Genomic DNA, 57,671 nt, shown 5'->3' with positions numbered 1-57,671 from the left:
GACGGTCTGGTGGTGCGCGTTCGTCGGTTTCGCGCCCGGCTTCGGCTACCTGACCTCGCCCGACGGGCGATTGGCCGTGCCGCGCCGAGCCCAGGCCCGTACCGCGATCCCGCCCGGCGCGGTGGCGCTGGCGGGCGGCTATTCGGCGGTGTACCCGCGTGGCACGCCGGGTGGATGGCAAGTGATCGGCAGTACCGATCTGCGGATGTGGGTGGTCGACCGTGATCCGCCCGCGCTGGTGCGGGCGGGGACGGCGGTACGGTTCGTCGACACGGCGGCCGACGGACACAAGGCATAACACCAGGGCTGCTCAACGATGCGCCGCCTCGACAGCGAATCGGGGAGTGATCGCATGCTGATCTTCATCGAGCGGGTGGGGCCGCTCGCGACGGTCCAGGACCTGGGGCGACCCGGCTGGTTCGACTCGGGGGTGGGTCAGGCGGGAGCCGCCGACCGCGCCTCGCTGCGCCTGGCGAACCGGCTGGTCGGCAATCCGGAGGACCTGGCCGCCATCGAGGTGCTGCTCGGTGGCCTCGCCCTGCGTGCCGACGCCCATCTCACCGTCGCGGTCACCGGTGCCCCGGCCCCGGCGACCGTCGACGGCACCCCGGTCGGACATGCCAGCGTGCTCGAGCTGGTGGAAGGCGAGGTGCTGCGGCTCGGCTTCGCCCTGTCCGGTCTGCGCAGCTACGTGGCCGTGCGCGGCGGCATCGACGTGCCCAAGGTCCTCGGTTCGCGCAGTCGCGACACCCTGTCGGGCATCGGTCCCGAGCCGTTGCGGGTCGGCGCGCAGCTCCCGGTCGGTCCGCCTCCGCGCACCCTGCCGACCGTCGAGTTCGCGCCGGTGCCGGGGCGGCCGGAACTCCTGACCGTGCGGGCGCTGCCCGGCCCGCGTGCGGACTGGTTCACCGATCCCGCCGAGCTGTTCCACGGTTCCTGGGTGGTCTCCACCGATACCGATCGCGTCGGCGCGCGCTTGGATCGCGCCGACGGCCCGCCGCTGGTGCGCGCGATCACACGCGAGTTACCCGCGGAGGGGGTCGCGCTCGGCTCGGTCCAGGTGCCGCCGAGCGGTCAGCCGGTCGTCTTCCTCGCCGATCACCCGATCACCGGTGGGTATCCGGTCATCGCCGTGGTGCTCGACGCGGATGTGGACCGGGTGGCCCAGGCGCGGCCCGGCGAGCGACTACGGTTCGTGCCCGCGCCCTGATCACCGCGGCGGATTCAGCCGCGCGTGCATCAGATACACGTTGTAGCTGTCCCACGCCGACATCGTGAAATACAGGTCACGCGCGGTCGACCACGGGTGGATGAACCCGCCGTAGGCCTTGGGATAGTCCGCGGTGGAGACCAGCGGCACCGTCGCGGTCCACGCCCCCTGCGGTTGTGCCGCGGTACGCAACACGATCTGGTTCGCGGCGGGGTCGAGGTAGACCATCTGCCACTGCTCGCTCTCCTCGTCGAACCGCACCGACAGTTCGCTGGCCATGCCGAGTACCAATGGCGTCGCCGAATTCTCCATGGCGGGCGCCCAGTTGCCGTCCACCCAGTACTGGTAGGCCGTCTTGTTGAGGACGTCGTCCTTGCGTACCCTGGCCAGGCCGATCACGCCGATCCGCCCATTGGGCGTGCCGAACATGTAGACGTAGTCGCCGCGCGGCACCATCGCGGCCACCTGGAACCGGCCGACGCCGAACATGTTCTCCCAGCGGGCATGCTGATCCTTGGTCCAGGTCTGTCCGCCGTCGTCGGAATACGCCAGCCCGCCGTAGTTCGTCAGCCACATGCCGGGCACCCTCGACCAGTGGTTGACCGACATGTAGCTCAGGAACTGGCGTTTCCCGATAGCGAACCCCGAGGTGGGGATGGTGGTGGTCTCCCAGTTCCTGATCTTGCGGCTGCCGAGCAGTTCGGCGGCGTGGCACGGGCTGTCCTGCACCATCGAATCGATGACCAGGCCGTCGTCGAGGTTGCGGTCGGTGCTGTAGGCCAGCACATTGGATCGCCAGTCGGCGGTGTCGGCGCCCGCGCCGCCGTAGGTCCAGCCCTCGCCGAAGGTGTCGCCGAACACCATGGCCACCTTGCCCGGTTCGGTCTCCCAGAACAGGCCGAGGTCGGTGCCGTCGACCTGCCAGCGCATATCGGTCCGATTGCTCGACCCGTGCCCGGTGACCTGCTCGACGAGCCGCACCGATTCCACCGTCGGCGCCGCGACCGCCGGCCGCGTCGGCCCCGGTTCGACCGGCCGCACCACGGGTTCGGGTGCTCCCTGCGGCGGCTCGCCCTCACCTCCCGGCACCGGGATCGGGATGGGCTCGATCTCGGGCTTGATCCTGATGCGCGGCAGCGAGATCGCCGACCCCGACCCCGATCCCGTCGACGGGCCCTCCGGCTCGTCGATTCCGTCGTCGGGTTCGGGCGTGTCCCTGACCTCGGGACACGGATTTCGGCACGGGTTCGACGGCAGCGGCGCCTGCGCGACGCGGGTGTTGTCGTGCGGTGGATCGGGCAGCGGCACCGGTGTCAGCTCCGGCACGATGACCGGGATATCGATGCTGGGCGCGATGATCGGCGGTGGGGGTGCGGCGGGATCGGGCAGCCGGTTGAGCGGGTCGAATCCCGTTTCGCCACAGATATTCACGGGCGGCGGTGTCCAAGGGAACGGCGTGGCCAGCGCGGGGGCGGCGAGCACTACGGCCAGCAGCGCACCGAGTGCGGTAGAACCGTGCGGTACCAGCGTTGTGCGCATGCCCAACAAATACCACTGATGTAGTTCGAATTATCCGGAACCGAACGGCGTCACGGCGCGTCCAACCTCTATGTGAACGACATCGAGTACGTCTTCGGAACCGGCGACGGCATCGTGCACCACTGGTCGGGGCGGGCCGAGCTGGCCCTGGCCGAAACCGGCGTCGCCGACGCGCTATGGCTCGACTTCGACGGTGACACCGGCATCGACGACGCGCTGTGGGACTCCGATCGAGACGGCGCCGCCGATATCGCCGCCCTGGATCTGGACGACGACGGCGTCCTCGACCACTTCTTCACCGACCCGGCCCGCGACGGCACCTGGTCGCACCAGGTCACCGGCGCGGTCGAGAGCGCCGAGCAGGAACAACTGCCCTGGGTCGAACGCACCGACCCGGCGCTGAACGCCGTGCCACCGTCGGCGCACGCGGACCTGCTGCCGGATATCCCGCTGTTCGCGGTCGACCACCGGGCGGTGCTGGCCCAGGAACCGGCCGGTGCGCTCAGCCGCCCGCCGTGGCTCGACGGGAATTGAGCGCGATCGCCACGATCCCGAGCACGTAGACGGCCGCGCCGGCGAGCACGACGCCGATCGAGCGGCCGTCGGCCGGGATCACCAGCGCGGTCACCGCGATCGCGAGCACGAAGGTGATGTTGAAAACGGTGTCCTGCAGGGCGAATACCTGGCCGCGCCGATCGTCGTCGATGTCGATCTGCATGCTCGCGTCGCCGGTCAGTTTGATCGTCTGGCCCGCCAGGCCGAGCCCGAAGGCGCCGGCCAGCAGCAGGCGGTGCGCGTTGTCGACGGCCGCGCCGGTCGCCAGCGCGATCGGGGTGACCAGCGTCAGCTGCACGACGACCGCCGTCACCAGCCCGAGCAGCACCGTGCGCGGCCTGCCGAGGCGCGGGATCAGCACCGGCGCGAGGATCGCGGCCAGCAGCATGCCCGCCGCCGCGAATCCGATCGCGACGCCGAATCCGACCAGCCCGCCGCTCATCCCGTCGCCGACTGCGGGCTGGCGCAGGACAAGCACCATGATCAGGGTGTTCATGCCGAACACGATGCGGTGCGCGCCGATGCCGATCATCGCCGTCGTCACCCGCGTCGCGCGCCAGACCGCGACCGCGCCGGTGCGCAGACCGGTGGCGATCGCGTGCACGGTGCTCTCCGAAGTGGCCGAACCACTTTCGGGCCCGAGCACCCCGCGCCGGAACCCGACGGCCAGCACCGCGCCGACCACCGAGCCGATCCCGCTCAGTGCCACCGCGACCGCCGACGCGGCATCACCAGCGCCGAGCAGCGCGATCACCGCGACCGCCGCCGCGGCGCCCACGCCGGCGCACACCGAGGCGACCGTCGCGAGCACCGAGTTCATCGGCACCAGCCAGCGCTGTTCGAGTACTCGCGGCAGCGCCGCCGACACCCCGGCCAGCACGAACCGGCTGATGCCGACGGTCGCCAGCGCCAGCAGCAACAGTGGTGTCTCGCCGATCCCCGCCGCCAGCCCGACCGCGGCCAGCCCGATCAGCACCGCCCGCGCCACGCTGGCGGTCAGCAGCACATTGCGGCGATCCCAGCGGTCGAGCAGCGCGCCGGCGTAGGGCCCGAGCAGCGAGTACGGCAGCAGCAGCACCGCGAAACCGGCGGCGATCGCCAGCGGATCGGTCTCGCGTTCGGGGTTGAACAGAATGGCGCCCGAGAGCGCGGCCTGGAACATCCCGTCACCGAATTGGGCCGCGAGCCGCAGCAGCGCCAGGCGCGGCATCTGCGGATTCCGCCGGAAGACACCGCGGCTCTCGCGCAGCAGATGCCGCAGCGAGGCCGGTGACTCATCCGCCGGATTCGAGCCGTCAGCACGATGAGTCGACACCTCGTGAGAATAGTGGTGCCAGAATTGAGTCGGCGGTACGGGTGCGAGCAGGAGGAACGTATGTCCACATCGACGACACCGCGGATCGAACTGCACCGCGGCGGTGACCGGATGAAGACCCGGATCTCATGGCTCGATTCCAAACACTCGTTCTCGTTCGGCGAGCACTACGACCCCGACAACACCCATCACGGGCTGCTACTGGTGAACAACGAGGACGTGGTGCTGCCCGGCGAGGGCTTCGACACCCATCCGCACCGGGACATGGAGATCGTCACCTGGGTGCTCGGCGGCAGCCTGGTGCACCAGGATTCCCTCGGCCACAACGGCATCATCTATCCGGGCCTGGCCCAGCGGATGAGCGCGGGCACCGGAATCCTGCACTCGGAGAAGAACGACTCGTGGCGGCTGGACGGCAAGCTGCCCGAGCACGACGAACCGGTGCATTTCGTCCAGATGTGGGTGGTGCCCGACGAGCCCGGCGTCGATCCCGGCTACCAGCAGCTCGAGATCGATGACGAACTCGCGGGCGGCGGCTTGGTGACGGTCGCCTCCGGGTTACCCCGGTACCGCGATCGGACCGCCATCGCGATCAACTCCTCGCACGCGGCCATGCACGTCGCCCGGCTGCCCGCGGACAGCCCGGGCGTCACCCTGCCAGATGCCCCCTACCTGCATGTCTTCGTCGCACGTGGCGAGGTCGAACTGGAGGGCGTCGGCACCTTGGCGCAGGGCGACGCGGTCCGGTTGACCCGTTCCGGCGGCCAGCTGGTGCGTCCGCACGGCGACGCCGAGGTGCTGGTCTGGGAGATGCACGCGCGCCTCGGCGGTCAGTAGGAACTCAGGCCGAGCCGGGCGCCCGCAGCAGCGCCGCCGACCTGGCGTTCGTGCGGGTGGCGGCGACGATCTGGGCGAAATCGGGCCGGTAGTCGCCGTCGGGTTCCTGCATCCAGGTGCGGTAGCCGCTGCGTTCGTCGGCCGGCGAGGGCAGCACGATCTCGCTGCCGGGTAGGGCCACCGAGGCGCACACCCGGAACAGGTCGGCGAACAGCACGGTGTCGAGGTAGGAATTGTCGGTGGGGCCGGTCAGGAAGGTCCAGCGGCCGGAGCGGGGATGGGCGATGATCGGCCCGCAGCGCTGGCCGCGGCCGATCAGCAGGCCGCGCACCCGCTCCCCCAGCGTGGACGGCATGACCACCGCCCCGACCGCCCCGATCTCCAGCATGATCCGGCCCAGCGCCGAGTCGACCACGCCGTAGAGCCCGTTGTGCTTGCGGTAGTGACGACAGCGCGCCAGCGCATCCTGGGTGGCCGAGTACTCCTCGGCCGCGGTATACCCGCCTTTGTCATCTGTGCGCGACGTGCTCATCACGACCTCGTCTCTGTCGACGGTGACTCGATGTAGCTGTGGATTCGCTCGATTTCGGTGGAGCGTTTCATCACGAACGGGTGGAGCGGGAAACTTTTTCATAACGGCAGTACATAGGGGAAAAATGCCGTTCTATACAGCCTAGTGCCGCACAACCACGCTGACAATAGTCAGTAGCTAGCGTGTCGGTCGGCGTATCATATTCGGACATGTCCCCCGTTTCGCCGACCGCCGCGCGCTGGGAACTGGTGCTGCGCCTGCGCGAACTGCGCGAGCAGCGCGGCTTCGACTCGGCCGGGTTCGCCCGCCGGGTCGGCTTCACCCCGGCCAATTGGTCGCACGTGGAGAAGGGCAGGCGGGTCCTCACCCGCACCACCATCGAACCGGTGCTCGACGTCCTCGATGTCACCGCCGACGAGCGCACCGAACTACTCGCCCTGCTCGAGGCCAGTAAACAGCGCGGCTGGTGGACGACGGCCTCGGCGCTGATCGGCCCCGAACTGCAACGGCTCTACGGCATGGAGGCGGGCGCGCAGAGTATCCGCAGCTACGACAGTCTGATCGTGCCCGGCCTGCTCCAAACCGAGGCCTACGCGCGCGCTCTGATCAGCGCCGATGTGATGATCCGGCCGGTTCAGGTCGACCAACTGGTCGCGATCCGGCTGCGCCGCCAGCAGCGGCTGCGCGGTCCGGAGCCGCTCGAGCTCACCGCGGTGCTCGGCGAGGCCACCCTGCGCCAGCAGACCGGCGGCGCCGAGGTGCTGCGGGGGCAGCTGCGACACCTGGTGGAGCTGATGCGTGAACTCGACTCCGTCGATGTGCGCGTCATCCCGTTCAGCGCTCCCGAGGGAGCGGTGCTCGGCGGTTCCAGCTTCCATCTGATCGACTTCGCAAGCGATCAGCTACCTACCTTCGCGTGGGCTGAGAGCGCCGTCTTCGGTGGTCCGGTCGACGATGCCGAGCAGGTGCGCGATCTCGGCTTCGCCTACGTGCGGGCCAGGGAGCAATCCCTTTCCCGCACCGAATCTCTCACTCTGATCAGCGACTATGCCAGCGTGTAAGATTCTGGGTATGTCCACCACCGCTCGTCGCCGCCCGGCCGATCACGGCTGGTTCACTTCGTCGCGCTCCAATAACGGTAACCAGTGTGTCGAGGTCCGCTTCGACGGTGACATCGTTCAGATACGTGACAGCAAATTCCGTCGCAACCCGATGAACGCCGGCCTCGACGAGCCGATCATCACCGTCGAGACCGACCTGTGGACCGCGTTCCTGCACTGTCTGCTCAGCACCCGCCGCCACCCCGAGCTGGTCGCCCAGATCGCCGCCGACGGCTCGGCCACCCTCCGCCACGACGACGTACTGCTCCGTTTCACCGCCGGTGAATGGGCGGCCTTCGTGGCCGGTGTCCGCGACGACGAGTTCGTCTGCGTCTGAGTTCCAGCGCCGGTACGTGGGCGCGGGCTGATTCGAGGCCGCCGCACGCGTCGGTGGTTGTCGGCATACTGGAGCGCGTGACTTCCGATCCGATCAGTCCCTCCGGCATCGATCTGTCCTTCCGCGACCAGGAGGTGCGCGTCCAGGACGATCTGTTCGCGCACGTCAACGGGCAGTGGCTGGCCGAGTACGAGATTCCGGCCGACCGCGCGGTGGACGGTGCCTTCCGGACGTTGTACGACCAGGCCGAGCTCGACGTGCAGGCGATCATCCAGGACAGCGCGGCGAACGCGTCCGACGACGCCGACGCCCGCAAGATCGGTGACCTGTACTCGAGTTTCATGGACACCGACGCGGTGGCCGCGGCCGGTTTCGCGCCGGTCGCCGCCGAGCTGCGCGAGATCGCCGAGGTCGACAGCCCGAGCGCGTTCGCCGCGCTGCTCGGCCGCCTGCAGCGCACCGGCGTGCGCGGCGCCCTGGGCTACTACGTCGACACCGACGACAAGGACTCCACCCGCTACCTGGTGCACGCCACCCAGTCGGGCATCGGTCTGCCGGACGAGTCGTACTACCGCTCCGACGAATTCGCCGAGATCCGCGACGCCTACCAGGCCCATCTCGCGAAGATGTTCACCATCGCCGCCGCCGACCCGGCGCTGGCCGGGCTGGTGCCCGCCGACCCGGCCGATGCCGCCCGCCGCGTGTTCGAGCTGGAACGCACGCTGGCCGCGGGCCACTGGGACGTGGTGCGCCGTCGCGATGCCGAGAAGAGCTACAACCTCACCACTTTCGCCGACCTGGCCGCCGAGAACCCCGAATTCGACTGGGCCGCCTGGGTGGACGCCGTCGCCTCCGGTCTCGACCGGACCGGCGCCGAGCTGTTCGCCGAGCTCGTGGTGCGTCAGCCCGACTATGTGCGCGCCTTCGCGCAGGCGTGGGCCGCGGTGCCGCAGGCGGATTGGCGGGACTGGGCCGTGTGGCAGGTGCTGCACGCCAGGGCGCCGTTCCTGACCGACGAGATCGTCGCGGAGAACTTCGACTTCTACGGCCGCACTCTCACCGGCGCGCAGGAGAACCGCGAGCGCTGGAAGCGCGGCGTCTCGCTGGTGCAGGAGCTGCTCGGCGAGGCTGTCGGCAAACTGTATGTGGCCAAGCACTTTCCGCCGCAGGCCAAGGCGCGGATGGTCGAGCTGGTGGCCAACCTGCAGGAGGCCTACCGCCGCAATATCGCCGACCTGGAGTGGATGGGCCCGGACACCCGCGCCGCCGCGCTGACCAAGCTGGAGAAGTTCACCCCCAAGATCGGCTACCCCGACACCTGGCGTGACTACTCCGCGGTCGAGGTCGACCCGGCCGATCTGGTCGGCAACTACCGTCGCGGCTATGCCGCCGATCACGACCGCGACCTGGGCAAGCTGGGTGGCGAGGTGGACCGCGGCGAGTGGTTCATGACCCCGCAGACGGTCAACGCCTACTACAACCCGGGCATGAACGAGATCGTCTTCCCGGCCGCGATCCTGCAGCCGCCGTTCTTCGACATGAACGCCGACGACGCCGCCAACTACGGCGGCATCGGCGCGGTGATCGGCCACGAGATCGGCCACGGTTTCGACGATCAGGGCGCCAAGTACGACGGCGACGGCAACATGAAGGACTGGTGGACCGACGCCGACCGCGCCGAGTTCGGCAAGCGCACCAGGGCGCTGATCGACCAGTACAACGTGCTCTCCCCCGCCGACCTGGCCGACGAGCACACCGTCAACGGCGAGTTCACCATCGGCGAGAACATCGGCGACCTGGGCGGCCTGTCGATCGCCCTGGCCGCCTACAAGATCTCCCTCGACGGCGCCGAACCCCCGGTCATCGACGGCCTCACCGGCTTGCAGCGCGTCTTCTACGGCTGGGCCCAGGTTTGGCGCACCAAGGCCCGCCCCGAGGAGGCCATCCGCCGCCTGGCCGTCGACCCCCACTCCCCGCCGGAGTTCCGCTGCAACGCCGTCGTCCGCAACATCGACAGCTTCTACGAAGCCTTCGACGTCACCACCGCCGACCAGCTCTACCTGGCCCCCGGCGAACGCGTGACGATCTGGTAGCGGCCCGGCCCGCCCACCAGGTGCGATGATGGGCTCTCGACGCATCGCGGCTGAGAAGACGAGGTGAAGATGATGGTGGAGACGGCGTCGACCGCGGGCAGACGACCGATCACGGCCGCGGAGTTCGACGCGCTGCCGATCGATACGACCCATCGCTACGAGATCGAGGATGGTTTCCTGCTCGTGAACGCGCGTCCGGCGGCGCCGCACAGCCGCGCCATCAAGCGTCTGCTCGGCCAGCTCGACAGTCAGCTGCCTGCGGGGTTGGAAGCGTTCGCCGAACTGGAGGCCGAACTGATCGGGCGCTCGCCGCGGCGAGTTCCCGATGTGGTCGTAGCGGGTGTCGAGGTGGGCGAGCAGCAGCGCGTTCGCGCCGACCAGATCGTGGTGGCGATCGAGATCGCGACCTCCGGGGAGTCGGCAGTGCGTGACTACGCCATCAAGGCAGGTGAGTACGCGGCGAACGCGATCGGCCACTACTGGGTCATCGACATCCTCGATCCCACATCGGTGGGTCTGACCGTGTACACCCTGGACGAGGGCGAGTACCGCATCACCCCACGGGCGACCGGGTCCGTCGCGCTGGCCACCCCGTTCCCGCTGACCGTCGATCTCGATGCGTTGGTGGGTAGCCGGATAGTCTGATCGCGCAGCCGAGACGACGGAGATACAGTGCGCTATCAGCAAGTTGGCGATGGGGTATTCACCATCCGGGGAACCGACGTCAACATGGTCTTGTTGCGTGACGGGCGCGACCTCACGCTGATCGACGCCGGTTGGCTCGGTGATGCCGGGGTCATCGAGCAGGTGGTGGGTGAGCTCGGGCACCGGCCCGAGGACATCGTCGCGGTGCTGCTGACCCACGCGCACCTCGATCATGTGGGTGCGCTGAATCATCTGCATCGGCGTTATGGGATTCCCGCGTACACGAGTGCGATCGAGGTGCGGCACGCGCGGGGGGAATGCCATGAGTCGGCTACGCCACTGGATGTGATCAAGCGGCTCACCGATCGGAGCACGATCGGGTGGGCCGCGCGGATCACCGCCGCGGGTGGTTTGCGCAAGAACACCGTCGCCCATATCCAGCCCTTCCCCACCGACGGCGCATTGGACTTCCCGGGCAACCCCGTCCCGATCCTCTGCCCCGGCCACACCTCGGGCCACTCGGCGTTCCACCTGCCCGCGGCCGGCGCCATCGCCACCGGCGACACCCTGGTCACGGCCCACCCGACCTCGAGAATCCAAGGGCCCCAGCTACTCCCGGGCTTCTTCAATCACTCCACCCCGGCCACACTGGCCGCACTCACCACACTCGAGTCCGTCCCGGCCGATCTGGTCCTGCCCGGACACGGCCTCCCCTACGCCGGCGGCGTGGCCGAAGCTGTCGCTCGCGCCCGCGCGGTCGGCGTCCAACCCTGAAATGCCAATAGCGAGTAGTCGCCTCATTGGTGGCGTTCCCGCGGACAAGCGCGGATAGCCGCCGAGCAAGTCGCGCTTCCAATAGTGAAAGTACAGTAAGAGCACATGAATTGGCCTGCTCATCACGTCGAGCAGCGACCCTGGACGGCGCGCGACGGATCACGAGCCGGGCCCGCGCCCGAGTGGGTACCGGTGTCCATCCCGCCGCGCATCGCCGATCTCGACTTCGATTCCAGGCGAACAACATCGGCCAGTGAAGCCGCGCTGATCGCGGTGACCCATCTCGAAGCGGGCCAGGGCCAGTATTCGGCGTCACTGCGCGAATTCCTGCTGCGCGGCGAGGCGGTCGCGTCCTCGCGCATCGAGCACATCGACGCGGGCTGGCGAGCGTTCGGCAAAGCCTTCGGTGGCGCGACGACCCGCGCCGAGGCGGCGTCGCAAGTAAGCGCTGTGCGCAGCCTCGCCGGGCCTGGTCGACGCGGCGGCGACCGGACAGATCACCGAGGCGAGCCTGCTCAGCGCCCACCGGGTGCTGATCGCTCCGGAGTGGGAGAAGGCGGGTCGTTTCCGTACGGTGCAGACCTGGATCGGCGGCAGCGACTACACGCCGCTCAACGCACTGTATGTACCGCCGCCCCCAGAACTCGTGCCCGAATTGGTGGCCGACCTTCTGGCTTTCGTCGCGCGCGGTGACCTGCCGATTCTCGTGCAGGCCGCGATCGCGCACGCGCAGTTCGTGTCGATCCACCCGTTCGTCAGCGGCAACGGCCGGATCGGCCGCGCGCTGGTGAGCGCGATTCTGCGCAGACGTGGGCTGACCGACCGGGTGACGGTTCCCTTCTCCTCGGTCATGCTCGCCGACACCTCGCGCTATTTCGCGCAGCTGGATGCCTACCGGGGCGGTGCCGCCGATGAGTTCGTCGTGTACCTGGCGCTCGCGGCGGTCTATGCCAGCGAGGCCGCCATCGACTCCGCCCGCGCTCTGGCCGCCCTTCCCCAACGCTGGCGCGACCACGCCCGCCCACGCGGCGGCTCCGCCGACGAGGCCCTGCTCGCGAACCTGCTCGAGCACCCGATCCTCACAATCGCGGTCGCAAACCGCCTCACCGCGACGACGGACTCGGCCACCTACCGCGCCCTCGAACGACTCATCGACTGCGGCATCCTCGAAGTCGTCTCCGACTCCAAGCGCAACCGCATCTGGGCGGCCACCGACATCTTCGCCGAACTCGGCGCCCTCGATGCCGCGATCGGCCGCCGCACCATGGCGGGCCTTTCGTAGCGCGGTCGACCAGCGGGAATCGACCTCAGCGGACATGGCAGCGGATCACCGTCGACAAGCAGGCGGAGCTGGACCGGATCGGTTCGCTGCCGACGGAATTCGTCGAAGACGACAATTCGACGCAGGCCAAGCGGTTCGGCTACCTGCTGCTGCGACTGCAGTTGGTGCATCTCACCGGCGAGCCGGGATATCCAGCGTTGGGTACGCAGGTGCGGGAAGTCGCGACCGAACTGCTCAGTCCAACCTGCAGCGAATTCCAGTGATCGCCGCGCAACACGACTTCCTCACCGACACCTGCGCCGACAGTTGGTGGGACGATGTCACCTTGCCGATGCTGGAGTCCATCCTCGAGCTGACCGCGCTGGCCGGCCTTCGGGACAAGAAGCGGTTCAAAGCCCAGGCCCGCGCCTATCTCACCGACCACGCCGACCACGTCGCAGTGCAAAAACTGCGGCGCAATCGCCAGATCACGGCGATGGACGTGCAATACCTCGAGACTGTCTTCCTCGGCGAGGGCTTCGCCACCAGCGAGGATATCGCCGAGGCGAAAGCCGCCCACAACGGCGAACTCGGCCTGTTCCTGCGCTCCCTGACCGGTCTCGAGGAGCGGGCGGCGCGCGACGCCTTCGACACGTTCCAATCCGGCCGGACGCTCACGGCCAACCAACTCGATTTCCTCGACCTGCTGGCCAAGGTGATCGTCGCGAACGGCATCGTCGATGTCGGCTCGCTGTACGACCCCCCATTCAGTCAGCGCTACCCGAACGGCCCTGACGCCCTGTTCCCCGACTCCACCGACCTGGACGAAATCGAGGCTGTGCTCCTCCAGCTACGCGCCACCGCTATCCCCGCCGACGCCCGCTCGGCGTAGTCCCCGGCCATGCGACCACTGTGTGACTGGATCCCTTTGAGCAGGTCCAGTGGTTGTGAGAGTTCTGATGCACCAGAATGGGTGCAGGAGGACGAGAACACACCATGGCACGACGACACACCCCCGAGCAGGTCATCCGGAAGCTCCGCGAAGGCGAGAAGCTGATCGGGCAGGGCTTCTCGATCGAAGAGGTCTGTAAACACCTCGAGATCTCCGACGCCTCCTGGCACCGCTGGCAAGCCCAATACGGCGGCATGAAGTCCGACGACGCGAAACGGCTCAAAGAGCTCGAACGCGAGAACGCGCGGCTGAAGAAGATGGTCGCCGAGCAAGCCCTCGATATCGACATGCTCAAGGAAGTGAACCGGGGAAACTTCTGAGCCCGGACCGACGCCGCAGAGCCGTCGTGTTTCTGCAACAACGGTTTCGGGTGTCACAGCGACGCGCGTGCGCGGTCGTGGGGCAACCCCGATCAGTGCAACGCCGACCACCCACGATCACTGAGCTCGACCGGGCTTTACGGGCGCGGTTACGCGAGATCTCGGCCAAGCACCCGCGGTGGGGATGGCGCAAAGCCCACGCACTTTGCCGCGGCGAGGGCATGGTCACCAACCACAAACGGACCCAACGGCTTTGGCGCGAGGAAGGTCTGAAACGACCATTCCGGGTCCGGAAGAAACGGCGGATCGGGGCAGGCCGCAATCAACGGTTGCGGGCAACCGCACCTGATCAGATGTGGGCGTTGGATTTCCAGGTTGATGTCACCGTCGACGGGCGCCAGGTCCGGTTCCTCAACATCGTCGATGAGTTCACGCGGGAAGCGTTGGCTACCAGAGCATTTCGGTCGTGCACGTCGGATCAGTTGGTCGGGGTGCTCGATGAGATCATCGCGGACACAGGCTGACGGGCCAGTCCATATCCGGATGGACAACGGCACGGAGATGACCGCGCACGCGATGCGGGATTGGTGCCGGTTCACCGGTGTCGACGCGTCGTTCATCGATCCGGGATCGCCGTGGCAGAACGGGATCTGCGAGTCGTTCAACGGGCGTTTCCGCGACGAGTTCTTGTCGTGCGAGGTGTTTCATTCGTTGACCGAGGTCCGTGTTCTTGCCGAGGACTGGCGGATCGAGTACAACAGTTACCGACCCCACGGGTCGTTGGGCTTTCTCAGCCCGGAAGCGTTCCGTGAGCAGTGGTCACCGACCGAGTTTCAGCAGCAGCTACAACTCGCATAGCCGGTGGACCCACCGACGGGGCCCAGTCATGTGGAAGAGGGCGGCGCGTCTGCTGACGCATCGGTACGATCAAGGGACTGCGGTGGGGCGAAACAAGGGGGTTTGATGGGGTTGTTGTCTGCGAACTGGCGTGACTGGTACCGCTTTCGTCACAGCGAGGAGTGCTTCCAGTCCGGCACTGCGTTCGAGGAGTACATCACCAAGGTCCTCTCTCGATTCCACGACGACTTCATCAACCCCGTCCCAACAGGGCGGCTCGGCGACGGCGGATGCGACGGGATCGCTGAAGCCGGCACCATCGCCTACGCTTGCTACGGGCAGCGTCCCGGCAGAGATGCCGAACGTGAGCTGGCGAAGAAGGTCCGCGAGGACTTCGACCGCGCCCGCAGTGTGTGGGCCACATTCCACACTTGGCGGTTCGTGACCAACGCGCCCTTTGGACCGAAGGCCTCCGCGGTGATGGTCGACCTGCAGCAGGCACATCACGCGCATCCGTTGCGCCCAGTGAAGATTCGCCATTTCGGTACCGACAAGCTGTGGACCGAGGTGGTGAGCAAGCTGGACGCCGATGTGCTGGACGAGTTGTTCCCAGGGGTGCCCGGTGCCGCGAATGTCGAGCTGCGGGACTTGATCCCCCTGCTCGACAAGCTTGGCACCGCGGGACCCAACCCACTCACAAGTGGAACGATCCGGCCCGTCCCACCGCACAAGATGGAGTTCAATGAACTCCCCGAAAGGAGTCGCCTGGAGTTCAACAGCGGCCGCCTCCTCGCGCCCCAAATCGATGAGTGGTACGCGGGCGCTTCGGACCCAGCCCTCTACGACACACACGGCGACCGCTTCCGCGCGCTGTACCAGCAGGCCCGAGCTGTGACGGACCAACCGGCCGAGATTTTGGAGCGGCTGTACGTCGCCGTCGCAGGCTCCGACCCGCGTATGGACGCCAAACGGGCCAACGCCGCCTACGCAGTAGTGTCGTACTTCTTCGATTCATGCCATATCTTCGAAGAACCGCCCGGCTCGGTTTCGGTATCCGGTGAGGAGGTCCACCATGCTGCTTCCTACTAAGGGAGTATCGGCCGACCGCGCGCTGATCACGATCGGCGCCGATGTGCTGGAGGAGCTCGGTGACCCACTGTCGGTGTCCGCACTCTGGGAGCGCTACAGCAACCGGCAACGGTCCACGAACAACTCCGGGCGGATCACGTTCGACTGGTTCTCGCTGTCCCTCACCGCCCTCTACACACTGCGGCTGATAGAGACCTCGCCCGATGGATACCTGCGGCGGGCACATGTTCCTCGGTAAGCTCACCTGCTCCGACCCGCGGTTCAAGACGCTGAGTTTCCGTCCGGGACTGAACATCCTTGTCGCCGAGCGAACCGAGGTCTCCGACCAGGGCGAGAGCCGCAACAGCAGCGGCAAAACCAGCTTCGTCAAGATCCTGCGGTATCTGGTCGGTGGTGAACTGCCCGCGGAGTTCAAATCTCCGTACCTCGAGCAGCACGTCTTCACCGCGCACCTAGCGCTACCAGCCCAAGGAACCTCGCAACCGCAATCGACAACTGTCAGCCGCGCGGTCCAAGCCGGGAATCGCGTCCGGATTCACGGATGGGAGCCGTTGCTTGTCAACTCGGAGCTGCGGGTGGACGAGTGGAAGAGTCTGCAGGCACAGCATGTGTTCCACATCCCGGCCGGCACCGAGCGTCCAACCACCGGGCAGCTCTGGGCACAGCTGATTCGCACCTCCTTCGACAGACCGACCAAAGGCTTTCATGCCGAGTCGGATTGGGAGTCGGGTGTACGTCTGGGCTTCATGCTCGGGCTCTCCCCTGAGACTCTCGGCAAGGCAGGTGAACTCGATCGTCTCGACAAGCAGGCCAAAGCGATTCGAAAAGCGGTCAAGGAAGGAGCCTTCGCTCACCTGTCCCTTGACGAATCCGACCTGCGAGCTCGACTGGCGGTAGCGCGTCGTCACCGCGACCGCATGCAGGAAGACCTCCACGGCTTCCGGGTCGACGAGCAGTACGGCGAGCATCAGCGTGAGGCCGACCGCCTCACCCGCGACATCGAGCGGCTGAACAACGAGGGCCTACTGCTCCAGCGGCGGATACGAGAGCTCGAGCAGACACTGCACGACGAGGTCACAGTCGCCTCGAGTAGTGAGCTGACCGAGAAGGTCGAACGGGTCTATGCTGAGATCGGTCTTGCACTGCCGGACACCGTCCTTCATCGCTACTCCGAGGTCGCTGCCTTCCATGAATCAGTGGTTCGGAATCGACGAATGTTCCTGCAGCAGGAACTCGACGAAGCCGGATCCCGGTTGGAATCCGTCGATCGCGAACGCCAGAGACTCGACCACAGGCGCTCCCAAGTGCTTCGCCTGCTTCGCGAGACGGTCGCACTGGATACCTTCCTCAGCGCACAACGCGACCTGGCCACACTCGAAGCAGACGTCGCCGACATCGAACGCCGTCTCGACGCCGCCCAGTCGATCAGCTCGATCAACGACACCATCAAGATCAGGACAGCTGAGCTGGTCGCTGCGGTGCGTGTCGAAACTCAGGAAAGAGCAGATCAGCTGGATGAATCGATCTCGCTGTTCAACGAACTGGGCGCTGAGATCTACACCGACCGCGAAGCCTCGCTGTATGTCGCGCCATCAGCGAAGGGAATCTTGAAGGTCGAACCCCGAATTTCGGGAGACGCGAGCTCCGGGGTGCGCAGCGTCGAGATATTCATGCTCGACCTCGTCTGCACACTCGCCGCGATCAAGGCCGGGCGCGGACCACGAATCCTTGTCCACGACAGTCACCTGTTCGACTCGATCGACACACGTCAAGTGGCATCATGTCTGAATATCGGTGCCCGCCTCGCCGAGGAACACGGATTCCAGTACATCGTGGCGCTCAATTCCGACTTCCTCGACAGTGTGGAAGCCCAGAGCGACGGAGCCTTCGACGCCGACCCGTACATCCTCGACCAGCGGCTGACCGACGAGTCCGACACCGGTGGGCTGTTCGGCTTCCGTTTCGATCAGGCGTACTCATAATTCACCGATAGTGCGGAATCGGTGGCTGCGCCAACCGACTGCAGACCAGCGTGGTGTGCCTACCGCAGACGCAACTTCGTTTCGGCGTCGAAGAAGAAGATCTCGTCGAGTTTCGGTCGCAGATGCAGGGTTTCGCCGAGGGTGGTCTGGAAGCGGCGGTCGACGCGGACGACGATCTTGCCGGAGCGGGTCGACCAGTCGGTGCCCGCGCCGTGGGTGTAGACGAAGGATTCGGCGCCGAGCTCTTCGAGGAGCTCGGCGACGACGGTGATGCCCTCGGGATCGGTGGTGATCTCCCATGCCTCGGGGCGGAGACCGAGCACGACGCGGGCCCCGGAAACGCTGCGTGGCACCGGGATTCGCAGGCCATCGAGGACCGCGGCGCCGTCGACCACGGGGGCTTCGAGCAGGTTCATGCCCGGTGAGCCGATGAAGCCGGCGACGAAGGTGTTCACCGGGTCGTCGTAGAGCTGCCGGGGCGAGGCGATCTGCTGCAATGTCCCGTCGCGCAGGACGGCGACGCGGTGGCCCATGGTCATCGCCTCGACCTGGTCGTGGGTGACGTAGACCGTGGTGGTGCCGAGTCGCTGTTGCAGCGCGGCGATCTGGGAGCGGGTGCTCACCCGCAGTTTGGCGTCGAGGTTGGACAGCGGCTCGTCCATGCAGAACACCTGCGGGCGGCGCACGATCGCGCGACCCATCGCGACCCGCTGGCGCTGACCGCCCGACAGCTTGGCGGGTTTGCGGTCGAGCAGGGCCTCGAGTTCCAGCATGGCGGCCGCCTCCTTGACCCGGACGAGGGTGTCGGCCTTGCTCATTCCGGCGTTGCGCAGGGCGAAGCCCATGTTCTCGGCGACGGTCATGTTCGGGTAGAGCGCGTAGCTCTGGAACACCATCGCCACGTCGCGGGCACGCGGCGGCAGCCCGGTGACGTCGCGCTCGCCGATGCGAATGGTCCCCTCCTCGACCGACTCCAGGCCGGCCAGCATGCGCAGGCTGGTCGACTTGCCGCAGCCCGACGGCCCGACCAGGACGAGGAACTCGCCGTCGGCGATGTCGAGATCGAGTGCGTCGACAGCGGGGGTGTCGGCGCCGGGGTAGCGGTGCGTGACACCGTCGAACTGCACTGTCGCCATGGGGAATTCTCCTGGGAACGAGGCGGGCCGGTGGTCACCACGACCACCGGCCCACGGGGGTGACTACTTCGGCAGCTTGGGCGTGATCTGCCGGTCGATGATCGCCTGCACGTCGGCGGCGACCTTCGCGAGAACCGTGGCGGGATCGGCGTTCTGCAGGCCGATCTGCTCGTAGCCGGTGCCGATGATCTGGTCGGCGCCGGGCACGAACACGCGGGCGTAGTCCTGCGACTTGGTCACCGCCAGCTGGTCGATGGCAACCTTCGAGTTCGGGTTCTTCGCCAGGAAGTCGACCTCGGACGGGTCGGTCACCGCCGACTTGCGCACCGGCATGTATCCGGTGTTCTGCGAGAAGTACGCGGTGTTGGCCGCGTTGGTGACGAACTCGATGAACTTGAGCGCGTTGGTCTTGCGCGCGTCCGAGATCCGCGCCGGAATCGCCAGGCCGGCGCCGCCGGTGGTGACGCCGGGACCGTTCGGGTGCGGCAGGAACGCGGTGCCGACCTCGAACTTGCCGTCGGCGTTCTTCTTGATGCCCTTGAGGTCACCGGTGGAGGCGATCGTCGAGGCGGCCACGCCGGTGCCGAAGTCGACCGCGATCTGCGGGCGGATCGCCGCGTACTTCTTCACGTTGATCGAATCGCGCAGGTAGGTGGCCGCCGCGATCGAGCCCGGATCGGTGAACTTCAGCTTCCACTGATCGGAGTACGCGCCACCGAAGGTCCAGTTCGGGCCCTGGAAGGTCCAGGCCAGGTAGTTCTTGGCGTCGCCCCAGGCGTGCGCGAACTTGTCGCCGCCGACCACGGACTGGAGCTTGGGGCCCCACTCGTCGAATTCCTGCCAGGAGTTCGGGCCGCGGTCGGGCAGACCGGCCTTCGCCCACACGTCCTTGTTGTAGTAGAACAGCGGGGTCGAGCGGGCGTAGGGCAGCGCGTAGTGCTTGCCGTCGAACAGGTAGTCGGCGGCAAGCGAGTCGACGTAGTCGCTCAGCTGCACGCCCGCGTCGCCGAAGTGGCTGTCCAGCGGCTCGATCGCCTTGGTCAGCGCGTAGTTGAACCACCAGACATCGGAGAGCACGACCACGTCGGGCAGGTCACCACCGGTGAGCGCGGCGTTGAACTTCTGCGCCACCTCCTCGTAGTTCTTGCCCGCGTCGACCAGGTTGACCGTCAGGTCCGGGTGCTCGGCCTGGAACCGCTTGATCAGCTCCAACTCCAGGTCCTTGGAGGTGCCGGGGTGGTTGGACCAGAAGGTGATGGTCTTGGCGTCGCCGCCGTCACCGGATCCGCCGCCGGTGCCCGCACAGGCGGTGAGCGCCAGACCCGCGGCGGCCGCGCCGGTGAGGCCGAGGAAGCCGCGGCGGCTCAGCGCCGGGAATCGTTGACTGGACACGTGGATCTCCTGTTCGAGAATCAACCCTTGACCGCACCGGAGGTGAGGCCTTTGATCATGTGACGTTGCAGTGCGAGGAACACGATGAGGATCGGCAGCATCGTGAGCACGGTGCCCGCCATCACCGGCCCCCAGTTGGTGACCGACGGGTTCTCGGTGTTCTGCAGCAGGGTCAGCCCCACCGGCAGCGTGGCGACCTCGGCGGAGTCGGCCATCAGGAACGGCCAGAGGTACTCGTTCCACTCGTTGACGAGCGTGACCACCGCGAACGCCACCATCGTCGGCCCCGACATCGGCAGCACCACCCTGGTCAGCAGCCGCCACCAGTTCGCGCCGTCCATCCGCGCCGCCTCGATGACCTCACCGGGCAGCGACAGGAAGTGGTTGCGCATCAGGAACGTGCCGAAGGCGACGCCGCAGAGCGGGATGATGATGCCCTGAAAAGTGTTGCGCCAGCCCAGCTGCGCGATGAGCGCGTAGTTGGAGATGACGGTGATCTGGTTGGGCACCATCAGCGCCGCGATGATCACCAGGAACACGATGTTCTTGCCGGGGAAGCGCAGGAACACCAGGCCGTACGCGCTGAACACCCCGAGTGCGAACTTCACCGCCGACACCACACCGGTGACGATCAGCGAGTTGCGCAGGAAGGTCCAGAACGGCACCGTCGTGGTGGCCTCGCTGTAGTTCTCCGGGTGCCAGCTGTGCGGCCAGTACACCGCGGGCTGGGTGTAGATGTCGGCGCGGTCCTTCAGCGAGGTGATCAGGATCCAGAACAGCGGGACGCCGACCAGGATCAGCACGCACACCATCGCGGCGTAACCGAGCGCGGTGACGGCGCGTTCGCGGCGCCGGTACGAGAGTGTCTGCGGCCCTACGTGTTTCACCGTTCGCCCCGATCCATCACGCGCACCTGGATCAGCGTGACCACCAGCAGCACCACGAACATGATGGTTGCGACGGTGGCGCCGTAGCCGGCCCGGAAATTACGGAACGACTCCTCGTATACCTGGAACACCATGGTTGTCGTGCCGTTGCCGAGCGGTCCGCCGCGAGTCATCACATTGATGATGTCGAAGACTTGCAGCGAGTTCAGCAGTACGGTGATCGACAGGAAGAATGTGGTCGGACGCAGTTGTGGCAGAAGCACTTTGGTGAAAGTCGTCCAGCGGCTCGCGCCATCCATTTCGGCGGCTTCCATCAGCTCCGCGCGCACGCCCTGCAGCGCAGCCAGATAGATGACGAAGGTATATCCGAGGTTCTTCCAGATGTAAGTGATCGTCACCATGAACAGGGCCCAGTGCGGGTCCTGATAGAAATCCGGAACCTGGTCCACACCGACACGGTGCAGAACATCTTGTACCAGACCGAAACTCGGATCGAAGATGAATTGGAAAGCCACGCCGATCGCCGCGCCGGAGATCACGAACGGCGCGAAAATCGCCGAGCGAACCACATTGCGCCCGAATAGTTTCCGGTCGAGCAGCAGTGCCAGCGCGAGGCCGAGCGCCATACTCACCGCGACCGCGGCGACGGTGAAGATCACCGTGTTGGAGACGACCTTCCAGGAATCCTCGCGCCCCCACCACTCGACGTAGTTGTCGAAACCGATCGGGGTGGCAACAGGATCCGCGATGTTCCAGTCGGTGAACGACAGCCGGATGTTGTCCGCCAGCGGCCGGTAAACGAACAGCGTCAGCAGCACCAGATTCGGCACGACCAGGACCAGGAACAGCGCATAGTCCTGCCACGGGCGGTTTTTCAGCCCGCGGCCTCGTGGTGCGGGGAGAACCCGCTCTGGACTGCTTCGCACCGCGGCAGTTTTACGGCGCATGGCGAACTGTCGGTTAACCCTGGCCGCCGTCTCTCTGAACATCGGGCGCACAAGGCCGAGTACAGCAAAAAGCCGAACAACACGATCGCGATTGATCGTATTGTTCGGCTTTTGTTCAGTGAATCAGTTCCAGTCGCCCAGTCCGTCACCGGCGCTGAGGGTTCCGCCCTGGGTGTTGGTCACGACGACCGCGTCACCCCGGCGCGAGTTCTCCAGGAACCACTTGGCGTTCTCGGTGCTCACGTTCAGGCAGCCGTGGCTGGCGTTGGAGTAGCCCTGCTGGCCGACCGACCACGGGGCGGCGTGCACGAAGATACCGCTGTTGGAGATGCGGGTCGCGTACTCGACCTCGAGCTTGTAGCCCTCGGGATCGGTGACCGGCACACCGTAGGTCGACGAGTCCATCGTCATCTTCTCGAACCGCTCGCCCACGATGTAGGTGCCGTTCGGGGTCTCGTACCCCGGCTTGCCGAGCGAGGTCGGCATCTCCTTGACGACCTCACCGTTCACCGTCACGGTGATCATCTTGGTGTTGTCGTCGACGCTGGCGATGAAGGCGTCACCGATGCGGAACGAGCTGGTGGTGCCGCCGGCCACGACGTTGACGTCGGTGTTGGCGGGCCAGAACTCGTTCGGCTTCCAGCGCACCTGCTTGTCGCCGGTCCAGTAGAAGTGGCCGGGCGCGGGCTGGCTCGAGGTGACCTTGATGGCCTTCTCGGCGGCGGCGCGGTCGCCGACCGGCTCCTTGAAGGTGATGATGATCGGCTGCGCGACGCCGACGGTCTCGCCGTCGGCGATGTTGATGTTCGGTGGGGCGAACGGCGCCTGCGGCGCGGGCTCGTTCACCGCGGGCTGGCTGGAACCGGAGCCCGGGAGGGTCGGCTGTGCCTGCGCGGGCATGATGATCAAAGCGCCCGCCGCCGCGACTGCCGCCGACAGCAGCAGACCCCGGCGAAGCCAGCGCGATTGCTGCATATTTGCCTCGTAGTGCATAGGTTTCTCGTCCATTCCATCTCTCGTTCCACCTGCGGCGGCGCGAGATCTTCGTGATTGACGCGGAGTCCGCAACGGGTCTCCACGGGGTAACGACGCCGGAGACCCTGACCGTCCCTTCCTACCCGCACGGGGTGACAACGTGCCAGCCGCGCCGCGCGGCGATAACGGACCGGCAACTCTGTGCTCCAGGTCACATAACGCGCTGTTATACACCGGCTTTCGTCAAACGCCGCGCTCACGGCGGCGAGTCGGCGACGGTGATCTCGGGCCGGGTCGAAGCTCGTGGGTGTGAGCCTCAAACGTGAAGTGATCGAAATCACCCGATCCGTGTGAAGTGGATCGCTCGATCCGGCGCCGTGGCGAGATTTCGGGGCACGGTGCGGGGTCGCGCGCCCAGGGCAAGGCGGGGGTCCATGGACAACCGGACCGTGGTCAACAGGGTTGCCAGCACGATGCGGAGCTCGTATTCGGCCAGCGTGGCGCCGATACACCGGCGATGCCCGCCGCCGAACGGGGCGAACTCGAACGGGGAGACCTTGCGGTCGAGGAAGCGGTCGGGATGGAACAGCCGCGGCGCGGGCCAGGCTGACGGGTCACTGTGCAGCACGCCGACGGCGAGACCGATCGTCTGCCCGGCCGCCACGTCGACCCCGCGCCATCGCAACGGCTCCCGGAGCGTGCGCAGCACGATGGGGACCGGCGGATGCAGGCGCAGGGTCTCCTGGCAGACCGCGCCGAGCAGCGGCAGCGCGGCGAAGTCGGCGGGGTCGTCACCCGCCGCCGCCAGTTCGGCGGTGACGCGGTCGAGCAGTCCGGGCTCGCGATGCAGGTGATACAGCGCCCAGGTCAGTGTGGTGGCCGTCGTCTCGTGACCGGCGACGAGCAGGGTTCGCAGTTGCTCGCACAGTTCGCTGTCGGTGAGGGCGCTGTCGTCGTCGTAGCGGGAGGCCAGGAGCAGATCGAGCAGGTCGCCCGAGCCGGCCCCGGCGCGGCGACGCCGGGCGATATCGGCCAGGATCACCCGGTCCAGGCGTGCGCGGGCGGCGACGAAACGCTCCCACGGCCCGAATCCGCCGATGCCACGGCGTAATCCGGGTGCCACCAGCAGCGGCGTGGTGAAGGTGGTGAGGAAATCGGTGACGGCACCGGCGTATTCGGGCTCGCGGTCGATCTCGGCGCCGAAGACGGCCGCCAGGATGACCCGCAGCGTGATGGAGCGCGCCGCGGCGAGCGCGTCGATGCGGCTGCCCACCTGCCAGGAACCCGCTGTGCCACTGCCGATCTCGATCTCGCGCAGGGTCGCGTCGCGGATCACCCCGGCCAGCGCGCGTACGCGCGGACCGTGCAGCGCGGGCGCCAGCAGCGCGCGGTCGGTGCGATGACGTGCGCCGGAGCTGAGGATCAGCGAGGCGGCGCCGACCATCGGTTCGATCGGATTGGGCCGTGGCGGCTCCAGCAGCGGTATGGGCGCGCGGAACAATTCGCGCGCGCCCTCGGCCGTCCCGGTGAACAGCACGGGCGGGAAGCCCGGAAAGCCGACCGCGAACGGATCGCCGCTGTGGGCCGCGCGTCGCCGCAGGTAGCCCTCGAAATCCCGGCCGGCGGCCAGCCCGTGCAGCAGCGACCAGCGTGGTGTCGCCGGTGCCGGGCTCAGCGCTGTCATGTCCGTTACTACGGTGCGCGCCGGTGTCTGGTTCGACCGGTGCCTAGGTCTGCTCGGTGCGCAGCCTGCGCACGGTGCCCTGCGCGATCGCCGACAACTTGGCCAGCCGCGCGTCGCCGAGCGCGGTGAAGGAGTTGCCGAGCCGGTTGGTGACGAACGCGATCGACATCCGCAGATCGGGGTCGGCGTAGGCACCGGAACCGCCGATTCCGTAGTGGCCGAACGCCTGCCGTGGTTGCTGCTTGGTCATCAGCACCGGTCGGTGATAACCCAGGGTGAAGCGCAGCGGCAGGCCGAGGACGTAGTCGCGGCTGTCGGTCTGCTGGGTCCGGTTGACCAGCTCGATCGTCGCCGGCCGCAGGAACTGCACGGCCGGGTTGCCGCGCGACGGCCTGCGCTCGGCGTCGCTCGCGTAGACCACGCCGCCATTGGCGAGGGCGCCGTACATCCTGGCCAGCGCCCTGGCCGAGAAGACGCCGTTCCAGCCCGGCATCACCGCGTCGTGCACGCGCGGGTCGCGCACCAGTTCGTCGAAGCTCTCCGGCATGCCCGCCTCGGCCAGCCCGCGCGCGGGCCGCACCCACGACAGCACCGAGGACGCGGTGTTCCACCGGATGCCCGGCGGCGCCAGGTGCGGGAAGATCTTGGCGATCCGGTGCCGCTGCGCGGCGGGCACCTGGAACCAGAATTCGTCGGTTCCCAACGGCTGCGCCACTTCTCGTTCGAGCACCGTGGTGAACGGTTCGCCGGTCACCCGCTGCACGATCTCGGCGACCAGCCAGCCGAAGGTGATCGCGTGATAGCCCGAGGTGCGGATGCGGCGCGGGTCGGCCGGGCTCTCCGCCAGCGCGGTGACCACCTTGTCGTAGTCGAGGATGCCCTCGCGCCCCGGCACCAGCCCGCGCACGCGGTGCAGGCCGGCGCGGTGCGAGAGCACATCGCGCACGGTGATGTCGTGCTTGCCGTGCGCGGCGAATTCGGGCCAGTACCGCGCGACCGGCGCCTCGTAGTCGATCAGCCCGCGCTCGGCCAGCCGGTGTACGACCGTCGCCGCGACGCCCTTGCCGGTGGAGAAGGTGAGCGCGACGTTCTCGCCGTTCCAGCGCTGATCCTTGGCGGCCCAGCCCGCCCAGATGTCGACGACCGGCCTGCCCTCCAGATAGATCGCCAGCGCGCCGCCGCCGCGGCTGGGCTGCGGGAAGAGTCCGAAGAAATGGTCGGCCAGCCGGATGAACCGGGGATCGACCAGCATGTGGCGCGGTGCCGTGATCGGCGTGCCGCCGGGCCGGGTCAGGGGGCCGAAATCTCCCGCCGTTGCTGCCACCATCGGGTTCACCTCCTGATGCAGGTACGGCCGGGGGCCGGAATCCCAAGAGTAACCCAGCACCCCGGCCATCGGGATGGAGTCGACGCCGGTGGCTCCGGTGGTGTATTCACAGTAGGTGTTTGCAGACCTGTCCATCGGCCGGCTCGTCGGCGCGGTCGCCCTCACGGTGACCGCCTTCGTCGCGAGTGGATGCGGTGGCACCATCGACGGCCACGCGCAGCCCGCGATCGATGTCGTCCCGGCGACCAGCAGCGCCGGACCCACCACCAAGCCCGGCAAACCCACCACGGGCAAGCCGACCACGAGCAAGCCCGCCCAGACCTCGACCCGGGGCGGCAACACCGACTTCCAGGCCAATGTCGGTGACTGCGTCGCGCTCGGCGGCACCGTCGACGACGCCACCATCGACAAGGCGTCGTGTGGCAGCCGGTCGTCGAACTACAAGGTCATCGGCAAGGCCAAGAACAGCACCGGCTGCGTCAGCGACCGCGACAACTTCTACGCCGAGACCCTCAACGGCATCGAGACCGGCGCGCTGTGCCTCGATATCGACTGGGTCGTCGGTGGCTGCATGGATGTCGGCGGTGACGAGCCCAAGCGGATCGAGTGCGGCGAGACCGGTTCGGAGCCGGTCAAGGTCATCACGATCAAGAACAACACCGACAGCGTCGACGACTGCCCGGATGTCGCCGACTCGGGCTTCAAGTACCCCGAGCGCAAAGTCGTGGTCTGCGTCCAGAGCCTGTAGTCCGGCGAAAGACCAGCGCGACGGCTAGTTTGGGGAGGTGCCTCCGACCCGGACGGTTCGGCTGAAATCGGCCACGGGGCGGTGGATCCTGCTCGCCACCATCCTCGGCTCGTCGATGGCGTCACTGGATGCCACCGTCGTGTCGGTCGCGCTGCCGCGCATCGGCGAATCGCTGGACACCGATGTGGCCGGGCTGCAGTGGACCGTCAACGGCTACACGCTCACCCTGGCCTCGTTCATCCTGCTCGGCGGGTCGCTCGGCGATCGGCTCGGCCGCAAGCGCGTGTTCGTCTGGGGTGTCGCCGGATTCGCGGTCACCTCGCTGTTGTGCGCGGTCGCGATGAACATCGAGATGCTGGTGCTCGCCCGTTTGCTGCAGGGCCTGGCGGGCGCGCTGCTCACCCCGGGCAGCCTCGCGCTGATCTCGGCGTCGATCGATAAGGACGACCAGGGCAGCGCGATCGGGCTGTGGTCGGGTCTGGGCGGCGTGGCGGGCGCGTTCGGGCCGCTGCTCGGCGGCGGGCTCATCGATCTGGTCGGCTGGCGCGCGATCTTCCTGCTGAATGTGCCGTTGGCGCTGGTCGTCGCGGTGGTGGCGCTCCGGTTCGTGCCGGAGAGCCGTGACCCGGACGCGCCCTCGCGCATCGACGTGCCGGGCGCGGTGATCGTCGCCATCGCGCTCGGGGCGCTCACCCTCGGGCTGATCGAGGGGCTTGCGGTGCTGATCGGCGTCGGGGTGGTCGCGCTGGCGCTATTCGTGGTCGTCGAGCTGCGCAGTCCGAATCCGCTGGTCCCGCCGTCGCTGTTCGGCTCGCGCGTGTTCACCGCGGCGAATCTGGTGACCTTCTTCGTCTACGCCGCGCTGGGCGGCGTCTTCTTCCTGCTGGTGCTGCAACTGCAACTGGTGTCCGGGTATTCGCCGATGGCGTCGGGCGCGGCGAGTCTGCCGGTGACGGTGCTGATGCTGGTGTTGTCCGCCCCGGCCGGGCGCTGGGGACAACAGCATGGACCGCGCATCCCGATGACCGCGGGCCCGCTGCTGGCCGCGGGCGGTGTGTTCGCGCTGCAACGGGTCGGCCCCGACGCGAACTACCTCGCCGATGTCCTGCCGGGAGTGCTGGTCTTCGGGCTCGGTCTCGCGATCATGGTCGCGCCGCTGACCGGCGCGGTGCTGGCCGCGGTGCCCACCGCCGACGCCGGCATCGCCTCCGGGGTCAACAACGCCGTGGCCAGGACCGCGCAGCTGCTGGCCGTCGCCGCGCTGCCAGGGCTGGCCGGACTGTCCGGCGCCTTCGACGATCCGGTCGCCTTCGCCGCGGGCTTCGACACCGCGATGCGCTGGTGCGCGGCGTTAATGCTGGTCGGTGCGGTCGTCGCGGGTGTGCTGTTGCGGGTGCCGCGCCGGGCGCCGGAGCCGGACCGGGTCGACTGCCTGCCGCACTGCGCGGGCGCCGACGGTCCCGCGCTCGCGCCCCTCGGACAGAAATGAAGCGGGTCGCGTGGAGATGAATCCACGCGACCCGCACGACTTCCGGCGATCCGAAGGGCGTTCTACACCGGATGGAAGCCCGCGCCGATCCCGCCGCGGGCGTTGACGTCGTTCATGATCGAGCTCATGTTGGTGCCGACCTCGGGACCGAAGCAGGCCACGGCCAGGTAGGCGTTCACCATGCCGACCAGGGTCGAGCCGACGACCACCGGCGCGCCGGAATCGCCTTCGATCACACACATCTGAGCCCAGGTCTCGGTGTTGGTCTGGAAGACATCGCCCCAGGTGATGCCGCAGGTGTTGCCGGTGGTCCGGCCTTCCTTGCAGACGATCGTCGGGAACTGGGCGGGCCCACCGATGCCGGTGATGGTGACGTTGCCGATCCGGTTGACCGGGATGATCCGGCCCGGCGTGAACTCGATGATCGCGTAGTCGAGATCGGGGTTGCTGTAGGCGAACCGGCCGATCTCGCCGTAGCCGCGGTCCACCTCGGCGGTGACGGTGGCGCCCGCGTCACCACAGTGGCCCGCGGTCAGTCCGACGAGTCTGCCCGCACCGTCGTAGCCGACCGTGGTGACGGTGCATTCGAACATGTTGTCGATGACGATGCCGGAGCCGCCGCCGATCACCGGGGGGCCGGGTTGAGCCTGCGAAGCGCCCGCGCCGGTGCCGAGCAGTGCTGCACCGAGGGCGACGGCGAAGGCGGCGTTGGCCACCTTGGCGAGTGTGGTGAACATGTCCCTCCAGACGTCGGAAGCCCGCACGATATCAATTCGCTCTGCCTATCGTGCCTGTATTCCCTCCCGGGCGCGCCCCGCCCGCCCGCACTTCATCGTGATAGCGAATATCTATCAATGTGGTGATCAATTGACCAGTTTTGCTTTGGTCCTGTGATCTACCGGAGTATTCGGCCGGGGGGTTCGTTATGAATGACAGTTTTCCGCAATATTTATTCGGCGCAACCGCCAGTACTGGGAATCCATGGGGAAAACGACATCCCACGCAATCGCCGATACCGCCACAATTTCGGGCGGTATGGTCCGACATGGCAGGACTCATAGCTGTTCCAGACCGTGACCGCTGTCTATGACCGCGCTCACATGTCGGTGATGTGTTCTGCGCTACTCCGTAGTAAGGTGCGTCAAGCAAACAAGTCGTCGGGGTGTTGATGACCTGGCGTCGAGAGGGGTAAAAGCAGTGCAGTCGACCGAGAGTCCACCCGCCCGTTCACGAGTCAGCGAAGCTGTCGACCGGACCAAGGGCCTTTGGGACGACCATCCGAAGAAGTCACTCGAGACCTTCGGTCGACAGATCACGATGGGTTTCGAAGCGATCACGGAGTTGATCGTCGCGATCTTCCGTCGCCGCTTCCCCTTCGACGAGTTCGTCCGGCAATGCGCGTTCATGGCCAACGTGGCCGCGGCACCGACTCTGCTCGTGGCCATCCCGATCGCGGTGATCGTCTCCATCCAGGTCGGCGCGGTCGCCGGTCAGGTCGGCGCGACCTCGTTCATCGGCGCGGCGAACGGCCTCGGCATCATCCAGCAGGGCGCGCCACTGGTCACCTCGATCATGATCGCCGGCGCGGTCGGCTCGGCGGTCTGCGCCGACCTCGGCTCGCGCACCATCCGGGAAGAGATCGACGCCATGAAGGTGATGGGCGTCGATCCGCTGCGCAGGCTGGTCGCCCCCCGGCTCGGCGCCGCGATGATCGTCAGCTTCCTGCTCTGCGGCTTCGTCGTCTTCGTCGGCTTCATCACCGGCTACATGTTCAACATCTTCGCCCAGGCGGGTACCCCCGGCTCGTACATGAGCACCTTCGCCTCCTTCGCGGTCACCCGCGACCTCGCGGTGGCGCTGCTCAAGTCGGTGATCTTCGGCATCATCGCCGCGATCATCGCCTGCGACTCCGGCCTGAACGCCCGCGGCGGCCCCGGTGGCGTCGCCAACGCGGTGAACTCGGCGGTGGTCAGCTCCATGGTGATGCTGCTCGGTGTCAACGTGGCGATCACCCAGATCTACGCCGCAGTCTTCCCCCCACAGGTGGTCTGAGCCATGTCATCAACCTACGTACCTCCGCTGCTGCGGCCGCTGCGCCAGCTCAAGGCGGTCGGCCAGGCGCCCATCGATCTGCTCGCGCGGCTCGGTCACCAGGTCTTCTTCTTCCTGCGTTCCGTCGGCTCGATTCCGCTGGCCTTCAAGCAGTATCCGAAGGAAGTCTGGCGGCTGCTCTCCGACGTCACCTGGGGTAACGGCAACATCGTCGTCGGTGGTGGCACCATCGGCGTCATCCTGATCATCAGCGCCTTCGGCGGCATGACGGTCGCCATCCAGGGTCACACCTCGCTGAACCTGCTCGGCCTGAGCCCGATCACCGGCGCCATCTCGGCCTTCGCCACCACCCGCGAACTCGGGCCGCTGCTGGCGGCGCTTGCCTTCGCGGCGCAGGCGGGCTGTCGATTCACCGCCCAGCTCGGCGCCATGCGCATCTCCGAGGAGATCGACGCGCTCGACTCGATCGCCATCCGGCCGCTGCCCTACCTGGTCAGCACCCGGATGATGGCCGCGGTCATCGCGATCGTGCCGCTGTACTGCATCGGCCTGGTGATGGCCTACGTCTCCTGTTCGATCACGGTGCAGCTGATAGGTGGCACCGCGGCCGGTACCTACTCGCACTACTTCTACCAATTCCTGGTACCGACCGACGTGCTGTATTCGCTGCTCAAGGCGGTCGTGTTCGTCATGATCACGACGTTCATCCAGTGCTACTACGGCTTCTTCGCCTCGGGTGGTCCCGAGGGCGTCGGCGTCGCGGCCGGCCGCGCGATCAAGATGTGCATCATCCTGGTCGTGTTCGCCGACCTGTTCATGACATTGGCGATCTGGGGCGTCAACCCCGGAATCAGGATCTCGGGGTAGGCGCGCGATGATCATCGATCCCAGTGGGCGCGGTCCCACGATGAAACAGCTGTACATCGCCGGCACCTGTGGCGTCATCGTCTTCGCGGTGATCCTCGGGTTCCTGATGGCGAGGTACCAGGGCTACTTCGTGCCCAAGGTCAATGTGGCCGCCAACCTGACGACCACCGGTGACGGCCTCCCGTCCGACGCCGACGTGAAGTTCCGCGGCGTGCTCGTCGGCGTCGTCAAGGACGTCGAGATCGTCGACAAGGGCGCGACCCAGAAGGTGAACATCGAGCTCAAGCCCGAGTTCGCGGGCGACATTCCGGCCAACGTCACGGCCCGCGTCGTACCGAGCAACCTGTTCGCCGTCACCTCGGTCGAGCTGGTCTTCAACGGCGCGTCCGACCAGTACCTGCACGAGGGCTCGCAGATCCCCGAGGACACCAGCCAGGGCACGATCGCGCTGCAGGACACGCTCACCACGGTGCGCGACATCCTCAACGAGGTCGACCCGGTGCAGCTGGGCCGGGTGCTCGGCACCCTGACCCAGGCGCTCGACGGCAGCGGCCGCGTCCCCGGCTCCACCATCCAGCGCCTCGACCACTGGCTGACCACCGTCGCCGACGCGGGCCCGAACCTGGGCGGCATGCTCGACAACTTCGCGGCTTCGGCGCACGCGCTCAACCAGTCGGCGCCGGAACTGCTCGACGTGCTCGGCAGCTCGGTGCAGACCGCCAACACCATCGCCACCAAGCGGGATCAGCTGATCGCGCTGCTGGCCGGTGCGAGCGCCACCACCGACCAGGTCAACGACCTGTTCGCGGCCAACCCCGATGTCGGCAAGGAGGTCACCGTCGGGATGAACGCGACCCTGGGCGCGCTGGCCGCCGATCCGGGCTCGATCACCAAGACCTTCGAGGTCTTCGGCCCGTCGCTGGCCGCGCTGAACTCCACCATGCACGGCGGTCCGGCCAATCAGATGGTCTGGAACGCGGGTCTGACCTTCACCCCCTACAAGCCGAACACCGTCGCGGATTGCCCGCGCTATGGCGAACTGCTCGGTCCGAGCTGCTTCACCGCACCCGCCGAGGTCAGCATTCCGCCGATGCCGGAGAGCGTGCGCCCGCGCGCGCTCGACGCGGCCGCCGGCCTGCCCCCGCTGGTCGCCATCCCGGGCATGCCCGCGATTCCGGGCCTCACCACGCCGGGCATCGCGCCGATGCAGACCGCCAACGGCACCGAGGTCAAGCCGTTCGCCGGTACGCCGCTCGAGGGCTTGGTCCCGTCGATCCAGCTCCCGGGCCTGCCGGGTCTGCTCGGTGGCGGCGCCCCCGCGCCGGCCGCCGGTCCCGCCGCTCCGGCCGACGCGCCGCAGCCCGCGGTGGCCCCGGCCGCCAAGCCGATCTCCTACCAGGGCGAAGCGGCGATGACTCAACTGCTGGGGCGTAAGCCGACGGCATCCGAATTCCTGCTGCTCGGTCCGATTTTGAAGGGCGGAACCCTGCAAGTGTCCGAAAACGGGGGTGGCGCATGAGTATCCGCAAGCCACTGATCGGGTTCAGTATCTTCGCGATCGTTTCTATGCTGGTCATCGTGGTCGTGTGGAATACGCTCGCCCGCACGGTCGACGGAGACACCCGCAAGTACACCGCGATCTTCACCGATGTCCTGGGCCTGCGGCCCGGCGACGACGTCCGCATGGCGGGCGTGCGCGTCGGCAAGGTCGAGAAGATCGAGCTCGACGGCAAGAACGACGCCAAGGTGTCGTTCATCGTCCAGAGCGACCAGACGGTCTTCGACGACACCAAAGCCCTTGTCCGCTATCAGAACCTGATCGGTCAGCGCTACGTCGCACTGACCCCGGGCGAGTCGCCGAGCCCGCAGGCGCTGAAGAGCGGTTCGGTCATCCCGATCGACCGCACCGAGCCCTCGTTCGATATCTCCGCGCTGCTCAACGGTTTCCAGCCGCTGTTCCAGGCGCTGGAGCCGGCCGAGGTCAACGCCATGTCGGAGACGCTGATCCTGGCGCTGCAGGGCGACGGTGTCTCGCTGTCGTCCTTCATCATCCAGGCCGCGCAGCTGGCCACGGATTTCCAGCGTCGGGACGCGATCCTGTCCGACGTGATCACCAACCTGTCCGGCGTGATGGCCGGGTTGGCCAAGCGAGGGGATGAATTGGAGACCCTGGTGACCCAGACCCGGGCGCTGATCGGCGGGCTCTACGAACAGGGTCAGTCGCTGCAGGCGTCGACGGCCACCCTGGCCGACGCGACGACGTCGCTGGTCGGCATGGTCGGCAAGATCCAGCCCAAGCTCTCGGCGGCGCAGAACTCGACCACCGCGGCGCTGAACCTGCTGCTGGCCAACGGCGCCAAGCTCGACCAGGCCGCGATCGACATGCCGTCGATGCTCGCCGATCTGGGCCGGATGACCTCCGAGGGCACGCACGCCAACGCCTACCTGTGCGGCCTGGACGTCTCGCTCTACGGCGTGCTCTTCCCGCGCGGTCTGTTCAGCCAGATCGGTGGCACCTCCCACTCGGAGGTCTGCAGATGAGCAAGCTCAAGACGACCTTCCTCGGCAACCGCAACTTCTGGCTCGGTGTGATCGGCTCGCTGGTCATCGTGCTGCTGCTGGTCGGTTCCACGGTCTACCAGTTCATCGGGCTCGGCAGGCAGTCGATCGACGCGGAGTTCGTACAGGCCGCCGGCATCAAGACCGGGGACAAGGTCGCGGTCTCCGGCGTGCAGGTCGGCACGGTCACCGGCGCCAAGATCGAGGGCGATCACGTGGTGATCACCCTCGACGTCGACAAGTCGCTGAAGTTCGGCCCCGACGCGCACGCCGCGATCAAGATGGCCACGCTGCTCGGCGCGCGCTACGTCGACCTGCAGCCGGGCGACGGGTCGGGCCTGAAGGGCAAGACCATCCCGCGCAGCAATACCGACGTGCCCTACGACATCGCCGATGTCGTGCAGGTCGGTACGCCGAAGTTCGAGGAACTCGACACCAAGAAGCTGGCCGCCTCGCTCAACACGATCAACAGCCAGCTCGGCGACTCGCCGCAGCTGGTCGCGCAGGCGATCGACAGCGTCGGCGCGCTGGCCAAGGTCGTCGACCGGCGCAAGACCGAGGTCGACACCCTGCTCAAGGACCTGAACCGGGTCACCCAGCTGCTGGCCGACAACCGCAACTCGATCCTGCTGATCATCACCCAGGGCGAGGCCATCGCGAACCGGGTGATGGAGCGGCAGAACCTGCTGCGCCAGCTGCTCGACAACATCGCCACGCTGACCCGTCAGCTGGAGGAGATCGGCGCCGAGAACGGTAACCAGTTCGGCGGCACCATCGGTCAGCTCAACACCATGGCCGAGGGTCTGCAGAAGAACAAGGAGAACCTCGACCGGCTGCTGCAGATCGGCCAGCCCACCGCGCGGTACTTCAACAACGCGCTCGGCAACGGCAACTACGGCGACGTCTCGCTGCCGTGGCTGTTCCCCGACAACTGGCTGTGCTTCGTTCAGGTGATTCAGGGGTGCGCAGGATGAAACTGACCTCGAGATTCCGCGGCGGCAAGACGCTGGCCCGATCGCTCATGATCGGCGCCACCGCCCTGACCCTGGGTAGCTGCTCGCTGCTGCCCAATCAGGTGAACGACGCGCTCGGCATGTCGACCAAGATCACGGCCGACTTCGAGAACATCGCCGGCATGTACGAGGGCAACGACGTCATGGTCCTCGGCCTGGCGGTCGGCAAGGTCGACAAGATCATTCCCAAGGGCACCTACATCGAGGTCCACATGACCATCGACGGCGGGGTGAAGATCCCGAAGGAAGCGATCGCGGCGATCATCTCGCCCTCGATCGTGACCGACCGCCACATCGAGATCACCCCGCCCTACACCGGCGGTGAGTCGATGAAGTCCGGTGAGCACCTGCCCAAGGCGCGCACCAGGACCCCGGTCGAGCTGGACACGATGATCAAGACCATCGACCAGTTCTCCGCCTCGCTCAAGCCGGAGCCGGGTCAGGAAGGGCTGGGCCCGCTCTCGGGCCGGGTGCTCTACCCGGTGCTCAACGGCAACGGCCAGAAGATCCGCGAGACCCTCGACGCGCTGTCGAGCGCGCTGAAGGTCGGTATCGACAACAAGGACGCGATCTCCAACATCATCATCAAGCTCAACGAGCTGACGACGATGCTGGCCGACAACGACCAGTCGGTGCGTGATTTCAGCGACCGGGTGACCGCGATGTCCGGTCTGCTGGCCGAGCAGGCCCCCGGTCTGCAGGCCACGCTGGACCAGCTCAACGCGTTCCTGGCCAACACCTCGACGATGTTCGGTGAGCACGCCGACGAGCTGTCGACCTCGCTGACGGGGCTGACCAACGTCACCAACCAGCTGCGCGCGAACTCGGGCGCGATGGTCGAGATCGTCGACATCGTGCCGCTGCTGATGCAGAACATCGACGGCGCGATGGACAAGGAACGGCGCTTCGTCCGCCTGCACGGCCTGATCGGCACCGCCCTCTCCGGCGAGGTCGTCAGCGTGTTCTGTGAGCGGATCCAGCTGAAGTCCGATGGCTGCCGCTCCGGGAACATGCAGGATTTCGGCCCCGATTACGGGCTCACCGCCGCACTGCTCGGACTGACGAAATGACCCTACGTATGACGATGAAAGCCCGCCGCGCGCTGGTCGCCGCGGCCGCGACGGCGACGGTGGCGATCACCTCCGGGTGTGGATTCACCGTGGAGGATCTGCCGCTGCCCAAGCCGGGCGTCGAAGGTGATACCTACACGATCCACGCGGAGTTCGACAACGCGCTGAACCTGCCCGATCAGGCGAAGGTGAAGATCGGTGGTTCCGATGTCGGAGTGGTCTCCGGCATCTCCACCAAGAACTTCCAAGCCCGCATCGACATGCAGATCAGCAAGGACATCCAGCTGCCCCAGGGCAGCACGGCCGAACTGCGTCAGGCGACTCCCCTCGGTGACGTGTTCATCGCGCTGTCCAAGCCCAAGAACGGGGCGCCCGCAGGCGCGCCGCTGGAGGACGGCGCCACCCTCACCCGCGAGTACACCTCGGCGGGCGCCACCGTGGAAGAGCTGCTGATCTCGGTGTCGATGCTGTTCAACGGCGGCGGCGTGGCCAGCCTCAGCCGGCTGGGCACCGAACTCGGCTCGATCCTCAACGGGCAGGGCGGCAACCTGTCACACCTGATCATGGAAATGACCGGTGTCATCGGCGAACTGAACAACAACAGCGCCAAGGTCGACACGGTGCTGACCGAGTTCAACACCCTCGCCAACACCATCGAGAACAACAAGACCCAGCTGGGCCAGGTGGCCGACACCCTGCCGCAGGCCATCGGCGCCATCGCCGAGAACAACAAGGCGATCGGTGACCTGCTCACCAAGGTGGCCACGGCCAGCGCCGCGCTCGGCGACTACTCCAACACCACCGGTGATCAGCTCTCCGAGCTGCTCACCAACCTGGACAACCTGATGACCGCGCTGGCGGCCTCCGGCGACAACTTCGGGTACGTGCTCGATCAGCTGCACGCGATCCGGCCCGGCGCGAACGCCACGTTCCAGGGCAAGTCGCTGGCGCCGTACGCGACGCTGACCAACCTCGACATCGGGTTGCTCACCGATCCGGCCAACAGCAAGTTCCCCGATCTGAAGGACGTGAACGACTTCGTCGGCACCTTCATCCAGGTGCTGCAGATCGTTCAGGGCCGAGTGGGAGGCCACCGATGAGCAAGGCCAAGAAGTTCTTCGGTAACAAGATCCTGCTCGCGAACGCGGCCCTGGTCGTGGTGCTGATCGTCGGCGCCACCTACCTGCTGGTCAATGTCATGCGGGTGAACCCGCTTCGGTCGGAATACGCGGTGACGGTCAACCTGGACCGCTCGGGCGGTCTGCAGCCGGGCAACGACGTGACCCTGCGCGGGCACCGGATCGGCAAGGTCACCTCGGTGGAGCTGATCGATCAGGGTCAGTCGATCGCCGCCAAGGCGCAGATCGACACGAGCTACAAGATCCCGGTCGACACCATGATCCAGGTGGCGGCCCTGTCGGCGGCGGGCGAGCAGTACATCGACTTCCGTCCGAACAGCGATGTCGGCCCGTTCCTCGGCGATGGCGCGGTGATCAAGTACAACCCCGAGCAGATCAAGACCCCCACCCCGGTGTGGGCGGTGCTCGACGACACCAGCGCGCTGATCGCCCAGGTCGACCCGCAGCAGTTCAAGACGATCCTGGCCGAGCTCGACACCGCGCTCGGCGCAGGCCCGGATCAGCTGCGTGGCCTGATCAACGGTGTCAGCCTGGTGGTGGCCGGTCTGGACAACCTGCTGCCGCAGACGGTGAACCTCATCGCGAACCTGCGGGTGATCGCCGAGACCACCTCGCACGCGCAGCCGGATCTGCAGACGCTGACCCGCAACTCGGGCGCGCTGCTGACCCAGTTCAACAACGCCAACGCCGAACTGCAAAGCGTGCTGGACAACGCGCCCGCCCAGTTCGAGGCGCTCGGCGCGGTGCTGGACAAGACCGCCGATCCGATCAGCGGTCTGGCGGCCAACTTCGTCGCCATCACCAGGGCGGCGCAGCTGCGTCAGCCCGCGCTGCGACTGCTGTTCCCGTCGCTGGCGCTGGGTCTGGAGTCGATCGCGGTGCCCGCCCACGACGGCGAGTTCCACACCGTCATCGATATCTGGCCGCGGCCGACGTGCTACTACGCCACCGAGTACCGCCGCAACGAGGAAGTCCAGGACGGGTCGATCCCGAAGTGGAACTACTGCGTGAACCCGCCCGCCGATCAGCAGATCCGCGGTTCGGCCAACGCGCCGCGTCCGAACGTGCCCAACAACGGCGCGCAGATGCCGCCGGGCGTCGATCCCAACGAGCGGACACCCATCCCGGTGAACTGAGTTGATGCCCGGTCCGGTCGCTCGCCGACCGGACCGGGCATACTCGCTGGGGAGAGCGTGTGGTCCGGCTCACGGGCCCACGAAGGATATCGGTGCGATATGTGTGCCGGGAAAGAGCAGGATTGATTCGATGACCAGCGACGACGCCGAGAGCAAGAAGGACGCTGCCGCGGCGGACAAGCCCGATCTGGCCAAGGCCGATGCGACCGTCAAGGGCGCTGCGGCCACCCCCGAAACGGACGCGCCCACTGTGCGGGCGGCGACCGTGCCCGAAGCGCAGGCGCCCGCGCCCGCGTCGGCCGGGAAATCGAGCTCGACGGGCTGGATCGCCGCCGGTGTGGCCGGTGTGGTCGCTCTCGGTGCGGCCACCGCGGCCGTGGTGTTCTTCCTGCAGAGCAGCGACAAGGGCGACAAGCTCGACGCCATCGCCGATTCGACGAAGGCGGCCTGCGACTACGGCAACATCCTCGCCAACTACGACTACTCCAAGGACCTCGACGGCTACATCGCCTCGATGAAGGCGGGGGCCACCGGCGACTACCTGAAGGAATTCAGCGACGCCAGCGATGCGCTCAAGGGCGCGATGGTCCAGGCCCAGGTGAAGTCCCGCGGCGAGGACGTGCAGTGCGCCTACATCTCGGGCAGCACCGAAGACGTCAAGGCCATGGTCACCATGACCCAGTACCGGACCAACTTCACCCAGACCGAACCGGACCGGATGATGTTCGCCATCGAGATGACCCTCGAGAAGTCCGACGACGGTAAGTGGCTGGTCAGCAAGCTGGACTCGCCGCTGCTCAAGAACGGCAGCCAGGTCCCCGGTGGCGCCGCCCCCGGTCAGACCGTGCCGACGCCGCAGGCGCCCGCGCCGACTCCCGGCAACTGATCGACGAGTATTTCCACAACGCCTCCGGTGGCAGAGCGACTCTGCCGCCGGAGGCGTTGTCGTGCGGACCAACTCCGGTCGCGTCGGTGCCTCAGAACAGGGTGAGTGTCCCGGACGGCGCTGCCGGCTCGACCGGCTTCCCCGTGGTCCGCGGTCTGGTGGGTTCGGCGACTGGCGCCGGGCGGGCGGCGGCTTCGCGGGCGGCCGCGCCTGCCAGAGTGTCGGCCTGTTCGTTGAAATAGTTACCGACGTGCCCGCGGACCCAGCGGAAACGCACCGGTCCCTCGCGGGTCGTGATGGCCCGATCGATCTGCTTGATGATCTCGACGTTCTTCACCGCGCCACCGGTGGAGGTGCGCCAGCCGTTGCGCCGCCAGCTGGTGATCCATTCGGAGGCGCATTTGATGGCGTAGAGCGAATCGCTCTCGATGAGCATCGGCTCGGTACCGGGGTGGGCGAGGATGGCTTCCAATACGGCGCGGAGCTCGGCGATCTGATTGGTACCGGTCGCCGCTCCCCCGCTGTCCGCCGGGCCCTGGTGATTCACCCAGGCCCAGCCGATGGCACCACCGGGATTGCGCAGGCAGGACCCGTCGGTGCTCACGATGATCATGACCGCCACCCTAGGCGATGCGGCCGACAAGATCGGTACCGTGGAATGCCTCTATCTCCCTTCGCAACCGCGACTCCGTGCGGCGCAGTGCCGATCTCGCGACCGCGTCGACGAGGCCGTGGCACAGGCGGCCGAACACACCGCGTGGTGGTGGATAGTCGGCTTCGGAGGTCAGCACCGACCGTTCGTAGCCGAGCGGATCGAACCGTAGTGTCACGGTTCCGTATACCCGCCCACGCAGGGTATACCCGATCACCGCATTGCGCCGATATTCGGTGATCTCGCAGGTGGAGCGCAGCGGAATCACCCCGAACAACCGGACTTTCAGCACGAAGGCGGCGCCGAGGCCCTGTTCGGGTTCGCCGTCCGGCTCGATGCCGGTGACACCCGACATCCAGTCCGGGACGAAGCGGAAGTTCTCGGCGTAGGCGAAAGCGGCGTCGACGGGTGCGCCGACGTCACACGCATACCTGATGTGGCCCATCGGCCCTCCCTGATCACGGATGGGCTCAAAATTACTACAAATATCCTCTTTATTTGCCGGATTGACGCTCAGAGCTGGTCGACGAGGTATTCGGCGATCGGCATCGCCGATGTCGCCGCAGGTGAGGGCGCGTTGAGCACGTGGATCGAGCGCGGCGTCCGCTCGATCAGGAAGTCGTGCACCAGGGTGCCGTCGCGCAGCACGGCCTGCGCGCGGATGCCCGCGCGATGCGGCAGCAGATCCGCGGTCGTGAGTTCCGGGCAGTACCTGCGGCATTCGGCGAGATAGCCCCGCTTGAACACCGAATTGCGCAGCTCACGCGCCCCGGTCCGCAGGTGCGCGCGGGCGACCCGGTGGACACCGGGGAAGCGCAGCACGTCGACCGCGTCCCGGACGTTCACGCTGCCCTTGGGATAGCCCTCTCTGGCCAGCCCGAGCACCGCGTTCGGCCCGACGGTCAGTTCCCCGTCGATGGTCGGGCTCAGGTGGACGCCGAGGAACGGCAGCGCGGGATCGGGCACCGGGTAGATCAGCGTGCGCACCAGCTCGGCTCGCTCGGCGGGCAGCCGGTAGTACTCGCCGCGGAACGGGACGATGCGGAAGTCGGTGCGGATACCCGCCATTCGCGCCATCCGGTCGGCCTGCAATCCGGCGCACACCACCAGCGTGCGCGCGGTGAACGCCCCGGCGGGGCCGGAAATGGTGACGGCGGAGCCGGTTTCGCTGATCGCCTCGATGACGGTGCCGAGCGCGATCCGCCCACCCATCACCACCACCTGATCGGCGAGCGCGGCCGTCACCTTCGCGTAGTCGATGATGCCGGTGGCGGGCACGAACAGCGCGCCGACGCCGGTGATCCGGGGCTCGCGGCGCAGCAGTTCGGCCGCGTCGATCGCTTCGACATCGACGCCGTTGGCGATGGACCGCTCGGACAGGTCGAGCATCCGCGCGTGCTCGGCGGAATCGGTGGCCACCAGCAGCTTTCCGCAGACCTCGAACGGAATGTCGTTGGCGGCGGCGAATTCCTTGGTCCACCGCGCGCCCGCCCGGCACAGTCGCGCCTTCAAACTGTCGGGTGGGTAATAGATTCCGGAGTGGATGACCCCGCTGTTGTGCCCGGTCTGGTGCACGCCGAGGCCGGCCTCCTTGTCCACCAGCACCAGGCTCGCGCCGGGATGGGTCCTCAGCAGGCGATGCGCGGTCGCCACGCCGACGATGCCGCCGCCGAGCACGCAGAAGTCGTACGCACCGCGCGCGGTGCCGCCAGAACTCACACGCCGACGGTAGTCGGCTCCTCGGCTACGGGGGTGGTCGGTGCCGCGGGCTCGCCGTCGGCCTGCGCGGTGTCGACCGGGGCAGGCTCGGTGGTGCCCGGCTTCTGGACCCGTTCGACGCGCAGCGTGTGGCTGCCGAGGCCGGGATCGGAGAGCACGAAGACCACGTCGCCGCGGCGGGTGTCGAGTTCGGTCCGCAGCAGGGTCACCCCGGCCGGGTCGACGGTGATGCCCAGGTATTTCGACGCCATCGTCACCAGGTTGGTGTCCACCGTGAAGGCGATGATGTCGGTCCGCGCGGGGGCGACCTGCGCCCCGACATAGGTGGTGCCGATCTTCAGCCGGCCGGACGCCGGCCAGCGCCGTGTTGTCGGGCGTCGCGCCGACACCGGACTGCTGTGCGGTCACCGATGTCCTGGTCGTGGTGGGCACCATGCGCTCGGTCGACACCGCGAGCTCGACGAGGTCGTTGCCGGCGCGCGGTGCGGAGTTCCCGGCGGACGCGGGGCGATGGTGTCCCGATTCCGGTGTCGCGGCGGGGGCCGCGGTGCCGTCGGCGTGCGGCGGCGCGAGTTCGGGCATGTGGTTGACGATGTAGGCGCCCGCGGCGACGGTGAGGCAGAGGCTGGCGGCGCCGGCGATGACGGTGGCGGACAGACGCGCGATCTGAGCGGGTCGGTGTGCGGTCACGATGCGGTCCTTCCTGTACCTGTGGGTGAACCCGAGGGAACGGGGCCCGCATCGTTGAAAGCCACGCGCTGTTTTCCACGGTACGCCGGTGCTAGCTGTTGTTAGCACCGGCGTACCGTGAGATCAAGACCACATCTGGACGGTTGACCTATCAGCGCGGGTCAGCGCGGTGACCCGCGCTGACGGTTGTTTCTCACACCGTGCCGCGGGGTACCTCTACGAAGCAGGCGAGCGTCATTCACGACTGCCACGGAGGTCAACCCCCGGCCAACGACGTCCGGGGCAGTCGGCACGAATGGCGCTCAGAGACTGACGCTCGCCTGTTTCTTTGGAGCGCTGGCGCGCTCGTGGTCGCGGCCCTTTGGGTCCCGTCGATCAGGTGCCGTTGCTTGCTCCTTCGTCGCTTGCGCAACGGCACCTGATCGACGGGACGGCCGCGACCCGCCGCTGGGCGGCGGACCCTCCTCGAGGTCGGGTTGTGGGGGGTGGGTTGGGTTGTGTGTGTGGGTGTGTGTGGGGGTGGGTTTTCAGGCGAATTGGCCGGCTTCGCGGCCTGTTCCGGGGGGGCCGGCGAAGGCTTGGGCGATGCCGAGCCAGTGTTCGGCGTCGGGGCCCTCGGTGATCAGGGCGGTGTCCTCGCGATGGCGGCGCTGGGTCGCCACCAGGCAGAAATCGACGGCCGGACCGGTGACGCGCTGTTCGGCGTCCTCGGGGCCCCAGGTCCACAGGCTGCCGTCGGGTGCGGTCAGCTCCACCCGGAATTCCTCGGCGGGGCCGGATTCCCCGTGCACCGTGTAGGCGTAGTTGCGCGTGCGGACGCTGATGTGGGCGACGGTGCGCAGCCGGGCGGTGGGCGTGCGTTCGACGCCGAGCGCGTCGGCGACGTCCTGGCCGTGCGCCCAGGTCTCCATGATCCGCGCGGAGATCATCGACGCGGGGCTCATCGGCGGGCCGAACCAGGGCAGCTTGGTGCCCGCGGGCACGGCGGCCAGCGCGGCGATCAGCGCCTCGCGACCGGTGCGCCAGCGCACGAGCAGTTCGGCGGGTGAGGTCTGCGCGACCTCCTCGGCGGCCTCGTCGACGAAGGTGAACATCTTGGGCGCGGCCTCGGCCAGCAGCTTCGCGAAGGTGTCACCGTCGGTGGCGGCCAGCTTGGAGACCTCGTCGGTCCAGGTCAGGTGGGCGATCTGGGTGGTGATGTCCCAGCCGGGTGCGGGGGTGGCGGTCTGCCATTGCGTGGAGGTCAGCGGTGCGACCAGGTTTTCCAGATCCGCGCATTCGGCGGCGAAGTCGTCGAGGAGCGCTGCGAGGTCAGCCATCTGTTCCCTTGCCGATCGTGGCGCGACCCGGTACGGGTACGCCTCGTCACCAAGAATCTCAGCGCCCCCAGAAAAATGCAAGCACGCGTGCTTGTTCTTGCGGCGGGCTACCAGCCGAAGGTCAGCAGGTGCATCGCGCCGACGGCCACCCCGAGCACGCCGCCGTGCAGGTACAGCAGCCAGGCGTCCTGCTCGACCGCCGCGTAGAACATCTCCATGAACTCGCCCGGCGTCAGTTTCTGCAGCTTGCGATCGGCGAACGCGTCGATCTTCTTGGCCTGCTCGAGCACGAACTTCTCGTCGTCGACCATCTCCGGCGCCAGGCTCAGACCGGCGCCCGCGCCCGAGATCGCCAGGTTGTCGTAGCCCTTCTTGCCGATCGCCGCCCGCACCATGAACGCGGTCGGGCCCAGCTGCTGGTGGATCTCCTCGGCCACCACCCGCTCGATCAGCTGCCGGGTCTTGTCCCCGTTCGGCCCCTCGAGCAGTTCGTTGGACAGGTTCTCCACGGTCAGCACCTGGTAGGCCAGGATGTGCGCCAGGTCGGTCGCCGCTTGCGGTTGCCGCTTGGCCAGCAGGGCCTGGCGCCACAGGTACTTGTAGCGCGGCTGCGGATCGCCGGGCTCGAACACCATCTTGATCGCGATGACATTGACGATCACGCCGATCGCGGCCGAGGCCAGCAGCACGATCACCCACGCGGGCACCGCGCCCCAGTACGGGATCTGCGAGTGCACGTGCAGGTACAGCGCCAGCACCAGGCCGAACGGCGCACCGAGCAGACCGACCCTGGCCATGAACTTCAGTTCCGGCGCCGCGATGGTGGTGGTCAGGTCCTTGAGGATGTTCGGGTTCTTCTCCAGGTACCTGATCACGAAGTTCTTCACGTCGAGCAGCTGGTCGATGTTGTCGCCCAGACTCGCGAACGCGCGCCGCCCCAGCGCGGGCAGCTGCCGGTCGACCCGCTGGTAGACGGCCTGCTTCACCGGCCGCGGCAGCGAACGCCACAGGTCGGGATTCTCCCGGTACATGATCTCGTCGACGATCGGCTGCACCTGACCGCGCGCCCGTTCGGCCAGGTAGTCGCCGATGCCGTCGAGGTCGAGTTCGTGGATGAAGTCGCGCGGGCTGCCGATCCGCATCAGCGCCTTGTCGACGCAGATGCTGGCCATCTTCTCGGCGCGAGCGGGGATGAAGCCCTGGAAACCGAGCCTGCGGCCGTCACCGGAGAAGGTCGGCAGTACCTGGACCCGGCGCGGGAGATAGGGATACAGCACATGCAGCATCGGCACCCGGAAGCCCTTGAACTGCACCGGCCAGAACAGCATGAGCACGCCGGTCCAGTTGGTCAGCCAGCCGGCCAGCGCGCTGAAGATCGGGAAACTGATCAGATCGACCACGAATTTCGACTGCCCCGTCAGCTCTTCCCAATCGATGAAGAGTCCGGAGGCCAGTGTGGTCATCGAGGAGCCCCCTAGTGCTGACGCGCGAAGAACGTGAAGAACGTGAGGATAAGGCAATCACATTCTGACCGGTCGCGACGGGGTGTCAACGGCAGATGGCGGTGTTCGCCCCGGTGTCGCGACCCGTTTGCCCGCGTCCGGCGAGAGCCTGGAGCCGCCCGCTCCGCCGATCCCCGCACGCCGCGCGAGCGCGAAGTCCGCGATCTCGCGGCGGCGGGCCTGACGAATCGCGAAATCGCCACGCGACTGGTTCTTTCCGAACGCACGGTGGAAACCCACGTGCGCAACATCCTCGCCGAACTGGGCGTCACCAACCGCGCCGAGCTAGCCCGCGACACCCGCTGACGCAGGTCACGCCCCTGACATCGTGGCCGGTGCACGGTGCGATCTTGCGGTTACAGTGGCCGGGAAAGTAGTGCTCGTGCTCGGAGGGGACCGGTGGTGGAACAGGTTTTCCAGGTCGATTTGCGTGGTGTGGTCGACCTGCTCAGTCACCACCTGTACGGCAGTCCGCGGGTGTACGTGCGTGAGCTGATGCAGAACGCCGTCGACGCGAGCACCGCGCGCCGGGCGCTCGACCCGTCGGCGCAGCTCAGCGTGCGGATCGAGACCGCCGACCGCACCGGCGACGGCAGCATCCGGATCCACGACACCGGCATCGGGCTCACCGAGGCCGAGGTGCACACCTTCCTGGCCACCATCGGCCGCAGCGGCAAGCGCGACGATCTCGGCTTCGCCAGGCACGAGTTCCTCGGCCAGTTCGGTATCGGCCTGCTCTCGTGCTTCCTGGTCGCCGACGAGGTCACCGTGCTCACCCGCTCGGCGCGCGGCGGGCCGACGGTGCGCTGGACCGGTTTCGCCGACGGCCGCTACCGGGTCGAGCCCGCCTCGCGGGAACGCAAGGAACCGGGCACCACGGTGATCCTGACGCCCCGGCGCGGCGCCGAGCAGTGGCTCACCGGCGCCACCGTCACCGAGCTGGCCGCGCTGTTCGGCAGTCTGCTGCCGTTCGAGGTCACCGTCGACGGGCGCTCGGTCACCGAGCCCGACGTGCCGTGGCGGGCGAACCACCCCACCCCCGACGACCGCAAGGCCGCGCTCGCCGCCTACGCCGAGGACACCTTCGGCTTCACCCCGTTCGCCACCTTCGATCTCAGCTGTGCCGAATCCGGCGTCACCGGTGTGGCTTTCGTGCTCCCGCAGCCGGTCAACCCGGCGGCCAAGGCCGGGCACCGGGTGTACCTCAAGTGCATGCTGCTGGCGGAGAGCGTCACCGGGCTGCTGCCCGACTGGGCCTTCTTCGTGCGCTGCGTCGTCGACACCACCGAGCTGCGGCCGACCGCCAGCCGGGAGGCCCTCTACGAGGACGACCTGCTCGAATCCACCAGGGAGTCGCTCGGCGGGCAGATCAGGGACTGGCTGGTGGAGCTGTCCACGGCCGACCCGGCCGCGCTCGCCCGCTTCCTGCGCGTCCACGACCTCGGTGTGAAGGCACTGGCTCTGCACGACGACGACATGCTCCGACTGGTCGACCGCTGGCTGCCGGTGGAGACCAATGCCGGGCAGATCCCGCTCGCCGAGTTCCGCCGCCGGTTCGGCGGCGTCCGCTACACGCCGTCGGTGGAGGAGTTCCGCCAGCTCGGCGCGGTGGCGGCCGCGCAGGGCCTCGGCCTGGTGAACGGCGGCTACACCTACATCACCGAGATCCTGGAGCGCCTGCCCGCGCTCGACCCCGAGATCCAGGTGACGCGTCTGGACACCGCTGCCCTGGCGACCCATTTCGACCTGGTCGACCCGTCGACCGAGCTCGCGCTGCGCCCCTTCCTGTCGACCGCTCAGCGCGTGCTCGACCGGCTCGACTGCGAGGTCGTGCTGCGCACGTTCGATCCGCCGTCGCTGTCGGCGCTGTACCTGCTCGACCGCGATACCCAGCATCGCGCCGAACTGCGGGCCACCCGGCAGGTCGCCGACGAGCTGTGGGCCGATGTCCTCGGCGCCTTCGATTCCGGCCAGGGCGGCGACCGGCCGCAACTGGTGCTCAACCACCGGAATCCGCTGGTACGCCGCATCGCCGGGCTCGTCGACGCCCGGCTGGTGACGATGGCGGTCGAGGCGCTCTACAGCCAGGCGTTGCTGCTCGGCCAGCATCCGATGCGGCCGGTCGACACCGCGCTGCTGAACAAGTCGTTCGTCGGCCTGCTCGACTGGGCAGTGCACGATCCGCAGGGAGAGCTCTGATGTCCGAGACCACCGACGACCTGTGGCGATTGCTCGCCCAGGCGGGACACATGCCCTACGGCGACAGCAAAGACGCACTGCTGGAACAGGTCCTGCGGCACGCGGAAGCCGGCGGGCACACCGACCTCGCGTTCCGCGCCCGCATGCGGTTGATCGCCGCCTACGCGCAGGGCATGAGCCCGGCCAAGCTGTTCGTCCCGTTCGCCCGCTGCCTGGCCGACTACGACCGCGAGCCCGGCGCCTACGAGGAATGGGTGGCGCCCGCGCTGCGCTGGGACTTCAAGTTCGCGGTGCGGGCGATGACGAATTTCCCCGAGGTGCCCAAGGACCGGGCGCTGGCCGCGCTCGACCAGATGGAGCAGCGCTACCGGGTGGAGGGTCAGAGCCTGCACGCGGTGCATGCCTACCGGCATTACGTCGCCAAGCACCTGGGCGACCTGACCGAGGCCGAGCACTGGTACGAAAGATGGTGCACCACACCGCGCGACGAGAACTCCGACTGCGCCGGATGTGACCCGACCGGCAAGGTCGCCTGGCTGGCGAGCCGGGGTCGTGACGCCGAGGCCGTCGAACTGGCCGCCCCCGTCCTGCGCGGCGAGCTGAACTGCGACGAGCAACCCCAGCTGATCCTGACCGCGCTGCTGCTGCCCTATCTGCGCACCGGCCAGCTCGACGCCGCGCGCGACGCGCACCGCAGGTCCTACCGGGTGCTGCGCACCAAACCCCAGGACGTGAGCGCCATCGCCACCCATCTCGAGTTCTGCGCGCTGTCCGGCAATCAGGCCCGCGGCCTGGAACTGCTCGACCGGCACCTGAGCTGGCTCGATCGGTCGCCGAACCCGTCCGCCGCCATGGACTTCGCCGCCGCGGCCGCGCTGCTGCTGCGCACCGTCGCCGACGCGGGTCACGGTGACACCGTCGTCCGGCGGCCCGCGCACCTCGAGCGGCCCGCCGCCGAATCGACCGCGCTCACTCTGCAACAGGAACTGACCGCCGAGGCATTGGCGATCGCGGCGCGATTCGATCAGCGCAACGGCACGGCGCACCAGACCGAGCTGGTGCACGCGCTGCTGGCGAGCACGCCGATCGTCGACCAGTTGCCGCTGTCGGCCGCCGCGGTGCACCGGGCGCCGGTCGGGCCCGCGCCCGCCCCGATCGAACTCCCCGAGCTGACCACGACCGAGCTGATCGAGCGGGCCGAGCTGGGCCAGGAGCGCGACGCCACCACCGAGGTGGCGGCCCTGACCCGGCGCCTGACCGAGGACGCCGAGCCCACCGATCCCCTGCTGGCGGGTCGGCGCGCCGCCGTCCTGGCGCGCGAGTCCGCCCGGCACGGTGACTGCCACGAGACCGAATCCCTGCTGCGCCAGGCGATCGAGCACTACACCGTCGCCGGTGACGAAGACCGCCGCCAGGTCGGTCTCGGCCGGCTCGGCGTGCATCTGTGCAGGCACGGTGAGCCCGCCGAGGCGACATCGCTGCTGCGCGCGTCGCTGGCGCACCTGAGCGCGTCCACCGATCCGACGGTCCGGGTCACCGCCATGCTGCGGCTCTCGGGTGGTCTCCTGGATCTGCACGACCGCGGCCTCCTGCTCGACGATGCCGCCGCCGAACTCCCCGAGCTGCTCGACCGCGCCACGGCCGAGGCCGCCGCGTCGGGCGACGACGAGCTGGTCGGCGATGTCGCCAGACAGCGGATGTATCTGTCCGAGAACAACTCCCGGATCGACGACGCCGATGCCGCCGCGCGGGTGGCGAACTCGGCCTATCGCCGGGTGAACCGGCCGTTCCAGGCGGCGACCACGCTCTACCACCTGTCCGGAATCCACCGGGCCGCAGGCGAGTTCGCTGCCGCGCTCACGGCGATCGACGAGGCGCCGCCGCTGCTCGACGCCGACACACCCGTCAGTTTCCGGATGGCGGTGTACGCCCGTCGCGGTGATCTGCTGCTGCACCTGGATCGGCCCGCCGAGGCCGTCAGCGAGCTGCTCACCGCCATCGCCATCGGCACGCCCGCCGACCTGCCCCATATCCCGTACGCGCAGTGGGATCTGGCCATCGCCTACCGGGCGTGCGGGCAGCTGCTCGATGCCGCCGAACAGGCCGAAGCGGCGATCGTCGCGCTCGATCACGCCGGTGCGGGCGGGCCCGCCCGGGGCTGTCGCTACCTGCTCGCCGGTCTGCACCGGTCGCTGGGCGAGCACGATCAGGCGCTCGCCGCCTACGACGCGATCATCGAATTCGACCGTTCCATCGAGGATCTCGCTGACGAGGCGTACGTCCTCGCGGAGACGGCCGACCTGCTCGACGCGCTCGACCGCGATGCCGATGCCGCCGAACGCTACCGGCGCGCCGCCGAGGTGGCGGCGCGGGTCGACGACCCGATCCGGGTCGCCTACTGCCGCTACAGCGCCGCCCTGTCTCTGCACTGGTCCGGCGATTCGGCAGGCGCGGTCGCGGCGATCGAGGTCGCCGACGCCGCGCTGGCCGACCTCGCCGCCACCGGACCGGACGCCGATCTGCTCACCTGGCACCGCGCCCGGCTCGACCACAACGCTGCTCGAATCCTGCACTCCGCCTATCGTTTACCGGAGGCGTTGCCGCGCGCCGAAGCGGCCGCCGCCGGCTTCCGTGCGATCGAGGCCATCGATCGGGCCGTGCGCGCCGACTACGACCAGGCCAGAATCCTGCTCGATCTCGACCGTGCCGCCGAGGCCGAGAAGGTCCTCGCCGGCGCCGTCGCCGAGCTCGACGACACCCACCCCGCCTACCACCTGCTCACCGGCCTGCTGACCGAAACCCGCTCCCGGCTCGGCTGATTCGAAGGACTCCACGCGATGCAACCGCTCGGCAGCGACGATCCACGCCAGATCGGTGCGTACCGGCTGCTCGGCGTCCTCGGCGCCGGCGGCATGGGCAAGGTGTACCTGGGGCGCAACGCGGGCGGACGCACCGTCGCAGTGAAGGTGATCCGGCCGGATCTGCTGGGCGACCCCGAGTTCCGGGCCAGGTTCCGCCGGGAGGTGGCCGCCGCGCGCCGGGTCGGCGGGGCGTTCACCGCGCCGGTCCTCGACGCCGATGTCGACGCCGATCCGCCGTGGCTGGCCACCGGTTACGTCGCCGGACTCGCGCTCTCGGACGCGGTGTCGCGGTTCGGGCCCTTCGCCGAGTCGTCGCTGCTCGCCCTCGGGCACGGGCTCGCCGAGGCGCTCGTCGCGATCCACGGCGCGGGCGTCGTGCATCGCGATCTGAAGCCGTCGAATGTGCTGCTGGCCGTCGACGGGCCCAAGGTGGTCGACTTCGGTATCGCGCGCGCCGTCGAGGACACCGCGCTCACCACCACCGGAAAGGTCATCGGCTCACCGGGTTTCATGTGCCCGGAGCAGGTGACCGGCGAATCGCTCGGCCCCGCCTGCGATGTGTTCGCCCTCGGTGGCGTGCTGACCTTCGCCGCGTCGGGTCACGGCCCGTTCGGTACCGCCGAGATCGTGCAGATGCTGTGGCGCATCGTCTACGAGGAGCCACGCCTGGAAGGTGTGCCGTCGCGTCTGCGCCCCCTGGTCGCCGCCTGTGTCGCCAAGGACCCCGCGGCCCGCCCCACCCCGGCGCAGGTGCTCGCCGAGCTCACCGCCATCGGCCTGCCCGAGCGCACCGGCTGGCTGCCGCCCGCGGTGCTCGAGGACGTCAGTAGGCGCGCGGTCACCCTGCTCGACCTCGATTCCGGTCCGGTCGACCTGCCTGCCGGGCCTATCGCACCGCTCCACTCGACCTGGTCGAACACCGGTGGGCCTGGCCCTTACCCCGGCACCGGGTCCAGCTTCGGCGGACGGACCCCGCTGTCTGGGACTGCAGCCGGCTTCGGTGGACAGACGCCACCGCCCGGGACAGCTGCGGGTTTCGGTGGGCAGACTCCGCTGCCCGGCACAGCCGACGGTTTCGGTGGCCACAAGTTGTTCCCCGGCGGCGGGGTGACATCGCCCGGATACGCGACGGTCCGCGGGCCACTCGGTGACGCCGCGGGCGGCACGTCCGCGCCCTGGCAGGGGACGGCACCGCATCCGCGGGCTCCCATCCGCTCGCGCCGCGGTCGCAACGCTTTGGTCGCCGCGGCGGTGGTCGTCGCGCTGGCGGTGGCCGGGGGTGCGTTCCTGATCGGTGTGCAGCTGCGCGACCGACCGGACGGCAATAGCGTGGCGAACTCGACCTCGGTCTCCCCCGGCACCGAACCCACCGAGGCGCCGTCCGCGACCGGTTCCCCGGTATCCACCGTCCCCGCCGCGTTCGTGGGGAACTGGCGGGGCCAGGCCGCCGACGGGCCGGTGCGCTTCGACATCACCCTCACCATCGACAACGGCAAGGTCGGGCAGAAGGTGGCCACCGCGTCGAACACCGGAACGCTCTACGGCGAGCGCTGTGAGCGGTCGGAGACTCTGGTCGAGGCCACCACAGACCGGCTCGTCTTCCTGGCGAAACTCAGCGGCAAGAGCGCGAGCGGCTGTGTGGACGACGGCACGACTTCCACGGTCACGCTGATGTCGGACGGCACGCTGTCCTACCGCACGCCTGGCGTACTCGGCGGCACCATCGCCGGCCTGCTGCGGAAGTCCTGACCACCCGCGATGACAATTGCCGGTCGATTGCCGACCACGTCGAAACGGGAGCGAAACGGCGAACCGGGCACCATGCGCGGCCGGTGGTGGTTCACTACCACCACGAGCTTGTCTGGACCTTCGACCAACACATCACCCCTGGTGATGCCGATCTCAACTTTCCAGCCGTTGCTATCTGGGTCACTACTATGCCAGACTCTCGTCCCACACTGTGAAGCCGTCCGGTCTCACAATGTCCGGAAGGGAGTGGGTTGAGCGAGCGGCACATGCGCGAAGTTGCCACCCTCCCGGCTGTTGCGCGGAAATCAGTCCCATTCGACCAGCGTGAGCGCGGCGGCGGTCAGCAGGTCGACCAGTTCGCCGACCGGCGGCCGCGACTCACGCAGCAGCCATTCGTGGGCCACGCCGTTGACCGCGCCGGTGAGCAGGCCGGTGGTGAGCTCCGCGTCGCCGCGCAGCCGCACCCCCTTGGCCGCCAGCGCCGTCTCGATCAGCGCCGACCAGGCATGCCTGCGGGCGCGGCGATGGTTCTCCATCCGATCGCTGACCCCGACGACCTCGATCAGCGCCACCTGCGCGCGGTACGAGTCGGAGCCGAGCGATTCCAGGTACGCGGCCAGGCCGCTGCGCAGCGCCGGCTCCGGTTCGGTGTGCGCGACGACCGCCGCGACGACGGCGGCGGCGGCGTCGTCCTGGATGCGGTCGTAGGCGGCGATGAGCACGTCTTCGCGGGTCTCGAACTCCTCGTAGAACTGCCGCTTGGACAGTCCCGCCGCCGCGCACACCTCGGCGAGCGAGCACGTCGGGTACCCGCGTTCGGCGAAGATTCGCGTCGCTGCATCCAGGAACCGCTGGCGCCGTTCGGCTTTACGCGCGACGACTGTACGACCCCCATACCGCCTGTCCGCTGTAGTCACCTCTCCAATGTATCTGAAACCCGGGATAACACTTACCTTTCCGGGCTGCTCCAACCAATCCCCACAAAGAAGGACGGCTGACCAGTGCTGCGCACCCGAGGCTCGCGGACCGCATTGTCCGCGCTCGTACTAGCGGTGAGTGCCTCACTCGCCGCACCGGCATCGACCATGGCTGCCCCGCAGCCTGCGGCTCAGCCGAGCGTCCCGGCGATCGCGGAGGACGTTCCCTCCGAGACGCTGGCCGCGCTGGCACCGTCGATCGTAAGCGCCGTCTCCGCGCCCGCCCCCATCGCCGACGGCGCGCAGGCCGCGATCCTGGCCCAGGCGCGCGTGCTGCTCGCCACGCCCGGCATCCCCGCGCAGGTCAAGGCGACCCTCGAGAAGGTCATCACCTTCCTCGACGGCAGCGGCGGTGGCGGCCCCGACCTCCCGCCGGCGGACGGCCCGCGGATCGCGCAGTTCCTGTACCCGACCATCGGCAAGGGCTGCATCGGCCCGACCTCCGATTCCGTCGGCACCGCGCTGGCCGTACCCGGCCCGGCCGAGCTGCCGCCGCCCGGGCCCGCGTCGGGCCAGACCGGTTTCGTCTTCACCGCGCTGGGTACCAAAACGGCTACCGTCGCGCAGAACCCGCCGATGACGGTGCAGTGGGTCAACCTGGACAACCGGCGCACCGGCACCCAGCCGCTCACCACCGCGGCCGGGATCAACCCGGACGGGCCGGCCACCCTGTCCGCCATCGCCGACACCGGCTCGGGTCGGGTCGCCGCGGTGATCACCGGTTCGCTCACCACGACCACCGCCGATGGTGACCGGACCTGCTCGTTCGCCCCGACCCTCGGGTTCTTCTCCGTCGCCTGAGCCGACGCCACGTATTGGAGTTTCGTTCAATGAAGTTTGCCGTCCCCGGCTTGGTCAGTGGCCTGGCCGGCGCGATCCTCGGGGTGATTGCCGTGCTCGGCATCACCGCGGGCGCGCAACAGAATTCGATCCCCGCCCCCGAAACGACTGCTGATCCCGGCTCCTCGGTGCTGGGCAACGTGCAGTACGGCAGCCGATGAGCAACGGGCGCAGGCTCATCGCCTGCATTCTCGTCGGGCTCGGCGCGCTGCTGCTCGCCGCCGCTGTCATGATCCCCACCTACACCGTGGACAAGGTCGCCAAGACCCCGCTGGATCTCGAGGTCACCACGATCGCCAAGAGCGTGCCGGGCGAACCCAGCATGGTGCTCGACTCGAAGTCCCTGGTCTCACCCGATGGCGCGGCGCGGGTGGACAATGTCCCCGTCTCCTCGCAGCGCTTCCTCACGGTCCAGGAGCCGTCCGGCGCCGATGAGATGACCGTCCAGGCCGGCCAGACCCTGCGCCGCGACGACCGCGACGGCGATGCGGGCGTGCTCGACGCGAAGGTCGACCGGGTGACCATCGACCGCTTCACCGGCGAGCCGGTGTCGACCTCGCCCAACGGATCCATCGCGGTCAACGTCGACAAGTCCGGTGCGTCGGTGGCTGATCCGACGAGCCGTCAGGGCCTGCAGTACCGCTTCCCGATCGGCACCGAGAAGAAGTCGTACCCGTACTTCGACCTGAACGCGCGTGCCACCTTCCCGATCGATTTCGTCGAGGAGACGGAGGTCAACGGGATGCCGGTCTATCTCTTCCGGCAGACCATTCCGGTCACCAGCCTGCACGACGTCGCGCCGACCGCCACCAGCAAGCTGACCCTGCCCGCGGCCAAGTGGGGCCTCGAGGGTGACGGCGAGGTGACCATGCTCCGCTTCTACACCAACGTCCGCGAGGTGTGGGTGGAGCCGCGGACCGGCGCGGTCATCAAGGGCGGTGAGCAACTGCACCTGTTCTACGGCCGCAGCGCCAACCAGGTCGATGTCACCGCGCTGAAGTCGCACCTCGTCTTCGACGAGGAGACCATCGACGCGCAGATGGCCGTCACCCAGAAGAGCCTCGACAAGCTCGACCTGTTCGGCAAGACCCTGCCGATCATCCTGGGCGTCCTCGGCGCGATCCTGCTCATCGTCGGCGCCGTCCTCGGCGTCCTGAGCGCGGGCGGCACCACCGCCCGCCGCACCTACGACCCGCCCACCGAACAACTCCGCACCACGAACCTCTAGCTCGGTTCCCCTGCACAACGCGGCCTCCCCGGATCACTCCGGGGAGGCTTCGTTGTTCTCACGACCCGAACGGACCCGACCCCAACCGCCCGCCGACCGAATGCCACAAACCCGGACAAGCCCTGGTCGGAGCGGTCGAATGTTCGCCGTGAGTGAACCCCCGCAGGGGCAGGAACAAACCGGTACCCGACCGGGTTGAGTCAGCAAAGCTCAACCTTGGAAGGGTCGATATGACTACAGCTCAGAACCTGCCGGTGCTGTTCCTCACCGATCCGATCGTGCTGCCGGGCATGGTCGTGCCCATCGAATTGGACGAATCCGCGCAGGCCGCCATCGACGCCGCGCAGGCCGGGAAGACCGGTGCCGTGCTCGTCGCGCCCCGGCTGGACGAGGGGTACGCCTCCTATGGTGTCGTCGCCTCGATCGAGCAGGTCGGGCGGATGCGCGGTGGTGCTCCCGCCGCCGTATTGAAGGCCGAGCGCAGGGCGCGGATCGGGCACGGTGTGACCGGGCCCGGCGCCGCCCTGTGGGTGGAGGCCGAACCGGTCGAGGAAGTGGCGCCCGACGAGCGGACCATCGAGCTGGCCGCCGAATACAAGAAGCTGGTCGTCGCGGTGCTGCAGCGGCGCGAGGCGTGGCAGATCATCGACATCGTCAACCAGCTCGACAAGCCCGACGCCATCGCCGACACCGCCGGCTACGCGCCGTACCTGTCCAACGAGCAGAAGCGCGAACTGCTCGAGACCCCGGACGTCGCCACCCGGCTGACCAAGCAGATCGAGTGGATCACCGACCACATCGCCGAGGTCGAGGTCACCGACAAGATCTCCGAGGACGTCCGCGAGGGCATGGAGAAGAGCCAGCGCGAGTTCCTGCTGCGCCAGCAGCTCAACGCCATCCGCAAGGAGCTCGGCGAGGACGAACCCGACGGCGCCGACGACTACCGCACCCGCGTGGAGAACGCGGACCTGCCCGAGAACGTGCGCGCCGAGGCGCTGCGCGAGGTCGGCAGGCTGGAGCGGGCCAGCGATCAGAGCCCGGAATCGGGCTGGATCCGCACCTGGCTCGACACCGTGCTCGATCTGCCGTGGACGGTGAAAACCGAGGACAGCACCGATGTCTCGGCCGCCCGCGCTGTGCTCGACGCCGATCACCACGGCCTGGACGAGGTGAAGGACCGCATGGTCGAGTACCTGGCGGTGCGTGCGCGCCGGGCCGCGCGTGGTCTGGAGGTCGTCGGTGGACGTGGTTCGGGCGCGGTGCTCGTGCTGGTCGGTCCGCCCGGTGTCGGCAAGACCTCCCTCGGTGAGTCGGTCGCGAAGGCGCTGGGCCGCAAGTTCGTTCGCGTCGCCCTCGGCGGCGTGCGCGACGAGGCCGAGATCCGTGGCCACCGGCGCACCTACGTGGGCGCGCTGCCCGGCCGGATCGTGCGCGCGGTGAAGGAGGCGGGGTCGATGAATCCCGTCGTCCTGCTGGACGAGATCGACAAGGTCGGCTCCGACTTCCGCGGTGATCCGGCGGCGGCCCTGCTCGAGGTCCTCGACCCCGCGCAGAACCACACCTTCCGCGATCACTACCTGGACCTGGACCTCGACCTGTCGAACGTCCTGTTCATCGCGACCGCCAACGTCATGGACACCATCCCCGGCCCTCTGCTGGACCGGATGGAGCTCATCACCGTCGACGGCTACACCGAGGCCGACAAGGTGGCCATCGCCCGCGACTTCCTGGTGCCCCGGCAGCTGGAACGCAACGCGCTGACCGCCGAGGAGGTCTCGATCACCGACGCGGCCCTGCGCGAGATCGCGGCGAACTACACCCGTGAGGCGGGCGTGCGCCAGATGGAGCGGCTGGTGGCGAAAGCCTTGCGCAAGGCGGCGACTCGCCTGGTCGCCGGTGACGCGGATGAGAACGCCGCGCTGGTGGACAACGGCTCGCTCGGCAAGGACGCCGTGCTCGGGTACGACCCGGACCTCGGCTACGACAACGTCATCGACATCGAGTCCGGTCCGCAGCCGGCCGGTCAGCTGACGAGTCTCGTGGTCGATGTCGGCAACCTGACCGACTACCTCGGCCGTCCCCGCTTCACCCCGGACTCGGTGGAACGCACCGCTGTCCCCGGTGTGGCGACCGGTCTGGCGGTCACCGGCGCCGGTGGCGACGTGCTCTACCTCGAGGCCAATGCCGCCGAGGGCGAGCGCTCGCTCACCCTGACCGGTCAGCTGGGCGATGTCATGAAGGAGTCCGCGCAGATCGCGCTGACCTACGTGCGCTCGCACCTCGAGGAGATCGGCATCGAGCCGAAGGTCCTGGACCGCAACATCCACATCCACTTCCCGGCGGGTGCGGTGCCCAAGGACGGACCGTCGGCGGGCGTCACCATGGTGACCGCCCTGGTGTCGCTGGCACTGGGCCGGCAGGTGCGCGGTGATGTCGGCATGACCGGCGAGGTCACGCTGAACGGCCGGGTGCTGCCGATCGGCGGCGTGAAGCAGAAGCTGCTCGCCGCCCAGCGCGCCGGCTTGAAGACCGTCTTCATCCCGGCCCGCAACGAACCGGACCTCGACGAGGTCCCGGCCGAGGTGCTGGCCGCCCTGGATGTCCGCCCCGTCGCCGACGTGGCCGAGATCCTGGCCTACGCCATCGAGCCGATCGCCGAACCGGCCGCCGACGGCAGCTTCGCCGTCAGCGCCTGACCCACACCCGAACGGGCCGTGCGCACAACCTGCGCACGGCCCGTTCGCCGCGTCTAGAGCAAGCCCAGCTTCAGCATCAATGCCCGGTCCAGGTCCCGCAACTCGCTGCCCTCCAGCGACCCCTTGAACTCGCCGAGTCGTTCGGGGGCGATGGTGAAGATCTGGTCGGTGAGAATCCTCGTCTTCGTGCCATCGAACTCGACTTCCGGTCGATAGACCGCAGGGCCCGCGCCGGTCGAGGTCATCGCCACGATCACGGTGCTCGACGGAAACCTGTCGGACTGGATGATCACGCAGTACCGATGGCCGCGTTGTTCGTGGCCGCGAGTGCCGGGGATCGCCTTGATCTCGTATATCGCGCCACGAAAGATCACTCGGCGACGCCCATGAACCGCTGGATCGCCAGCATCTCGGCGCGATCGTCCGGATCGTTCTCGAGCCGCTCGGCGTCCGCGGTGGCCTGTTCGAGCAGGAGTTCCTTGTAGGTTCGCAGCAACGCGTAGCGAACGGCTTCGGATCGCGAGCGGCCTTCGCTGGTGAGAATGTTCAGCGCC

At 68.0% G+C, this 57,671-nt stretch carries 54 protein-coding genes and 1 pseudogene (2 of these 55 only partly in view); 34 read left to right on the top strand and 21 right to left on the bottom strand.

The genetic code is table 11. The annotated features are described in order from the left end of the window. Together NV348_RS15510 and NV348_RS15505 are read left to right on the top strand one after the other, a co-directional pair. Window positions 1–298, top strand: the final stretch of a protein-coding gene (locus NV348_RS15510) for a 5-oxoprolinase subunit B family protein (RefSeq protein ID WP_447147588.1). It extends 422 nt beyond the left edge of the window; the window shows 298 of its 720 coding nt (coding positions 423–720); its start codon lies beyond the left edge, outside the window; its stop codon occupies window positions 296–298. Window positions 299–352: 54 nt separating this feature from the next. Then, window positions 353–1,210: a 5-oxoprolinase subunit C family protein gene (locus NV348_RS15505; protein ID WP_447147587.1), complete on the top strand. Its 858-nt coding sequence runs from the start codon at window positions 353–355 to the stop codon at window positions 1,208–1,210. Here NV348_RS15505 and NV348_RS15500 read toward each other — a convergent pair whose 3' ends face one another. Beyond that, the gene (locus tag NV348_RS15500; RefSeq protein ID WP_447147586.1) at window positions 1,211–2,749 is read right to left on the bottom strand and encodes a DUF4185 domain-containing protein; all 1,539 of its coding nucleotides are present in this window, start codon (window positions 2,747–2,749) and stop codon (window positions 1,211–1,213) included. It abuts the gene before it with no gap. 72 nt (window positions 2,750–2,821) lie between these two features. Between NV348_RS15500 and NV348_RS15495 the strand changes: the two genes are divergently transcribed. After that, window positions 2,822–3,283, top strand: a complete 462-nt coding sequence (locus NV348_RS15495) for a hypothetical protein (protein WP_447147585.1) — start codon at window positions 2,822–2,824, stop codon at window positions 3,281–3,283. Here the strand turns inward: NV348_RS15495 and NV348_RS15490 are convergent. Further along, window positions 3,252–4,514, bottom strand: a complete 1,263-nt coding sequence (locus NV348_RS15490; RefSeq protein WP_447151053.1) for an MFS transporter — start codon at window positions 4,512–4,514, stop codon at window positions 3,252–3,254. The two genes, NV348_RS15495 and NV348_RS15490, sit on opposite strands and share 32 nt — an antisense overlap. Window positions 4,515–4,679: 165 nt before the next feature. On the opposite strand from NV348_RS15490, the gene NV348_RS15485 reads away from it, so the two are divergent. Next, a complete protein-coding gene (locus NV348_RS15485; protein ID WP_447147584.1) occupies window positions 4,680–5,456 on the top strand; it encodes a pirin family protein in 777 nt (258 codons plus the stop codon). Between the two features lie 4 nt (window positions 5,457–5,460). On the opposite strand, the gene NV348_RS15480 is transcribed toward NV348_RS15485, so the two are convergent. Beyond that, entirely contained in the window at window positions 5,461–5,988 is a 528-nt protein-coding gene (locus NV348_RS15480; protein ID WP_447147583.1) for a hypothetical protein, read from the bottom strand. A 209-nt stretch (window positions 5,989–6,197) separates the two neighbouring features. Between NV348_RS15480 and NV348_RS15475 the strand changes: the two genes are divergently transcribed. The 5 genes from NV348_RS15475 to NV348_RS15455 all read left to right on the top strand — a co-directional run bounded on the left by NV348_RS15475 (window position 6,198) and on the right by NV348_RS15455 (window position 10,937). After that, on the top strand, window positions 6,198–7,049 hold the full coding sequence (locus NV348_RS15475) for a helix-turn-helix domain-containing protein (protein ID WP_447147582.1): 852 nt from the start codon (window positions 6,198–6,200) through the stop codon (window positions 7,047–7,049). A 10-nt stretch (window positions 7,050–7,059) separates the two neighbouring features. Next, window positions 7,060–7,425: a DUF397 domain-containing protein gene (locus NV348_RS15470; RefSeq protein ID WP_447147581.1), complete on the top strand. Its 366-nt coding sequence runs from the start codon at window positions 7,060–7,062 to the stop codon at window positions 7,423–7,425. A gap of 77 nt (window positions 7,426–7,502) precedes the next feature. Continuing rightward, window positions 7,503–9,518 (top strand): M13 family metallopeptidase, encoded by a 2,016-nt coding sequence (locus tag NV348_RS15465; RefSeq protein ID WP_447147580.1) that lies wholly within the window; start codon window positions 7,503–7,505, stop codon window positions 9,516–9,518. Window positions 9,519–9,587: 69 nt separating this feature from the next. Beyond that, complete coding sequence (locus NV348_RS15460; protein WP_447147579.1) at window positions 9,588–10,163, top strand: Uma2 family endonuclease; 576 nt, start codon at window positions 9,588–9,590, stop codon at window positions 10,161–10,163. A gap of 27 nt (window positions 10,164–10,190) precedes the next feature. Beyond that, complete coding sequence (locus NV348_RS15455; protein WP_447147578.1) at window positions 10,191–10,937, top strand: MBL fold metallo-hydrolase; 747 nt, start codon at window positions 10,191–10,193, stop codon at window positions 10,935–10,937. 312 nt (window positions 10,938–11,249) lie between these two features. Here the strand turns inward: NV348_RS15455 and NV348_RS15450 are convergent, their stop codons facing one another. After that, window positions 11,250–11,438: a hypothetical protein gene (locus tag NV348_RS15450; RefSeq protein WP_447147577.1), complete on the bottom strand. Its 189-nt coding sequence runs from the start codon at window positions 11,436–11,438 to the stop codon at window positions 11,250–11,252. A gap of 28 nt (window positions 11,439–11,466) precedes the next feature. Here NV348_RS15450 and NV348_RS15445 point away from each other — a divergent pair, with 28 nt between their 5' ends. The 6 genes and pseudogenes from NV348_RS15445 to NV348_RS15420 all read left to right on the top strand — a co-directional run bounded on the left by NV348_RS15445 (window position 11,467) and on the right by NV348_RS15420 (window position 17,378). Next, a complete protein-coding gene (locus tag NV348_RS15445) occupies window positions 11,467–12,219 on the top strand; it encodes a Fic family protein (protein ID WP_447147576.1) in 753 nt (250 codons plus the stop codon). A 259-nt stretch (window positions 12,220–12,478) separates the two neighbouring features. After that, window positions 12,479–13,090 (top strand): type I restriction-modification enzyme R subunit C-terminal domain-containing protein, encoded by a 612-nt coding sequence (locus NV348_RS15440; RefSeq protein WP_447147575.1) that lies wholly within the window; start codon window positions 12,479–12,481, stop codon window positions 13,088–13,090. A gap of 104 nt (window positions 13,091–13,194) precedes the next feature. Continuing rightward, window positions 13,195–14,328 (top strand): annotated as a pseudogene (locus tag NV348_RS15435) (IS3 family transposase). A 105-nt stretch (window positions 14,329–14,433) separates the two neighbouring features. Then, window positions 14,434–15,396, top strand: coding sequence for an ABC-three component system protein (locus NV348_RS15430; RefSeq protein ID WP_447147574.1), 963 nt, complete (start codon window positions 14,434–14,436; stop codon window positions 15,394–15,396). Continuing rightward, entirely contained in the window at window positions 15,380–15,634 is a 255-nt protein-coding gene (locus NV348_RS15425; protein ID WP_447147573.1) for an ABC-three component system middle component 6, read from the top strand. The genes NV348_RS15430 and NV348_RS15425 overlap by 17 nt, the downstream gene beginning before the upstream one ends. Then, a complete protein-coding gene (locus tag NV348_RS15420; RefSeq protein ID WP_447147572.1) occupies window positions 15,600–17,378 on the top strand; it encodes an ABC-three component system protein in 1,779 nt (592 codons plus the stop codon). Before NV348_RS15425 ends, NV348_RS15420 begins: the two co-directional genes overlap by 35 nt. 59 nt (window positions 17,379–17,437) lie before the next feature. Here the strand turns inward: NV348_RS15420 and NV348_RS15415 are convergent, their stop codons facing one another. The 7 genes from NV348_RS15415 to NV348_RS15385 form a co-directional block, all read right to left on the bottom strand. Further along, window positions 17,438–18,514, bottom strand: coding sequence for an ABC transporter ATP-binding protein (locus NV348_RS15415; protein ID WP_447147571.1), 1,077 nt, complete (start codon window positions 18,512–18,514; stop codon window positions 17,438–17,440). Between the two features lie 63 nt (window positions 18,515–18,577). After that, window positions 18,578–19,906, bottom strand: coding sequence for an ABC transporter substrate-binding protein (locus NV348_RS15410; protein WP_447147570.1), 1,329 nt, complete (start codon window positions 19,904–19,906; stop codon window positions 18,578–18,580). A gap of 20 nt (window positions 19,907–19,926) precedes the next feature. Next, complete coding sequence (locus tag NV348_RS15405; protein WP_447151052.1) at window positions 19,927–20,718, bottom strand: carbohydrate ABC transporter permease; 792 nt, start codon at window positions 20,716–20,718, stop codon at window positions 19,927–19,929. Between the two features lie 71 nt (window positions 20,719–20,789). Next, window positions 20,790–21,740 (bottom strand): carbohydrate ABC transporter permease, encoded by a 951-nt coding sequence (locus NV348_RS15400; protein ID WP_447151051.1) that lies wholly within the window; start codon window positions 21,738–21,740, stop codon window positions 20,790–20,792. A 123-nt stretch (window positions 21,741–21,863) separates the two neighbouring features. Continuing rightward, entirely contained in the window at window positions 21,864–22,748 is an 885-nt protein-coding gene (locus tag NV348_RS15395; RefSeq protein ID WP_447147569.1) for a L,D-transpeptidase, read from the bottom strand. Between the two features lie 304 nt (window positions 22,749–23,052). Then, the gene (locus tag NV348_RS15390) at window positions 23,053–24,399 is read right to left on the bottom strand and encodes a cytochrome P450 (RefSeq protein ID WP_447147568.1); all 1,347 of its coding nucleotides are present in this window, start codon (window positions 24,397–24,399) and stop codon (window positions 23,053–23,055) included. Window positions 24,400–24,442: 43 nt separating this feature from the next. Beyond that, a complete protein-coding gene (locus tag NV348_RS15385; RefSeq protein WP_447151050.1) occupies window positions 24,443–25,651 on the bottom strand; it encodes a serine hydrolase domain-containing protein in 1,209 nt (402 codons plus the stop codon). A gap of 190 nt (window positions 25,652–25,841) precedes the next feature. On the opposite strand from NV348_RS15385, the gene lppU reads away from it, so the two are divergent. Beyond that, a complete protein-coding gene (gene lppU / locus NV348_RS15380; protein WP_447147567.1) occupies window positions 25,842–26,474 on the top strand; it encodes an LppU family putative lipoprotein in 633 nt (210 codons plus the stop codon). 37 nt (window positions 26,475–26,511) lie between these two features. Then, on the top strand, window positions 26,512–27,963 hold the full coding sequence (locus NV348_RS15375; RefSeq protein WP_447147566.1) for an MFS transporter: 1,452 nt from the start codon (window positions 26,512–26,514) through the stop codon (window positions 27,961–27,963). 62 nt (window positions 27,964–28,025) lie between these two features. Here NV348_RS15375 and NV348_RS15370 read toward each other — a convergent pair whose 3' ends face one another. After that, window positions 28,026–28,700, bottom strand: coding sequence for a S1 family peptidase (locus NV348_RS15370; protein ID WP_447147565.1), 675 nt, complete (start codon window positions 28,698–28,700; stop codon window positions 28,026–28,028). Between the two features lie 460 nt (window positions 28,701–29,160). Here NV348_RS15370 and NV348_RS15365 point away from each other — a divergent pair, with 460 nt between their 5' ends. From NV348_RS15365 to NV348_RS15325, 9 genes are all read left to right on the top strand, one after another. Next, window positions 29,161–30,015: an MlaE family ABC transporter permease gene (locus NV348_RS15365; protein ID WP_355275277.1), complete on the top strand. Its 855-nt coding sequence runs from the start codon at window positions 29,161–29,163 to the stop codon at window positions 30,013–30,015. Window positions 30,016–30,018: 3 nt separating this feature from the next. Further along, on the top strand, window positions 30,019–30,882 hold the full coding sequence (locus NV348_RS15360; RefSeq protein WP_447147564.1) for an MlaE family ABC transporter permease: 864 nt from the start codon (window positions 30,019–30,021) through the stop codon (window positions 30,880–30,882). Window positions 30,883–30,922: 40 nt separating this feature from the next. Next, a complete protein-coding gene (locus tag NV348_RS15355; RefSeq protein ID WP_447147563.1) occupies window positions 30,923–32,401 on the top strand; it encodes an MlaD family protein in 1,479 nt (492 codons plus the stop codon). Continuing rightward, window positions 32,398–33,423, top strand: coding sequence for an MCE family protein (locus NV348_RS15350; RefSeq protein ID WP_447147562.1), 1,026 nt, complete (start codon window positions 32,398–32,400; stop codon window positions 33,421–33,423). Before NV348_RS15355 ends, NV348_RS15350 begins: the two co-directional genes overlap by 4 nt. Beyond that, entirely contained in the window at window positions 33,420–34,415 is a 996-nt protein-coding gene (locus NV348_RS15345; RefSeq protein ID WP_447147561.1) for an MCE family protein, read from the top strand. The genes NV348_RS15350 and NV348_RS15345 overlap by 4 nt, the downstream gene beginning before the upstream one ends. After that, window positions 34,412–35,524: an MCE family protein gene (locus NV348_RS15340; RefSeq protein ID WP_447147560.1), complete on the top strand. Its 1,113-nt coding sequence runs from the start codon at window positions 34,412–34,414 to the stop codon at window positions 35,522–35,524. The genes NV348_RS15345 and NV348_RS15340 overlap by 4 nt, the downstream gene beginning before the upstream one ends. A gap of 8 nt (window positions 35,525–35,532) precedes the next feature. Next, window positions 35,533–36,624: an MCE family protein gene (locus NV348_RS15335; RefSeq protein WP_447147559.1), complete on the top strand. Its 1,092-nt coding sequence runs from the start codon at window positions 35,533–35,535 to the stop codon at window positions 36,622–36,624. Next, entirely contained in the window at window positions 36,621–37,799 is a 1,179-nt protein-coding gene (locus tag NV348_RS15330; RefSeq protein WP_447147558.1) for an MlaD family protein, read from the top strand. Before NV348_RS15335 ends, NV348_RS15330 begins: the two co-directional genes overlap by 4 nt. Before the next feature lie 130 nt (window positions 37,800–37,929). Beyond that, the gene (locus NV348_RS15325) at window positions 37,930–38,685 is read left to right on the top strand and encodes a hypothetical protein (RefSeq protein WP_447147557.1); all 756 of its coding nucleotides are present in this window, start codon (window positions 37,930–37,932) and stop codon (window positions 38,683–38,685) included. Between the two features lie 91 nt (window positions 38,686–38,776). Here the strand turns inward: NV348_RS15325 and NV348_RS15320 are convergent, their stop codons facing one another. The 6 genes from NV348_RS15320 to NV348_RS15295 form a co-directional block, all read right to left on the bottom strand. Next, window positions 38,777–39,298 (bottom strand): ribonuclease H family protein, encoded by a 522-nt coding sequence (locus tag NV348_RS15320; protein ID WP_447147556.1) that lies wholly within the window; start codon window positions 39,296–39,298, stop codon window positions 38,777–38,779. Between the two features lie 10 nt (window positions 39,299–39,308). Beyond that, on the bottom strand, window positions 39,309–39,782 hold the full coding sequence (locus tag NV348_RS15315; protein ID WP_447147555.1) for an SRPBCC family protein: 474 nt from the start codon (window positions 39,780–39,782) through the stop codon (window positions 39,309–39,311). A 68-nt stretch (window positions 39,783–39,850) separates the two neighbouring features. Continuing rightward, on the bottom strand, window positions 39,851–41,056 hold the full coding sequence (lhgO, locus tag NV348_RS15310) for an L-2-hydroxyglutarate oxidase (protein ID WP_447147554.1): 1,206 nt from the start codon (window positions 41,054–41,056) through the stop codon (window positions 39,851–39,853). After that, entirely contained in the window at window positions 41,053–41,445 is a 393-nt protein-coding gene (locus NV348_RS15305; RefSeq protein WP_447147553.1) for a hypothetical protein, read from the bottom strand. The genes lhgO and NV348_RS15305 overlap by 4 nt, the downstream gene beginning before the upstream one ends. Window positions 41,446–42,273: 828 nt before the next feature. After that, on the bottom strand, window positions 42,274–43,065 hold the full coding sequence (locus tag NV348_RS15300; RefSeq protein ID WP_447147552.1) for a TIGR03084 family metal-binding protein: 792 nt from the start codon (window positions 43,063–43,065) through the stop codon (window positions 42,274–42,276). Window positions 43,066–43,172: 107 nt separating this feature from the next. Then, on the bottom strand, window positions 43,173–44,528 hold the full coding sequence (locus NV348_RS15295; protein WP_447147551.1) for a DUF445 domain-containing protein: 1,356 nt from the start codon (window positions 44,526–44,528) through the stop codon (window positions 43,173–43,175). 33 nt (window positions 44,529–44,561) lie between these two features. Between NV348_RS15295 and NV348_RS15290 the strand changes: the two genes are divergently transcribed. The 4 genes from NV348_RS15290 to NV348_RS15275 all read left to right on the top strand — a co-directional run bounded on the left by NV348_RS15290 (window position 44,562) and on the right by NV348_RS15275 (window position 51,376). After that, on the top strand, window positions 44,562–44,873 hold the full coding sequence (locus NV348_RS15290) for a response regulator transcription factor (protein WP_447147550.1): 312 nt from the start codon (window positions 44,562–44,564) through the stop codon (window positions 44,871–44,873). A 93-nt stretch (window positions 44,874–44,966) separates the two neighbouring features. Continuing rightward, window positions 44,967–46,766, top strand: coding sequence for an HSP90 family protein (locus NV348_RS15285; protein ID WP_447147549.1), 1,800 nt, complete (start codon window positions 44,967–44,969; stop codon window positions 46,764–46,766). Beyond that, complete coding sequence (locus NV348_RS15280; RefSeq protein ID WP_447147548.1) at window positions 46,766–49,585, top strand: tetratricopeptide repeat protein; 2,820 nt, start codon at window positions 46,766–46,768, stop codon at window positions 49,583–49,585. The genes NV348_RS15285 and NV348_RS15280 overlap by 1 nt, the downstream gene beginning before the upstream one ends. Before the next feature lie 18 nt (window positions 49,586–49,603). Further along, window positions 49,604–51,376: a serine/threonine-protein kinase gene (locus NV348_RS15275; RefSeq protein WP_447147547.1), complete on the top strand. Its 1,773-nt coding sequence runs from the start codon at window positions 49,604–49,606 to the stop codon at window positions 51,374–51,376. Window positions 51,377–51,681: 305 nt separating this feature from the next. Here the strand turns inward: NV348_RS15275 and NV348_RS15270 are convergent, their stop codons facing one another. After that, window positions 51,682–52,293: a TetR/AcrR family transcriptional regulator gene (locus tag NV348_RS15270; RefSeq protein WP_447147546.1), complete on the bottom strand. Its 612-nt coding sequence runs from the start codon at window positions 52,291–52,293 to the stop codon at window positions 51,682–51,684. A gap of 84 nt (window positions 52,294–52,377) precedes the next feature. Between NV348_RS15270 and NV348_RS15265 the strand changes: the two genes are divergently transcribed. The 4 genes from NV348_RS15265 to lon all read left to right on the top strand — a co-directional run bounded on the left by NV348_RS15265 (window position 52,378) and on the right by lon (window position 57,117). Further along, entirely contained in the window at window positions 52,378–53,154 is a 777-nt protein-coding gene (locus NV348_RS15265) for an Rv1157c family protein (RefSeq protein WP_447147545.1), read from the top strand. A gap of 29 nt (window positions 53,155–53,183) precedes the next feature. Beyond that, entirely contained in the window at window positions 53,184–53,354 is a 171-nt protein-coding gene (locus NV348_RS15260; RefSeq protein ID WP_218718357.1) for a DUF2613 domain-containing protein, read from the top strand. After that, a complete protein-coding gene (gene pgfA / locus NV348_RS15255; protein ID WP_447147544.1) occupies window positions 53,351–54,421 on the top strand; it encodes a cell envelope lipid trafficking protein PgfA in 1,071 nt (356 codons plus the stop codon). Before NV348_RS15260 ends, pgfA begins: the two co-directional genes overlap by 4 nt. A 230-nt stretch (window positions 54,422–54,651) precedes the next feature. Continuing rightward, window positions 54,652–57,117: an endopeptidase La gene (lon, locus tag NV348_RS15250; RefSeq protein WP_447147543.1), complete on the top strand. Its 2,466-nt coding sequence runs from the start codon at window positions 54,652–54,654 to the stop codon at window positions 57,115–57,117. Window positions 57,118–57,170: 53 nt separating this feature from the next. Here lon and NV348_RS15245 read toward each other — a convergent pair whose 3' ends face one another. After that, complete coding sequence (locus NV348_RS15245) at window positions 57,171–57,491, bottom strand: type II toxin-antitoxin system PemK/MazF family toxin (protein ID WP_447147542.1); 321 nt, start codon at window positions 57,489–57,491, stop codon at window positions 57,171–57,173. Further along, window positions 57,488–57,671: the 3' portion of a hypothetical protein gene (locus NV348_RS15240; RefSeq protein ID WP_379239509.1), read on the bottom strand. It continues 41 nt past the right edge of the window; the window shows 184 of its 225 coding nt (coding positions 42–225); its start codon lies beyond the right edge, outside the window; the stop codon is at window positions 57,488–57,490. The genes NV348_RS15245 and NV348_RS15240 overlap by 4 nt, the downstream gene beginning before the upstream one ends.

This window comes from Nocardia fodinahabitans, from assembly GCF_052983615.1.
This window is presented reverse-complemented; position numbering and strand designations above follow the sequence as displayed.

Excerpts from the sequence above, each read along its gene's own strand:
- lon (WP_447147543.1), top strand. The coding sequence starts at position 54,652 with ATGACTACAGCTCAGAACCTGCCGGTGCTGTTCCTCACCGATCCGATC.
- NV348_RS15295 (WP_447147551.1), bottom strand. The coding sequence starts at position 44,528 with ATGACCACACTGGCCTCCGGACTCTTCATCGATTGGGAAGAGCTGACG.
- NV348_RS15425 (WP_447147573.1), top strand. The coding sequence starts at position 15,380 with ATGCTGCTTCCTACTAAGGGAGTATCGGCCGACCGCGCGCTGATCACG.
- NV348_RS15320 (WP_447147556.1), bottom strand. The coding sequence starts at position 39,298 with ATGATCATCGTGAGCACCGACGGGTCCTGCCTGCGCAATCCCGGTGGT.
- NV348_RS15405 (WP_447151052.1), bottom strand. The coding sequence starts at position 20,718 with ATGGTGTGCGTGCTGATCCTGGTCGGCGTCCCGCTGTTCTGGATCCTG.
- NV348_RS15505 (WP_447147587.1), top strand. The coding sequence starts at position 353 with ATGCTGATCTTCATCGAGCGGGTGGGGCCGCTCGCGACGGTCCAGGAC.
- NV348_RS15280 (WP_447147548.1), top strand. The coding sequence starts at position 46,766 with ATGTCCGAGACCACCGACGACCTGTGGCGATTGCTCGCCCAGGCGGGA.
- NV348_RS15480 (WP_447147583.1), bottom strand. The coding sequence starts at position 5,988 with ATGAGCACGTCGCGCACAGATGACAAAGGCGGGTATACCGCGGCCGAG.
- NV348_RS15420 (WP_447147572.1), top strand. The coding sequence starts at position 15,600 with ATGGATACCTGCGGCGGGCACATGTTCCTCGGTAAGCTCACCTGCTCC.
- NV348_RS15395 (WP_447147569.1), bottom strand. The coding sequence starts at position 22,748 with ATGGACGAGAAACCTATGCACTACGAGGCAAATATGCAGCAATCGCGC.
- NV348_RS15500 (WP_447147586.1), bottom strand. The coding sequence starts at position 2,749 with ATGCGCACAACGCTGGTACCGCACGGTTCTACCGCACTCGGTGCGCTG.
- pgfA (WP_447147544.1), top strand. The coding sequence starts at position 53,351 with ATGAGCAACGGGCGCAGGCTCATCGCCTGCATTCTCGTCGGGCTCGGC.
- NV348_RS15325 (WP_447147557.1), top strand. The coding sequence starts at position 37,930 with ATGACCAGCGACGACGCCGAGAGCAAGAAGGACGCTGCCGCGGCGGAC.
- NV348_RS15390 (WP_447147568.1), bottom strand. The coding sequence starts at position 24,399 with ATGACAGCGCTGAGCCCGGCACCGGCGACACCACGCTGGTCGCTGCTG.
- NV348_RS15300 (WP_447147552.1), bottom strand. The coding sequence starts at position 43,065 with ATGGCTGACCTCGCAGCGCTCCTCGACGACTTCGCCGCCGAATGCGCG.
- NV348_RS15315 (WP_447147555.1), bottom strand. The coding sequence starts at position 39,782 with ATGGGCCACATCAGGTATGCGTGTGACGTCGGCGCACCCGTCGACGCC.
- NV348_RS15340 (WP_447147560.1), top strand. The coding sequence starts at position 34,412 with ATGAAACTGACCTCGAGATTCCGCGGCGGCAAGACGCTGGCCCGATCG.
- NV348_RS15485 (WP_447147584.1), top strand. The coding sequence starts at position 4,680 with ATGTCCACATCGACGACACCGCGGATCGAACTGCACCGCGGCGGTGAC.
- NV348_RS15400 (WP_447151051.1), bottom strand. The coding sequence starts at position 21,740 with ATGCGCCGTAAAACTGCCGCGGTGCGAAGCAGTCCAGAGCGGGTTCTC.
- NV348_RS15430 (WP_447147574.1), top strand. The coding sequence starts at position 14,434 with ATGGGGTTGTTGTCTGCGAACTGGCGTGACTGGTACCGCTTTCGTCAC.
- NV348_RS15275 (WP_447147547.1), top strand. The coding sequence starts at position 49,604 with ATGCAACCGCTCGGCAGCGACGATCCACGCCAGATCGGTGCGTACCGG.
- NV348_RS15330 (WP_447147558.1), top strand. The coding sequence starts at position 36,621 with ATGAGCAAGGCCAAGAAGTTCTTCGGTAACAAGATCCTGCTCGCGAAC.
- NV348_RS15475 (WP_447147582.1), top strand. The coding sequence starts at position 6,198 with ATGTCCCCCGTTTCGCCGACCGCCGCGCGCTGGGAACTGGTGCTGCGC.
- NV348_RS15360 (WP_447147564.1), top strand. The coding sequence starts at position 30,019 with ATGTCATCAACCTACGTACCTCCGCTGCTGCGGCCGCTGCGCCAGCTC.
- NV348_RS15345 (WP_447147561.1), top strand. The coding sequence starts at position 33,420 with ATGAGCAAGCTCAAGACGACCTTCCTCGGCAACCGCAACTTCTGGCTC.
- NV348_RS15350 (WP_447147562.1), top strand. The coding sequence starts at position 32,398 with ATGAGTATCCGCAAGCCACTGATCGGGTTCAGTATCTTCGCGATCGTT.
- NV348_RS15385 (WP_447151050.1), bottom strand. The coding sequence starts at position 25,651 with ATGCTGGTCGATCCCCGGTTCATCCGGCTGGCCGACCATTTCTTCGGA.
- NV348_RS15470 (WP_447147581.1), top strand. The coding sequence starts at position 7,060 with ATGTCCACCACCGCTCGTCGCCGCCCGGCCGATCACGGCTGGTTCACT.
- NV348_RS15335 (WP_447147559.1), top strand. The coding sequence starts at position 35,533 with ATGACGATGAAAGCCCGCCGCGCGCTGGTCGCCGCGGCCGCGACGGCG.
- NV348_RS15460 (WP_447147579.1), top strand. The coding sequence starts at position 9,588 with ATGATGGTGGAGACGGCGTCGACCGCGGGCAGACGACCGATCACGGCC.
- NV348_RS15490 (WP_447151053.1), bottom strand. The coding sequence starts at position 4,514 with ATGCCGCGCCTGGCGCTGCTGCGGCTCGCGGCCCAATTCGGTGACGGG.
- NV348_RS15370 (WP_447147565.1), bottom strand. The coding sequence starts at position 28,700 with ATGTTCACCACACTCGCCAAGGTGGCCAACGCCGCCTTCGCCGTCGCC.
- NV348_RS15415 (WP_447147571.1), bottom strand. The coding sequence starts at position 18,514 with ATGGCGACAGTGCAGTTCGACGGTGTCACGCACCGCTACCCCGGCGCC.
- NV348_RS15355 (WP_447147563.1), top strand. The coding sequence starts at position 30,923 with ATGAAACAGCTGTACATCGCCGGCACCTGTGGCGTCATCGTCTTCGCG.
- NV348_RS15260 (WP_218718357.1), top strand. The coding sequence starts at position 53,184 with ATGAAGTTTGCCGTCCCCGGCTTGGTCAGTGGCCTGGCCGGCGCGATC.